Consider the following 57,671-nt stretch of genomic DNA (forward strand, 5'->3'; position numbering starts at 1 on the left):
ACGAGCCAAAAATGCTCATGTACCCCTCGACCATTCCGATTTTTCGCTCGTTTTCGCCTTTCCTCGCGAGATCGTGAACGCGCTCTCAGGCCGCGGAACGGGCGAGACTGCGCAATTTGGCCCAGCCGCCCTGGCTCAGGCTGACGCCCAGCAGGATCAACCCGCCACCCAGCCAGTGGTAATCATGGATGGTTTCGCCCAGCAGCGCGCTGGCGATCAAGGCGGTGAACAAGGGCAGCAGATTCATGAAGATGGCGGTGCGCTCGCTGCCCAGACTCTGGATGCCGCGCATCCACAGATACGGGGCCAGCACCGAGGAGGCGATCCCGGCGAAGGCGACCAGCCCGGCGCCTTGCGGCGGCACCGCCAGGCTGTCCGCGCTCATCGCCACCGGCACCAGCATCAGCACGGCCAGCAATACCTGGATGTATAGATTGGTCCAGCTGCCGAAGGGCGGCGCCCAGCGGCGCAGCAGAATGCCGTACAGCGCGTAGGAGACGGAGCCGGCCAGCATCAGCGCGTCGCCGCGGTTCACGCCGCCGCTAATCAGGTCCAGCGGCCGCCCCTGGCCCAGCAGATACAGCACGCCCAGCAAGGACACCGCCACGCCGAACAACGCGTGCGCGCCGGTGGGCTGACGGAAGACGGTCGCGTTCAGCGCCAGACCCAGCAGCGGGATCAAGGCGCAGATCACGCCCATATTGGTGGCGCTGGTGCTGTGCGCGGCGTAATAAGCCAGACATTGGTACATCACCATGCCGAGCGCGGCCAATATGGCGAAGCGGCCCAGCCAGGGTCGGATGGCGCGCCATTGGCGCAGCATCGGCCGCAGGCTCAGCGGGGTGAGAATCAAGGCGGCCAACAGCCAGCGGTAGAAGGAAATGGCGGCGGGATCCAGCGCCTGGGCCGCGGCTTTGGACACCACGGTGTTGGCGGACCAAATCATCACTGCCAGCATGGGAAACAATGAGTTCATGGGAGGGCTCCGGATGCGGCTCTCGTTCCGACGCGCGGTAGAGAGTACAGAAAAGCATTGACGGTAGGCAGTGTACCGCTGTCTGATTCAATGCATATAATGCAAAACAGACAAGACGATAGCGGGAAACCGACAAATTGGACTACTCAGAACTGGACCAAGGCTTGCCGGAACCGGCGCCCATCCACCTGCGCTACGACCAGCTGACGCCGCAAACGGAGTTTTCGCCGCACAGCCATCCCTGGGGGCAATTGAACTGCATTAGTCTGGGCGTGATAGAGCTGAGCTTGATCGAGCCTGGTCAGGCCGAGCGCGCGTTGGCGGCGCCGGCGGAGTTCCTGATCTGGGTGCCGGCCGGGATTCGCCATTCCGCTTCGGTGCGCCAGGCCATGCGCTACACCTCGGTCTACGTCGGCGCCGAGCAGGCCGCCGGCTTGCCCGCCCATCCTTGCCTGATTCCGCAAACGCCCTTGCTGCGAGCGCTGCTGGATGACTTCTGCCAGCGCGGCGTCACGTCGATCCGGGATCCGTGGGATCGGCGCCAGGCCGAGCTGCTGCTGGCGCGGCTGTCCCAGAGCGGCCACCAGGATAGCTATCTGCCGGATAGCCGCCATCGTCAATTGGCCCCCATCCTGGCCGCCATCCGGGACAATCCGGCCGATGCCGCCACCTTGGCGCAGTGGGCGCAGCGGGTGCACGGCACCGAGCGCACGCTGGCGCGCCATTTTCAACGCGAACTGGGCATGAGCTTTGTCCAGTGGCGCAACCGGGTGCGCTTGCTCAGGGCCCTGGCCTGGCTGCGCGAAGGGCGTCCGGTGCAGGACATCGCCGCCGATCTGGGCTATGGCACCGCGTCGGCCTTCATCGCGATGTTCAACAAGCAACTGGGCTATTCCCCAGAGCGCTACCGACGCTTGCTGGCCGATGGCGCGCGTTGAGGAATGCTTGTTGCCCTTTTGGCATTGCGGCACACTGGAATGATTGTCAATCATAGAACCAGTCTTCTACGCCCCAAGCCATGAGCAAGAAAATCAAACAACTGGCCCGCCAATTGGGCGACGGCTGGACGCTGCGCCGCCGTTTGCGGCAAGCCAGCGCGCTGAATTTCGCCTTTTCCGAGCGCATAGACTTCCTGAACGGACAGCACTGGGATCAACTGGCGGCCCGGCACGGGCTGCTGATGTCCCGCGATTACTGGCGCGCGCTCGAGCAGTCCGGGCTCGCCAACTTCGACGTGCGTTACGCGCTGGCCTATCGCGACGGCGAGCCAGTGGCGGCAGTGGCGATGCAGCTATTGGAAGTGAGCCTGGAAACCATGCACGCTCACCCCGGACCGCGGCCGGAAGGTTCGCTGCGCGCCGCGCTGGCGCAAAATCTCAAGCCCAAGCTGCGGCAACGGCTGCTGGTCTGCGGCAATATGCTCAGCTACGGCCTGGACGGCGCGGCTTTCGCCGAGGACCTAGACCCGCAGACCCGCTGGCAGGCGGTGGCGGAGATCCTCTACCGCATCCGCCGCGCGGAGAAGCTCAACGGTCAGATCGACTTCGTGCTGGTCAAGGACATGGACGAAACAGCGCGGGAAGACAGTCGGGCGCTGGGCAAGCTCAGCTACAGTACCTTGGAGACAGAGCCCAATATGGTGCTGCCGCTGGCCGAGGACTGGCGCGTTTACGACGACTACCTGGCCGGCATGACCTCCAAATACCGCAGCGGCATCCGCCAGCAGATTTTCAAGCCGATAGAAGCCGCCGGTTGCGAAATCGGCGTGATGACGCCGCAGCAGGTGGACGCGCAGGCGGAGCGGATGCAGCAGCTCTACCTGGCGGTGCAAGACAACGCCACATTGCGGCCGGTCACGGTGAGCGCGGAATACTGGCGGCGGATGGCCGCGCTGGGGCCGGAGCGGGCGGAGCTGCGCGGCCTGTGGCGCGACGGCGCGCTGCTGGGCTTTTTGCTGATCTTGAAAAACGGCGAAGAGATCACCGCCGCGCAGATCGGCTTCGATCGCGCCGCGGCCAAGGAGCTGCCGCTCTATCTGCGCCTGCTGCATTCGGCGATTGAGTCGGCGCTGGCCGCCGGCGGACGGCGGGTGATTTTTGGGCGCACCGCGTTGGAGCCCAAGGCGAGAATGGGCTGCCGGCCGGTGCCGACTTCGCTGTGGATACGCCATCGCCAGCCCATGCTCAATTCCCTGATCCGCAGCAGCTTCGGCATTGTCCAGCACGAGGACGCGCCGACGATCAACCCCTTCAAAAAATAAACGCGCAGCCCTTCGCGCCGCGCGGCGGGGAGGGCGATTGCGATCTTGGTCGCGGAAAGGACCCGATATGACTCAAACCGCGAGCGCCGAAGCGGCGCACAGGCGAAAACTGAACCGCAACGACTGCAAGACGCTGGGCCTGGCCTCGCTGGGCGGGGCGCTTGAGTTTTACGATTTCATCATTTACGTGTTTTTCGCCCTGGTATTGGGCAAGCTGTTCTTCCCGCAGGACATTCCGGGCTGGCTGCGTCAATTGCAGGTGTTCGGCATCTTCGCCGCCGGCTATCTGGCGCGGCCGCTGGGCGGCATCGTCATGGCGCACTTCGGCGACCTGTTCGGCCGCAAACGCATGTTCACGCTCAGCATCGTGTTGATGGCGCTGCCTACGCTGGCGATGGGCCTGCTGCCCACCTATCAGAGCATAGGGGTGTGGGCGCCGATCTTGCTGCTCCTGCTGCGCGTGTTGCAGGGCGCGGCCATTGGCGGGGAGGTGCCGGGCGCCTGGGTTTTCGTCGCGGAGCACGCGCCGTCGCGCCGCACGGGTCTGGCTTGCGGCATCATCACCTCGGGGCTGACCATAGGTATTCTGTTTGGCTCGCTGATCGCGATGGCGATGAACCTGGCTTTCACGCCGCAGCAGCTGGAGGACGGCGCCTGGCGGATTCCCTTCCTGATAGGCGGGGTGTTCGGCCTGGTGGCGATGTATCTGCGCCGCTGGCTGCACGAGACTCCGGTGTTCAGCGAAATGCAGGCGCGCAAGGCGCTGTCCGCCGAGCTGCCCCTGAAGGCGGCGCTGCGGGGCCATCGCCTTGGCATGGCTCTGTCCATGGCGGCCACCGCGATGCTGTCGGTCACCATCGTGGTGGTGATCCTGATGACGCCCACTTTTCTGCAAAAACAGTTTGGCGTGCCGCCGGTGGAGGCGCTGTTCGCCAACAGCCTGGCCATTGTGGGGTATGGCCGGGATGAGGCCAGATTTTCCACATTTTTGTTGGTAACTTATTGTTTATAAACCCATAATTTGGCTTGGGGGAGGTGTGCTAGACCTGAAGTCTGTGACCTTCTGCTTAGGGCCCCAATATGGGACGCTCACACCTTCAATTGATCTGTCAATCAGGGGGCGTAGGTCGAATCACCCGGCCAGCTGTAAGGGTTTGCAATCCAAGTAGGCTCGGCTCGCAATCCAGGCTTGCCGTCGTCTCAAGATTAGCTGCAATTTGCCAGGCGGCTGCGCTCACAATCGTTGCATTTCACCTTGCAATCAAGCCGACGGGTTAACAATGCAGCGTCGCCGGCTCACGCTTTCCGCAACTATCACTGACTCTCGCGTGTGCGCTTCAGTCGTAGCACATAGAGGATGTCGCCCTGCATCTCGTAACGCATCTCGTGTTGTCCTACCAGGAGGCGGCGTACCTCGCGCGGGTTGAATTCGAAAAGTTGCTCGCCCAGGCGCGGATTCTTCACCAAGGTCGTGATCGGTGCTGCCGTCAGCCACTGCACTGTCTTCGTAGCCGCCTGCTTGTTAACGAGCGCGAAGAATTCATATAGCCGCACCAGGTCGGATAGATCTTTACTGGTCCATTTCACTTCCATCAGCGCGGCACCGGCAGGGGGGTGTCGGTGCTCAGGCTATCCGCCCAATCTTGCACCGCCTGGTGGCTGATCACGTTGCCGGCATCCACGTCGGCCAGCGCTTCGCGGGACAGTCGGTCACGTTCTTCTTCCTGCTCGACCCAGGCTGAAAGCGCTTGCTCGATGATCCTGCCGCGCGAACGTTCCAGGCGGTCGGCCATTTGATCAATCTTCTCGGCCAATGGGATGGGAATGTGTGCGGTCACAGTACGAGTGTCTGTTTGTGCCATGATGTTATCTCCTTGCTAGATTGCAACGGCCACAGGCACTGCCTCGGCCGCATCAGGTGTATCGTTGTCCGGGGCTTAGGCTCTCATGCCAGTGCGCGCGGCGGATATGGGGTCTGACCGTGGAGCCAGTCTCTCCCTCGCTTTCTCCCGGCTCTTGCTTGGCAGATAGGTCCAAGGCTCTGCCGATACGTAAGCCGACTTCCCAGGGGGCAACTTCCTTGGCGGCGAGCCAACGCCGCTTGGTGCCAAAGAACTTTGCCTTGGGCGTCGGCGGCGTCCAGTTGTCAATTTCGGGCTGTTCCGAACGAAGGTACAGCAGCAGGGACAGCATGCTGGATACTTGATGCTCGAGGACTTCCTTCGTCCCCTTGTAAGGGTTGGCAGGGATTCGTGCAAACAGCCGTTTCTTAAATAACAAATTGTTTACATTGTGTTTTTATGCTTCGCGTTGACTGGCGGCTCTATGCAGCCCAGACCACTCAAGTCGTGCAATATTTGCACAACTTGAGGTCCACTTACTGAATCAGAAACAAGTTCGTGCATTTTTTGCACAAACTAGTCAGGGCAATGTGCAAATTTTACACATTGCTTTCTGGTGCAATGGCAGCCCCCCCGGTCAGAGGCTCGGACATTCCGCTGTCTCCGTCTTTCTCCGCTGTGACAGCAGCAGACATGCCATGCAGCAACTGCCAGAGTTCTTCACGGCTGGCGCTGAGCTGTTTCAAGCGCTCATCAAGCGCAGCCGCATGGGTTTCCAATTCGATCACGCGCGCTTGTAAGGCTTCTCGCGCCTTGCCATTCACCTCGGCCTCTCGCTCGCAGCGGTGCAATTCTTTGCGTGTGGCTACCAACTCTGCCCCCATACGGGCCGAATCCTGGTAGGCGTGCGTCAGCTCGTTCTGCTTGACGATCAGGGTTTGATTGGCGGTGCGTAATTCGGTTTGCAGTTGCTGGAGCTGTTGTTCGTGCCGGCGCTGCTCCTGGTCACGCTGGTCTTTGACCGAGGCGCGGTAGTGGTCGAGGGTTTCGCGGGCATGAAGGTGCTTGTCCTCTAATGATTGCCGGTGGGTTTCGTTTTCCGCCAGACGCACGCGTAAATCAGTCAATTGCTGCTCCAACTGGACGTTGTGCAACGTCATGTTTTGCTGTGCTTGCCGGGTCTGTTCGTGTGCAGCCTGCTCCGTCCGCAAGGCGACTTCGGTACGTTGCAGCTGGCTGCTGAAGTCTGTCAACTCCAGCTGGAGAGCGGCAATGGTCTCATCACGCTGCGCCAGTTGTTGCGCAGCGGTGGATTGCTGCTCAACCAGGCGTGCCCCGGCTTCTTCATGCAGTCGCTCGGCCAGTCGGCCGACCAGGTCCTGGATGGCTTCGCTGGTGGCTACGCCCCGGCCGAAACCCGCGCCTTCCTCCTCTTCCAATTCCCGCAAATAGCGATGGATGGTGGTTTTCGAGCCGGTATTGCCCAGTTCGGCGCGGACGGCGTCGATAGATGGGTTACGCCCCTGCGCCAGCAGCGCATCGCGAGCTTTCTTGACTTCGGATTTGTAGATGCCTGCACGGGCCATGAGAGGTCTCACACGAATAAAATACATATTACATAATACGTTATTACATACTAAAATTCCAAGTTGTATTCTTGAATTTTGCCAAAAATTAAGGCGTGATAATCACAAATTATCACGCCTGATGCGGCAAGCATACCATTTAGAGCAAGCTGGTTGGTACGGAACAATGGAGCGGAAATTGCACTTAAGCTCCCCTTGCCCTCAATTACTATCAGTCCCAAGGTCTTTGAAGCTGTTTCGGCGAGAGGCAGGGATAGTCCAATCATAGGGCAGGGTTGCCGACAGGAACCGGAGCAATCCAAATTGGTCGTGCAAGTGCATTCAAATATGCAGTCAGTGCCGCAAACTCAACGAACAGCCACGCCCAATAGAACCACTCAGTTAAGTCATGACCCACCTCTAAGATCTCCTGTCATGCCGAACTCGATCGGTGTTTTGACATAGAACATGTTGATGTTTTCATCGTGCAGGCGCCGAAAAAGTTGCTCTGCACTCTCCGCACTCAGTGCCATCGTTACTTCGATGGGTTGATCACCCAGCTCGAAGAAATGGACGGAATGCAGCTTGTGCCCGCGACCAAAACCCTCGACCGCTGCGATCAGGGTCGCGCCACCTACGCCCAGCTTGCGCGCCTCCTCGACCAGCCAGTCACCCAAGGGCAGGCAACCATGTTTGCGGTCTTGCTGGGTGAAGAAAGTCAGTTGAAAGCCTTGCATGATGTTCCCCTTTGCGTCAGAGCGGTTTCAAGGCGGCAACGGAGGCCAAGCCCAACAAGGTCATGACCAGCGAGCCCATCACATGGGCCGAAACAGCCACGCACGCCCACAGCATGCGCCCTTGCTGGATCAGAGTGGTGACTTCCGCCGAGAACGTCGAGAAGGTCGTAAGCCCTCCCAGAAATCCAGTGATGACAAGCAATCTCCACTCGGGAGCCAAGCCGGTTTGCTGACCAAAGTAGGCGAGCGCCACGCCCATCATGTAGCCGCCGAGCATGTTGGCCAACCAGGTTCCGGGGGGAATCATAGGGAACAAGGCGTTGAATACTACGCCCAATCCCCAGCGCAGGATGGCCCCCAACGACGCCCCAAGAGAGATAGCCAGCAGCGATCGGACCATCGCATAGCCTCCTTTGCCTCATAGCGCAAGTTCACAGTGGAACAGGACGGCTTGAACATGCCGCAACTCCTCTGCGTGTTCGTGAAGAAATTTCCGTAGTTGATCTTCCGCGTCGATCAGCTCAATGCATAGCGGATGATGAGCAGGAGAAGATTCAACGTGATGGTGACTAAGCTTTTTCCCCGGCAGGTAGCCCGCATGCACGCTGTGCATCAGGGCTTGGTGGATGCCGGCACGCTGAGCCGCATCGAGCAAATGGTAACTCAAGGCGGGAGCGGATAGGTGATGCCAGAACCGGGTGGGTTTGACCCGGGCTGACTGAGGAAAATACAGGCGCAAGGCGGTCATGTTCTGCATAGGAACCTCACAATTCCGTGGATTCGACAGACTTAGTCTTGGCACGCTGCAACTGCGCTTGCCGATAGGCAGGTAACTCACTCAACTTGATACCCTCCGGGGCGTATCGGTGCTTGGCCTGGCCGACCCGCTGCGAGCGGTAGATACCCGTGTGCCCAGAAAAGAGGTAGCTCACCACGCAAGCCACTGCGGCATAGACTCCGACCTCGGCACCAAACAGTTCCATGGCCATAAAGGTCGATGCAATTGGCGTGTTGGCCGCACCGGCAAACACCGCAACGAAACCAATGCCAGCCAGCAAGGGAGTGGGCGCATTCAATAGCGGTGCGAGAGCGTTCCCCAGAGTTGCACCGATGTAGAACAGTGGGGTGACTTCTCCACCTTTGAAGCCCGAGCCCAGCGACGCAATCGTGAAAACCATCTTGCCCGCAAAGTCATAGGGTGCAAGAGGCTGCTGGAACGCATCCACGATGGTCGGAATACCCAATCCAATGTAACGGTCCGTATCCAGAAACCATACCGCTGTTGCCACGATAACGCCACCTAGCATGGGCCGCAGCGGGGGGTAGCCCATCCACTTGTTGATCCATGCGCTGAGGGCATGGGTGGCATCGGCGAACACCTTACCCGTCAGGCCAAAAATAGAGCCTGCCAGCACCATCACGATCAACAGCCACGCTGAAATAGCTGGAATAGCGGGAATCGCATAGTGAGTATGGTGAATGCCCCATAGCATCCCAACCTGATCCGCAACAATGGCGGCCACCATGCATGGCAGGATCGCATCGTAGCGCAGGCGACCAATGGCCAACACCTCTAGCCCAAAGATCGCTCCTGCCAGTGGGGTGCCGAACACGGAAGCGAACCCTGCGCTGATCCCTGCCATCAAGATGATGCGACGGTCCTCATGCTTTAGCTTGAATAGGTGTGTGAACTGGTCTGCCAAGGCACCGCCCATTTGCACCGCGGTCCCCTCACGGCCAACAGATGCGCCAAACAGATGTGATACAACCGTGCCACCAAGCACCAATGGGACCATACGCAACGGGATGACTTTCTTGGGGTCATGAATCTCGTCGATCAACAGGTTGTTGCCAGCTTCGACATTCTGACCGAAGCGTAGGTATAGCCAGCCCACGGCAAAGCCGGCGATAGGCAGAAGCCAGATCAACCAGTGATGGCTGATCCTTGTGGCGGTGGCCCAATCGAGGGCAAAGAGGAAAAAGGCTGAGGCAGCCCCGGCAAGTGTGGCGACGGTACTTGCAAGCACAAGCCACTTGCCAATATAGGGCAGGAGATCAATCGACTCGGGATGTTTTGAAAGTTTCATACATGTCCTGATTTTTGTGGTTTTGGCACAAACCCGGACATGCGGCAGGCAAATTCAGTGTACACCTACACCTTCCCTGTCCGGGAATCTGTGTAGGCATCATCAGCCTCTAGGGCGGTTACAGGAGGAATGCCATCTCCTTGGACAAGGTCCGACTTCAACATACCAAATAAACTACCGCGTTGCCAATACCTCTCAAGCTTGGTCAGGGTGAGAAGCAAGGCACGACTGACACGTTAAGCTTTTTTTCGCTAAAAGTTGCCTATTCTGGAGCATGTGACTTTGCTCCGCGATCAGGCGGGGTGGCAAGCAGGAGTGCACCATGGCTTCACCCGTCGTCAAGTTGATGCAGCGTTTAAGCTATCCTAGCCGTTTTGCGCTGATTGGGGCGGTTTTTGCCGCCGCACTGGTCTATATGGTTTACGGGCTGTACCGAACCAATCAGGACAATATTGACTTCGCTGAAAAGGAAAGGGTGGGCGTCGCTTACATTTTACCGCTTAACCGAATGTCTTCGTCATTGGCGCAGGCGCAGGATTTGGCGGTGCGCGCCGCCCAAGGCGAAGCCGCCGCAAAGGCCGCTTTGCCGGAAGCACAAGCACGTTTAGACCAAGCCTGGTCGCAGTTGCAGAGCGCTCACGCCCAATTGGGTTCGACATTGCAAACGGAAGATGCTTGGAAGGCCGCTGATGGCGGCCGCAAGGCTTTGGCGCAGCTAAGCGGCGCGCCGTCCGAAAAGATTTTTGCCGGTTTCGACGATGCGGCAAGCAAACTCAACACGCTGCTTGGGGTTGCCAGCGATAACTCCAATCTTACCCTGGACCCGGATATTGACAGCTATTACTTGATGGATGCCGCCACGGTAAAGCTGCCGATGCTGATGAAGACGATAAGCGAGGCTTTAGCCCTGGCTAGCAAGCCAGAAGCGGGGCAGGCGCTAACCCCGGCCGAGCGTGATCGTCTGGTGGAGCTGCGTCCGATGATCAGCGGCGCGCATGATGGTTTAGACGGCGATTTAGCCAAGGTCTTAGCTTACAACCCCAGCCTCAAGAGCGCGCTGGACCCTGATATGCAGCAGATGAAGGCTTTCCGGCAGCAGCAGGCCGCGTCCGTTGACGGCGCCATTGCGGGAAAGACCGGGGCTGCGCTCAACCTTGCCGGCTTGGCGGTGCGAAATACCAGCGTGACCACTCACTTTAGCGATACCACTTTGCAAAGTCTGGATGCTTTGTTGTTAGCCCGTATCGGAAAAATGCAAACCCAGCGCAATCTTTATATCAGTATTGGGTTGGGGGCGATGCTGCTGGCCAGTTTTTTGTTCCATCAATTGTATTTGTCCATCACGCTGCAATTGGGCGGAGAGCCGTTCTATGTGCAAAGCGTGGTGGAGCAGTTGGCGTCAGGCCGGCTGAGCACGCACATTAATTTGCGAGAGCAGGACAGTGAGAGCTTGTTGGCTTCTATCCGGCAAATGGGCAATCAACTACGGGATACCGTGTCTCAGTTGATGGAAACCTCTAAGCTGGTCAATGAAGCGGCAGACCAGATGGCGCAAAGCTCGCAGGGTATTGCGTTGAGCAGCGAACAGCAGACGGAGGCCGCGGCCAGCATGGCGGCAGCCATCGAACAGCTCAGCACCAGCCTTACGGTGAGCGCTGAACAGTCCCATCAGGCCGATCAGCTCTCACGTTCCGCCGTGGATAAGTCCAGCGAAGGCAACGCGATCATTGATGAGGCCGGCGCCAGCATGGAGGGCATTGTGCGGGATGTTTCTTCCGCCTCGGACACGCTGGGCACTTTAGGCAAGCAGTCCGAATCCATTGCCCGCATTGTCAGTGTGATTCGCGATATCGCTGATCAGACCAATCTACTCGCCCTTAACGCGGCTATTGAGGCCGCCCGTGCCGGGGAGCAAGGGCGTGGCTTCGCCGTGGTGGCGGATGAGGTGCGCAAGCTGGCGGAGCGAACGGCTCAGTCCACCACTGAAATCAGCACTATCGTGTCCGATATCCAGCAGTCTTCGCAGCATGCGATCACCAGCATGCAGGCTGGCATGCACTCCATCATGCAAGGTCAAAACAAAACTCAGAACGCGAGCAACAGTATTGTTGCTATCCGGCAGTGCGTGGACTTGGTTCTGGAAAGCATTCAGCAGATCAACCAGGCATTGAAGGAGCAGAGCAGCGCCAGCCAAACGCTAGCTCAAAATGTGGAAAACGTGGCCAGGATGTCGGAAACCAATGCTGGCGCTGTTAAGACAAGCGCTCAAATGGCCTGTGAGCTGCAAGTCGTTTCGCAGCGCCTAGGGCAATTGGCCCGTCGTTTTAGTGTTTGAGTGAAATCAAGGGGCTTGCTCGTATATGCGACGTCTCCTCATCCTTCTAGGGCGGTTGACATGGCTTCTAAAGTGATTGGCTTGTTCTTGGCGGTTTGCTTACCTGTGCAAGCCTATGCGCTTGACGCGTCAATGGTTCAGATATGCGACGATGGTGATGAGTGGCCCCCATTCACTTACTACCAGCGCGTTGAGGGCAAGCCAAGCCGTACTATCACGGGGTTCTCCGTAGACGTTATTCGGAGCATTCTGAACAAGCACCGTATTCCTTTCACTATTACGCTACTGCCTTGGAAACGATGCCTTGGTTCGGTAGAAAACGGTGAAACTTATGCGATGGCGTTGAGCGTTAGCAAGAATCCTGACCGGGAGAAGAAATATTTGTTCTCTACGGCCTACTATAAGACGCACTATTATGTTTTTTATTCCAAGGCTAAGTTTCAAAAAGGCTTGAATGTAAAGAGTCAAGCTGATTTGAATAATTTCAGGCTGGGAGGCGTTAAGGGTTACGCCTATTCCGCTCTAAATTTTGTCGATAAAAGTAAAATGATTCTCGCTAATAGTTATCCCGATCTAGTGAAGATGATGAAGGCTGGCCGCCTGGATGTCTTCGCCGAAGATTACGAGGTGATAGCGGGCATGGCGAGTATTGGTGTGTTGAATGTCATTGACGACGATGAGATTGGAAGAGTGCCTCTGCCAGGAATGGGCGGCAACCCGTTCCATATGATTTTTAGCCGTGTTAATCCCCGTGGCGTGGAGTTGTTGAACATAGTTAACTCAGAACTGGAAAAAATGCGGCAGTCTGGTGAATTGGGCAAGTTGCTTGCAGTCTATGTCAAACCGTAAGTTTGACATGACTTCGGCTCAGTGTAACTAACGCCATCTTTTTGTCGAGAGGGCCCAGCGAGGATTTGTTTGCGGCTTCTATGAGGGCATGACTAAGACCGGCAAGGTGGCGAGAGCGATAGTTTGTTTCCAGGGCTCTCCGCTGATGGCTGCTCGCAGACGATGGTGCTCATGGGGTTTGCTGACCACTAGTTTGAAAGCGCGGACTCGTGCCCGAAGCCGGGAGGTCGAGACTCGTCCTAGCCGCGAGAGTATCCGTTCCGGTGAGGATTGGGTGACGTATTTCCCGGGGCGATTAGTTCCAGAAGGGCATGGCATTTGATCGGCACTCCGGGTGGGTACCGAGCAGCGCCGGCGTCAGCTGGTTTGTACTGAGATCAAGGTCAGTGCGGAAGGGCCTTATTTCTATCTGTTGGAAATGGAGTTGAAGCCTACCGAGCAACCGGGTCAATGTACGCTTCTGGCTTACACCCCTGACTTCCAGTGGATGGATGAAGCGACGCTCCTAGAGTTGCTCCAGCTGACGGTATCCCGAGGGCGATGGCCGAATCCCGGGAGTAAATGGAAAAAAGAAGCGGATTTTCTGCGAGCGCAAGCACTGTTTACGAAGATCTATGTGAAAGGGCTCCGACACCCAGACTCATCGGTTGAGGACAGCTTTAAGCCTGGCCCTTGGAGCGGCTTGATGCTGGGGCAAATCGACGGAGTGCTTCCAGACTTCTCGGAAGAAGTGGCAGACCCGGTCAGCGTGGTTCAATAAGCGGAATCAGAAAGGGCCGCCAGTGGCGGTCCCAAGCATGTTCCCTTGGCGAATTCAGACTTTGGGCCAGCGAGGATGCAGGTCGTCGATCACAAAAACATTCTCGGCGGTATCATCCGCCTCATGTTCGGCCAGGTGCGGGTGATCGGCGGGTAAATCATCATGGCTGTGCGAAAGCTGGTCAGGGTCGTACTTCGCCCAAATCCACATGCTGATCAAGGCCGTTAGGCCGACCCGCGCTCTCAGGATGATGAAGGTCGCCATCCGGCCGGCCTTGGCGGCCAACAGGCGTGCGATAAGGCGAATTGGGCTGCGGGTAAGGCCGGATGGTCTTTTGCATGGGCAGAGCGGCGCAGTAGGTTGCCAGACGGGATTTGCACTAGGCAATACTCCAGTCTCAGGACAAACCACAGCGGCAGCAGTCAGACGTAGCTGTTCAGTAGGCTTCTCAGCAACAGGCTGATCACCAGCACCCCGGCCCCACCCAGCACGCACTGCGGTCGGCAATGCCCTGCAGCAGTCTCGGCAAGGCCAGTGCGGTGGTCAATAAGCCTCCGCCAAAGGTGTGGGCCCAGGCGGTCTGGTGCTGCGATAGGCCGAAACGTGCCTGGACCAGCACCGCGGTGTTAACGATGACCATCGCGCTGGCCGCCGCCACGGTAAGGTTCAGCACCAAGAGACCGCGCACCGCAGGGTGGCCAGGTAAATACGGATGCCGCGTTGAATGGCCGGAACTGCCTTGGGCAAGGCAACCGAAACCACTAGCGTCGCCAAAGCCGCTTTCTATGCGGCAATGCTTTGTCTTGCCCAGGCCCGCGAGCTCGTAAACCCGCTCTCAGGTGCGTTGCTGCAGCAGCTCCGATACGTCGCGCACCACTTGCACCACTTCCTTGGCACCAGTGCGGATCTCCGCGATGGAGTCGCGCGCCTGCTCGGATAGCTGCAAACTGGTGTCGGCCAGGCGGCGCACCTGCTGCATAGAGGAGACAGCGGACTTGGAGTCCTCCTGGATGCTGCGCACGATGCCGGATATCTCGCCGGTGGATTGGCTGGTGCGCTCGGCTAGCTTACGCACCTCATCGGCCACCACGGCGAAGCCACGGCCCATTTCGCCGGCGCGCGCCGCCTCAATCGCCGCGTTCAAGGCCAAGAGATTGGTTTGGTCGGCGATCTCGCTGATGGTGCTGATGATGGTGCCGATCAGACCGGAGCTGTCGCCCAGCTTGGTGATGATGATGGAGGCGCCTTCCACGCTGGACGCCACTTTGGTGATTTCGCTAGTGGCCTGTTCCAGCACCTCGCTGCCCTTGACCGAAAGTTGCTCGGTGTTGACTGAGACTTCTATTGCTGATTGAGCGTTTTCCGCCTGGGCCTGCATTTGCTGCACTCGGCGGGTGATGTCCTGGGCGAATTTGACCACCCGCACCGGCTTGCCGTTGAGGTCGTACACCGGATTGTAAGTGGCCTCTAGCCAGATGGCTTGCCCGTTCTTGCTCAGGCGCTTGCACTGACCCTGGAAAAACTTGCCCAGGCGCAGCTGGCGCCAGAACTCCGCGTAGTCGGGGCTGGCGGCGTAGTCGGCGTCGCAGAGCATGCGGTGGTGCCTGCCGCGGATTTCAGCCAGCGTATAACCGAAGGTGTTGAGGAAATTCTCGTTGGCGTCCTGGATGTTGCCGTCCAGATCAAACTCGATCTGAGCCATGGAGCGGCTGATGGCCAGGCGGATGGCCTGATCGTTTTGCTCCCGGTGCACTTGTTCGGAGATATCGGACGCCACCTTGACCACGCCGCAGACCTGGCCGTCGCTGGATAGTATCGGTGTGTAGCTGGCTTCTAGCCAGATTTCCTCGCCGTTCTTGGTGAAGCGGTTGAAGCGGCCGTTGACCGGTTCGCCGCGCTTCAGTTTTTGCCAGAATTCGGCGTAGGCGGAGCTGGAAACATGGCTCTTGTCGCAGAACATGCGGTGATGCTTGCCAATTACGTCTTCGCGCTGGTAACCCATGGCGCGCAGGAAGTTTTCATTGACGTTGGTGACGATGCCGTCGGGGGTGAACTGTATCATCGCCATAGAACGGTCGATGGCGGAGAGCATGCCGCGCAGGCCGTCCAGTTGGTCAGTCAGCTCGCTGAGCTGCTCCTTGAGTTTTCCGGCAAAAAGGGACATTGCCACCTCCATTGTCATTGTCATCCAGAAGTGCCCGTGAAGCACGCTAAACCTCAATACAAACTAATACATCTCTCATGATTTGGAAGGGAAATTTGGACTGTCCCCGCTTCTGTAGGCAATCCTGCCCTATGCGGCGAGTAGATCAGCGAAAAACGTACTGTCAGTAATCGCAAGTTTAGACAATACTGAACTATAAATCTCATTGTCATTTTGCGTGATTTATTTGTTTGCGTTTATGTTTTCTCTTGTTTGCATCTATTACAAACTCTGCATTGGAATGGTAATAACGTAGACATAAGTCATCATGCCGATGCTGAATGTATCGAGTGATACCATGTCCCAATTAACCATTTTGCTGGTTGAAGATAGCGCGACCAATCGACAGATGATTGGTCAGTTCATTACCAGGCTGGGTTACCGTTGTGCGGTGGCCGTGCATGGTTTGGACGCTTTGGCTTACTGCCGGGCAAACCGGCCGGACCTGATCCTGATGGATGTCGTGATGCCTGAGATGGATGGGCTACAGGCGACGGAAGCTCTACGAAAACTCTTTGGTGAGAGTTGGGTGCCCATCATTTTTCTAACTAGTCAGAGTGAGTTGGAAAGTGTTGTTCTTGGGCTCAAGGCTGGGGGGGATGATTATCTTGCCAAGCCTGTGAATTTTGATCTGTTAGCCGCAAAAATACAGGTATTTTTGCGTATTGCCGAGATGCAGGAGCAGATTAATCAGGATGCGATTCGCTTGGAAAGGTACTACCAGGCCAATGAAGAAGAGCAACGACTGACTTTAGAGCTGATTAAACGGCTCAATGAGCAATATACCAGTCCTCAACCCCATATCTGGCAGCATCTCAGCCCGGCTGCCCATTTTAATGGCGATCTCATTTGCATCTGCCCCTCGCCCTCAGGGCAGGAGCATATCATGCTGGCGGACTGTACCGGACATGGCTTGGCAGCCGCCATTAGTGCCTTACCTGTTGTGGATTGTTTCTATGAAATGACCCGAAATGGCTCGACGCTTTCGGATATTGCCGCGGGCATTAACAAAAAAATATACAAATTATTACCCAGAAGTCGATTCGTCGCGGCCGCCCTTATTTCTATTGATCACAAAGCGGGCACTATTCATGTTTGGAATGGGGGCATCCCTTGCGTGCTTCTTTTTAGCGCTTTTGGAAAGCTGGCTGTCAGACTAAAGCCGAGGCATCCTCCGTTAGGCATTCTACCCGAAGAAGATTTTGACAAAGCCACCCAAGCTCTTAATTTTCACTTGCACGACATGCTTGTGGTCAGCTCTGACGGCATTACTGAATCCAAAAACCGTCAAGGCGCCATGTTTGGCGTGGAAGGTGTCATTGAGGCCGTCAAAAACACCGAAGGCAAGTCTGTCGGCGATCATGTCCTCAAAATGGTTAGCCTGCATCTAGAGGGGGATGCTTCCAGCGATGATGTCTCTCTGCTCGTGGTAGATTGCATACAAAATCACAACAATATGTGAGTTGTTACTTTAATTACTTCGTATGGAGTTGAGAATGAGTAATGTGGTAGAAGCAAACAGCCCAATACTGATTATTGACGACAGTGTCACCAACATTAAGATCATGAGCAGTCTTCTGGCTGATAAAGCTCCAATCATTTTTGCCATGACTGGCCGTGCGGGCATTGACGCGGCACGGCGGCACCAGCCCTTGCTTATTCTATTGGATGTAGAAATGCCCGAGGTAAACGGCTATGAGGTTTGCCGCCGTTTAAAAGAAGACGCCTCCACCGTCGACATTCCTATTATTTTTGTCACCTCACATCAAGATGCTCAGCATGAAATTCAGGCGCTTGAAGCGGGTGCCGTAGATTTCATTAGCCGCCCACTCAATTTTCCTATTGTACGGGCTCGAGTCCACACTCACTTGACGCTAAAAAAGCAAGCGGATTTATTGAAGCAACTCGCTAATTGCGACGGTTTAACTCAGTTATACAATCGCCGTTATTTTGACAAGCAACTTGAAGTGGAGTGGCTGCGACATCTACGCCAACGGCAGTCATTAGGGTTGGCCATGATTGACGTGGATGACTTCAAAAAATATAACGATACCTATGGCCACTTAGAGGGTGATGCCTGTTTGCAGCGAGTGGCACAGGGTTTGCTCAGTTCGACTCAGCGTTCAGGCGAATTGGTTACACGTTATGGCGGAGAAGAATTCGCGGTAGTTCTTCCAGGTACTGATGAGGCACAGGCTTGTCAATATGGGGAATGGATTTGCCATAAAATTCGATCACTGGCCATCCCTCATGAGGGCATTACTAGCAGAAGAGTTGTGGCGGTTAGCGTAGGCATTGCGACTTGCATACCATCCAAGCACGAGAGTCCAAGTCATCTTGTTAAGCAGGCGGATGTCGCTTTATATCAAGCCAAACAGGGTGGACGAGATAATTATAGTCTAGCTATCGCTTTGGCTTAGCCGTATTGCCAACCCAGAACACTTTTGGAGGTTGTATGGACAGATCAAGCCAGCTTCCCTTTCCTGAGGTTGCTGGACCTCCTCGGCATCGATATGCGAGATGTTTTATGCTTGCTATTGCATACTGTCTTCTCGCCGCTCTGTCCATTGTGCTTACCCGAGCATCCAATAGTGTTGCCAACATCTGGTTAGCGAATGTTGTTGCATTGGCATTATTTATTCGAAGGCCGTATCGAGAGTGGCAGGAGTTGCTTGCCACATTGCTGCTGGTCAGTTTTATCACCAACCTTGTGCTGGGCAGCAGCGTTGGTTTTAGCATTATGGCCAGCTTGGCGAATGGTTTAGAGATTGTGTTGGCTGCTTATTTGACCAAGGCGTGGGTAAAATTGGACTGCCAAGCGCCTTCGCCTGCCATGCTGCTGACTACTTTTGCTGTTTATTTGTTTATCGCTACGCCACTTTCATCCATCTTTGCTGCTATCTTTATCTGGTTTGTTGATGGCTTTAGTTTGAGTGGAGTCATGTTTCATTGGTGGCTGGGCGATGCCATTGGATTATTGCTAATAGGTCCCACTGCGCTACTGCTAAGTCGGGACGCTCTGAAAAACACGATATCAGCGCATCGCCCCCCCACCTTAATACTCGCCACCATTACAACCCTCGTCATTGCCACGCTGCTGTTATATTTCACGCCATCCCCATTTCTTTATATCGCTTGCCTTTTAACGCTAGTGGCTTACTGGCTTGGCGCCTTGCCCGCGGCATTGATTGGTAATCTGATGCTGCTCTCTATTGGGGCGCTTGCTTATTTTCATGTATTCCCCCTTCCAGAGAAATTGTCGACTATCTCATCGTTGAACCTCTGGGCCACTACCGGAGTGACTTGCCTATTCCCCGCTTTGGTTGGCGTTGCCATGGATCATATCCGCAGGCAGCGTACCTTGCTTGATGCCAGCGAGGCCCGGTTTCAAGACGCGATGAACTTTGCTGCCACCGGTTTTGCCATTGCAGATATGAGAGGCTTCTTGCTAGAGGCCAATCCTCATTTGTGCCAAATGCTGGGTTACTCCGTGGAGGAGTTGCGCGGCATGACGGTCAAGCAGCTGACGCACCCCGATGATCTGGAACAGTCGATTGCGCATTTACAGACCTTGCGTTCCGGCGAGTGCGAGAGTTATCAGTTTGAAAAGCGCTACCTGCACCGTAGCGGCCGGCCAATCTGGGTGGAGTTGCGGGTCTCCAAGCTGAACTGGGGGCAAGCCGAGGGGCATGTGATTCTGCAAATCGACAATATCGATGCACGGATGGCGCAGCAACAACAGATTCTGGATTTGACGGAGCGCCTGTCTCTGGCCACACGCGCAGCGGAAGTGGGGATTTGGGATTGGGATCTGCAAACCGGTTTGCGGGTCTGGGATGAGGCGATGTACCAGCTGCACTGGTATCTCCCATCCGACACGCTGCCAATAGATGAGATGTGGCTTTCCAGGCTGCACCCGGAAGACAAGGACATGGTGCAGGATCGTCTGCGTCAAGTGCTGCGAGGGGCTGGGGAGTTAAGCATCGCGTATCGATTATTGGGCCCTCATGGCGAGGTTCGCTACCTGGAGGGCATGGCGGTTGTCGTGCAAAAAGGAATGGATGGCCGACCGTTACGCATGGTGGGCGTTAGCCGAGATGTGACGCAGCAAGAGTTGGCCAAGCGGGCCGAGGAGCAAATGCATAGAGAGTTGCAAACCATTATCGATCATATGCCGATGGTGATCAGTTACTGGGATGCTCAACTTTGCAACCGCTTTGCCAATCGCGCTTATTTCGAGTGGTTTGGCTTGTCCAACGCGCCCGATCGCCATCCAGCCGTCCCTCCGCTCTTTAACGATGAGTGCTATCCGTCGGGGCCTTCCTATGTTCAACAGGCGCTCCAAGGCTTGCCGCAGCAATTTGAACGCTTGCTGCCCGATGCCGCCGGCCAGCCTCATGATGTGGTGATCTCTTATGTGCCGGATAAGCAATATGGTCAGGTGCAGGGGTTTTACGCCTTTATCACCGATGTGACCTTGCTGCGGATCGCTCAGGACGCGGTATTGGAAGCTCAGCAGCATCTGCAAAGCGTGATCGACGCCGCCAGCGAATTCGCCATTATCACGACCCAACTGGATGGGACCATTCAGATGTTCAGTTCCGGCGCCGAGCGCATGCTGGGCTACCGGGCGGAAGAGCTGGTTGGCAAGCAAACCTTGCTCTTGCTGCACGTCGAAGACGAGATCAATGACTATGGCCGGGCGTTTCCTGAAGCGGTCTTGGGCTTCGAGGCCCTGGTTCATAAGGTCAAGCAGGAAGGCATGGATTCGCAGGAATGGCACTATCGCCGCAAGTCGGGTGACTTAGTGCCGGTCAATCTGGTGGTCACGGCCATCCACAATCTGGCCGGCGAGATTAGCGGCTTTCTGGGGGTGGCCCGCGATATCCGCGAGCAGCGATTAGCCCAGCACACCCTGCAGCAGGCTAGGGAGCAAGCGGAAGCCGCCAACCGCGCCAAAAGCGAATTCGTCGCCAATATGAGCCATGAGATTCGCACCCCGATGAACGCCGTTTTGGGGATGTGCCACTTATTGGGGTCGACTCCTCTAAACGCGGAGCAGAACAAATATCTGGAGATGCTGCGGGCGTCCGGACAGTCCTTGTTGGGCATCCTCAACGACATTCTGGATTTCTCCAAAATTGAAGCTGGCAAGCTTAGTCTGGCGCCCACGCCTTTCGTCCTGGAGGAAAGCATGAACGCGTTGGCCTCCATGATGTCGGTCACGCTCGGCGACAAGCCCCTAGAGTTGGCCATTGGCGTGGAACCAGAGACGCCCTTGCGTCTGATCGGCGATCCCCTCCGCCTACAGCAGATATTGGTGAATCTCACCGGCAATGCCATCAAATTCACTGAGCAGGGGGAGGTGGTGGTGTCTATCCAGTGTCTGAATAAGGACGCCAGCGCTGCCACGCTCCGATTTTCAGTACGGGATACGGGCATTGGATTGACTAAGGAGCAATGCTCGCGCTTATTTACGCCATTTGAACAAGCGGATAGCTCCACAACCCGACGGTTTGGCGGAACGGGCCTAGGCTTGGCAATTTGCAAGCGGCTGGTGAACTTGATGGGGGGCGAGCTGCTCGTCAACAGCGAACTGGGGGTGGGCAGCGAGTTTCACTTCACCATTCAGCTTCCGATTGATCTCGACGATTCATTGCCGCTTCAGACTAAGACTCCGATCTGGTCGCGCTTGCTGGTGGTGGACGACAATGCGGTCACACGCCATTTTCTGGAGCAATCGATTCTTGCCTGGGGAGGCGAAGTGGATTTGTGCAGCTCCGCAGAGCAGGCACTGGAGCTCGCCCAAGCGCAGACTGAACTTGGGCGATACTACGATGCCGTGCTGCTGGATTGGAACATGCCGGGTCAGGATAGCCTCAGCACCGGCGTTGCTCTCAAAGGCCTGATTGGCGCTTCACATCCCGTGCCGGTAATCCTGATGATGAATGGGTTTGATCGTAAACAGGCTGTGGAAAATGGCGCGCTAGGCCAGTTGGACAGCGTGCTGATCAAGCCCATCACCCGTTCTAGCCTGTTCGATAGCCTGCATGAACTGTTGGGTGACCGGACGCTGCTGACTACTCTGGAACCGAGCACGGCTCAGAAAACGGCGCCGCTTTGCCTGAAGGCGTGTTCCATCCTGCTGGTGGAAGATAATGAATTTAATCAGATCGTTGCCAAGAAGATCCTGGAGCAGTCTGGCGCCAGCGTGACGCTGGCTTCAAATGGCCAACTTGCCGTCGATTATTTGCGTCAACATGCTGAAGAGGTGCAACTGGTGCTGATGGATGTTCAAATGCCGGTTTTGGATGGCTTAAGCGCAACACAAATCATTCGCCAAGAACTCAAACTCGAGTTGCCCATCATTGCGATGACGGCGGGCGTGATGCAGAGCGAGCAAGAGCAGTATTTGGCTTGTGGGATGAACGACTTCATTGCCAAGCCGATTAATGTTCCGGAAATGCTAGCGACTATTTGTAAAAACCTGGGACGCCAAACGGGCGAACCATCCATGGAGGACAATAGCCCGCTCCAGCAGCCCGTCTCTTCGTTGCCGGACTCCTTCGACCCTGAGCCGCTACTGAAAATATTGGGAAATGACAGCCTGCAGTTAAAGAAACTGGTTCAACAGTTCATAGAGGAAAACCAGGGGCTTGATCTGTTCTTGAAGAGTAGCCTGCAGGTAGAAAGTTGGAGCGAAGCCGTTAGGAGGCTCCATACCTTAAAAGGCATCGCGGCGACGTTCAAAATGGAAGCCTTAAGGGGGCAAGCGGAACAGTTGGAACATTTATGCAAAATGAAAGACGCTGGGCAAGTCCTGGCCGCGCTGGAACCCTTTCGCATCACTCTAGACACAACGCTGGGGGCAATGAAGACATGGCTTGAGGCACAGCAAGAAACGCTCCCTGGCGTGACGCTTCCCTTAACAGAGGCCAACTTCAATACACTCTTGCAGCAACTGGACGAGCGGAACTTCTCCGCCTGTGATGCGTACTACCAGATCCGCTCATCGTTGTTGCCACAGTGCTCGCCAGACGCCATGCAGTTGTTGGACTCGGCCATTGATGCGTTGGACTTTGAGAAAGCAAGCGGCTTGCTCCGACAACAGCAATGGAATATCCCGGTTTCTGGAGAAACGTAAACAGGAGAAGTGGCTAGAGCCGATAGACTTCAAGCTTGGTCTGATGGGCTCTACATGAAGAAGATTCACCCATGATATTCCACCATGCGCCGCGCTAAAGCGTTTGCCTGAGCATTCGCATGAATACAGACACACGTTCGCTTTTCAATGCCGACATTCAGTCGCACTCCAAAACCGACATCCAGTCGCATCCCAGAGCCAGCATCGAATCGTAGCCTAGTACCGTCAGCCTAACTTTCGGCAACGCTGACTAGCGGGTTTCGGCAACTAGCCGTGCTTCTCGTTATCGTTGAGCCCCTCCATGTCTACCGTCAGCGGCAACATGTCGGCGAATGCGCGAGCAGCCGCGGTATTGTGTCAATCAGCGTCGAATTTTGACCACCTGTCAGCGTCGAATTTTGACCAGGCATCAGGCCGCTTTACGATGCTTCTTGAACCGGTAGGAATCGTTCCCCGTCTCCAGAATGTCGCAGTGGTGCGTCACCCGGTCCAGCAGCGCTGTCGTCATCTTCGCGTCGCCGAACATGCTCACCCATTCCCCGACGCTCAGGTTCGTCGTCACGATCAGGCTCGTCTTCTCGTACAGCTGGCTGATCAGGTGAAACAGCAGCGCGCCGCCTGATTCCGGAAACGGCAGGTAGCCCAGCTCGTCCAGGATCACCGCGTCCATCAGCATCAGTTGACGCGACAGGTTTCCGGCTTTGCCGGCCCGCTTTTCCTGCTCTAGCAAATTCACCAGATCCACCGCGTTATAGAACCGCACCCGCTTGCCCTGATGGATCGCCGCGACGCCCAGCGCCGTCGCCAGATGGGTTTTGCCCGTCCCGATTCCGCCCACCAGAATCAGGTTGCGCGCTTCCGCCAGGTAGTCGCCACTGGCCAACGCGGTCAAGCGTTCTTCCGGCAGTGGACTTTCCGCCCAGTCAAAGCCTGTCAGATCCCGGTGGTGCGGGAAACGCGCGGCTTTCATCTGGTAGCTCAGGCTGCGCGCTTGCCGGTCGGCCTGTTCCGCCTCCAGCAGTTGCAGCAGCATCGCCTCGCCGGTCAAGACCTGGCGGCGGGTTTCGGCCATCAGCTTGCCCCAGGCGCTGGCCATCCGGTACAGCTTCAGCGCTTTCAGTTTGCTCAGGGGCTTAGTCATGGCAGCCCTCCAGCAACTGGTCGTAACGCGCGCAGTTCGCCGCCGGCGCTTCTTTCAGCTGCAAGTTCTCCAGCACGCTCAACGCTGCCGGACGGGCGGGTTCGGTCAGCCGGCGCAGCTCATTCAGAATGATGAGCGCGCTGATCGCCTTGTGCTCCAGCGCCGCTGGCAGGCCACTTCCAGTGCTTCCAGGCCGGTTTCTCGCCCGATCAGCAGCAGATCGGCGAAGGCCCGATCGCCTTTGGCCTGTTTCATCAGCGTCTGGCACACGGTTTCAATCGCCGCCGGCAACACCCATTCGACGAAGGGCCGGCCATGCCGCAAGGCGACGGGCTTGGTTTGCAGGATCGGCACATAGTGCCAGGGTTCGCAGATCCACTGATCCCGTCCGAAGCGCCGGTCGTGGCGGGCGATCTCGGCGCCGTCGGCGAAGGCGCGGATCTGGCCGGTGCTGACGCGCACCGACACCACCTTGCCCGCCCATTGCGCCGGCACGCTGTAACGATTGCGCTCTATCGTCACCAGGCAGGTGCTGGAGACGCGCAGCGCCTGCTCCACATAGCTGTCGAACGGCATGGCGATGGGCGTCAGCTGCTGCCGCTCGTCTGTCCAGGCTGCGGCCACCGTCACCGGCTGGTGCGGATGTTAGCGTTGCCCCAGTTCGCGGCAGCGTTGTGCCAGATGGGCATTGAGCGCCGCGAAGTCGGCAAAGCGCGGGGGCGGCGTGAACAGTCATTCCCGGATATTGCCGACCTGATTCTCCACTTGCCCTTTCTCCCAGCCCGCAGCCGGCGTGCAAGCTACCGGCTCGAACAGGTAGTGATTGGCCAAAGCGAGGTGGCGACTGCTGAAACGGCGGGACTTGCCGGCAAAGATCGCATCCACCCCCGTCTTGAGGTTGTCATAGATCACCTTGCGCGGCGCGCTGCCAAAGAAGGCGAAAGCCTTAACGTGGGCGTCCAGCACCATTTCCTGGGTCTCACGCGGATAGGCGATGACGAAAGGCTGGCGGCTATAGGCCAGGCGGAAGTGCGCCAGCTTGATGGTCTGGGGGATGCCGCCGAGCACGACGTGTTCGTAGCTCCAGTCGAATTGGCAAACCTCGCCGGGCGCGAAGAGCAGCGGGACGAAAGCCTGCTTCGGCGTAAGCGTGCCGGGCTGGGCAGCCTTCCAGGCTTTGACGTGGTGCTGGATGCTGTCGTAGGCGCCCATGTACCCCTCGGCCTGCAGGCATTCGAACAAACGGCGGGCGGTGCGGCGCTGAGCCTTGGGGAGCAGGCTGTCGAGCTCGAGCCAGGCGTTCAGCGTCGGCATGAAGGCGCCGAGCCTGGGATGGTGCGGCTGGCGCTGATATTGCGGGGCTTCGGTGGTCTTGAGGTATTTTTTGACGGTGTTGCGGGAGAGGTTGAGGGAGCGGGCAACAGCGCTGATGCTCTCGTTGCCCACCAGGTGACGGCGTCGGATCTTGCCGATGGTTTCCATGCAAATCACTCCAGGTTTGCCCTCGCCAAAAAAGACGAAGTGTGGCACATGCCCGGGGTGGTCAAAATTGGACGCTGTTTACCCCGGGAACCTGGTCACTTTTGCACGCTGTTTAACAGCGGTATTGGCCAGGGAGATGGCGAGGCGACGTTCGCCGACAGTCATCCACATATGCAATTCCTACGTTTTATTGGTTGCCTGCGCGGAGCTAGGTGCGGCAAAGGGCGCCGCTGGACTGGCCGCGTGGGCGGCATGGCCTGCCGCTGCCAAGAAAGGCGGCAGTCCGCAGCGCAAAGCGGAGTGTTTGGGCTCCGTGCCGGCATCAAAGGTTTCGCTGTCACTGGATTATCCTTGTAGTACGGGCATAGATCAGGCGCTTTGCCGATCTTGCGCGCGCGAAGTCTGAAAAGTCAGGAAGGCGCCGGTCAGCAACACCACAGCACTCGCGATGAAGGTACTTTGATAGCCACTGGTATCGAACAGCACCCCGCCAACGATTGAGCCCAGGGCGATGGCAAACTGGATGACGGCCACCATCAAGCCACCACCCGCCTCGGCATCGTGCGGCATAGCCTGTGCGATCCAGCTCCACCATCCCACAGGCGTCGCCGTCGCCATCAGTCCCCATAGTCCCAGCAGCACGGCGACCGGGACAACCCAGGCGCCAAGCGGAACCAATGCCACGGCGATCACCGACATGAGAACGGGGGTGGTAATGAGCGGAGCGTACAAGCCGCGCTTAAGAAGCGAACCGATGATCACTGTGCCAATGAAACCCGCGGCACCGATCATTAGCAGCAGGAGTGACAGAGTAGACACGCTGACGTGCGTCACCGTTTCTAGGAAGGGACGCAGATAGGTGAAAAGCACGAACTGGCCCATGAAGAAGGCACCGCATCCGGCCATCCCGTAGGCGACGGTGCGCCTCCTGAGCACCTTGAACAAGTTGCCGGAGCTTGGTGAGCGTGCTTCTGTCTTCATGGGGGGCAACGTAATCCATTGCCAGGTTAGGGCGATCAGGGCTACGGGCACTAGGGCGAAGAAGGCGCTGCGCCATCCGATGGCGGCGCCCAGGTAGCTCCCCAGCGGCACGGCAATCACTGTCGCCAGGGCATTGCCACCATTGAAGATCGCCAGTGCCTTGGGCACCTGGCTAGCTGGCACCAGGCGCATCGCCATGGCAGCGGACATCGACCAGAAGCCGCCGATCACTACGCCGATGAGCGCACGGCCGGTCATGTAGGTCAGGTAGTTCGGCGCCAGCGCGACAATTGCACCAGAGATGCCCATCAGGACGGTCAGGACCAGCAACAGCTTCTTGCGATCCATGGTGCCGGCCAGCGTCGAGATCGACAGGCTGGTCAGCACCGCTAATGCGCCGGAGATCGCAATGCCTTGGCCAGCCATCCCTTCGGTGATCTGCAGGTCGCCGGCGATTGGCGTTAGCAGGCTGACGGGCATGAATTCGGAGGCCACGAGTGAGAACACACACAGCGACATGGCGAAGACGCCGCTCCAGTATGCGGGCCGATCACCAGTTTCGGTTGCATTCTTCTCCACAGGGGTATCAGAGGTGTTGGGTGTCATGAAGTTCTTCGTTATGTCCGATGCGCATAGGTATTCGCCCCGCGCGCCCACCTGGACAGGCAGAGAGAAGTAAATACAGTTGCAAATCAACGTGACCGGAGCACGGCCGAATCCTGGCCGGCTTCGGTTCATGCGATGGGTTTGCGCCGTCCAGCGCCGGGCCGGGAACGAATGGCGAGCCGTCCGGCCTGGTGCTACTTCAAGCCGTCATGCGGCGCGTGTCGAGGCCAGGTGTTGCGTGAAGAAGGTCATCATTTTGTCGAACGGGATCACGTCAACGCGGTCGTACAAATCCGTGTGGACGGCGCCCGGAATAATCATGAGCTCCTTCGGTTGCGCCGCAGCCGCATAGGCGGTTTCGCTGAAGTAGCGTGAGTGAGCCTTTTCGCCATGAATAAACAGGATCGGGCACGGGGAGATTTCCGCGATGTAGGTCAGGATCGGCATGTTCATGAATGACAGCGGCGTGGTCTGTGTCCAAGAGTTGCCTGAGTTGACCGCGCGCGCATGGTACCCGCGCGGCGTCCTGTAATAGTCGTGGTAGTCGACCAAGAACTGCGCTTCGCCACCCTTCAGTTCGTTGTAGGGCGGTTGGTAGGCTGGGGTCCCCTTTTTCGTATCCTGCCAACGCTGCAGGCTCAGCTGCTCCAGCATTTGCCTGCGCTGAGCGAGAGTCACGCTGTCGTTGTAGCCCTTGGACATGACGCGGGTCATGTCGTACATGGTGCAGGCCACAACGGCCTTGATGCGCTTGTCCACCGCCGCGGCATTCAATGCCATGCCGCCCCATCCGCAAATGCCGATGATGCCGATTCGCTCGCGGTTAACGTTTGGTTGCAGGCCAAGAAAATCCACCGCAGCGCTGAAGTCCTCGGTATTGATGTCTGGTGAGGCGACATTGCGCGGTTCGCCACTGCTTTCCCCGGTATAGGACGGATCGAAAGCCAGCGTGACAAATCCGCGTTCCGCCATGGTTTGCGCATAAAGTCCCGACGACTGCTCCTTCACAGCGCCAAAAGGACCGCCAACTGCAATTGCCGCAAGTTTGCCGCTGGTATTTTTCGGCCGGTACAAGTCTGCCGCCAGGGTGATACCGTAGCGATTTTTGAGGCTGACCTTCTGGTGGTCGACCTTATTGCTTTTGGCAAAGGTCTTATCCCATTTATCGCTGAGTGGAATTTGTGACTGCGCGAACGCTTGATCCGCAGCAGCCATCCCAATGCTCAAGGCGGCGATCCCCGTGCCCGTTATTTTCAGCATGTTGCGGCGCCCCACATCGGGCTCATCTTGATGCGCAATTACGTTTCTAGTTTCAATGTGCTTGTCCATAGTGATTTTTCCAATTTGGTTAGATACTGAGTTTTTCATCGCTGGCTTCTCCGTAAAGGGACCCTTGCTCAGGCGGCGAGGGTGGCGTTGTCAATCACGAAGCGGTACTTGACATCGCCTTTCAGCAATCGCTCGTAGGCACTGTTAATTTCATCGGCACGGATCAGTTCGATGTCGGAGACGATGGCGTGCTCGGCGCAGAAATCGAGCATTTCCTGTGTTTCCGGGATGCCACCGATCATCGAGCCGGCAAGCGAGCGGCGCTTGAAAATCAGGTTGAAAACTTCTGGCGAAGGGTGTGGCGTGGCTGGTGCTCCAACCAGCGTCAGCGTGCCGTCTCGCTTCAACAGCGCGAGGTAGGCATTGAGGTCATGCGATGCCGCTACGGTATCGACGATCAGGTCGAAACTCTTGGCGTGCGCGGCCATCTCGTCGGTATTGCGAGAAACGATAACCTCGTCAGCGCCCAGCGCCTTTGCTGCCTCGCGTTTGGACTCGGAAGTGGTAAATGCCACGACGTGGGCGCCCATCGCATGGGCGAGCTTGACGCCCATGTGGCCTAAGCCACCAATACCGACGATGCCAACCTTCTTGCCCGGCCCCGCTTTCCAGTGGCGAAGCGGGGAATATGTGGTAATGCCAGCGCACAACAGCGGGGCCACGGCGGCGAGCTGTTCTTCTGGATGACGAATGCGCAGCACGTAGCGTTCGTGTACAACGATCTTTTGCGAATAGCCACCCATTGTCCAACCAGGTTCATCCGGCGTCGGGAAGTTGTAAGTACCGACCATGCTGTCGCAATAGTTTTCTTGGCCGGATTCGCACTCATCGCAGTGTTTACAGCTATCGACGATGCAGCCAATGCCGACGAGATCGCCTAACTTGAAACCCGTTACGTGTGGGCCGATAGCAGATACGCGACCAACGATTTCATGACCGGGAACGCACGGAAATTGCGTGCCAGCCCATTCGGCCCGAACCTGATGCAAATCCGAATGGCAGATGCCGCAGTAGGCAATGTCAATCTGGACATCGTGAGCCTCCGTTTCGCGACGGGCAATCTGCAAGGGCTCGAGAGGCTTGTCGCCTGCATAGGCGCCATAGGCATTTACTTTCACGGAGTACTCCTTCAACCGTTATTGGAAATGAGCGTGCGGATTTGGGCTTCGGTAATGTCGCCAATCCAAAGGTCTTCACCTGCTTGCTCCCAGTGAACGTATTTTTCACCCTCCACTCAGATTTTCGATAGCAAGATCCTGCCTGTTTCTTGCCTGATCCTCCGTCGCTACGGAGCGCCACGCGACACTCTGGGGGCATGCGGCGTATCATTGATCCGTGGAAAATTTTGGGAGATGCCAGTGTCTGTTCGAGACCAACTTGAGCGACACCCTGACCGGTCGCTAAGCGCCATGCACGCAGGTTTGGCCGATATCATCGGAAGAAGGATTACAGGAGAAGGCGACTGCTCGACCTCGATCGAGAATCTCCTGTTTTTTCGGCGTGAGGAGCCTACCGAGCCCTGCGCATGCATGGTCGAACCAAGCATCGTTTTTGTCGTCCAGGGCTCTAAGCAACTACTGATTGGCGACCAATCGTTTGCCTACGACACCAAGCGTTTCTTGCTCAACTCGCTCGACGTTCCAGCCAGCTCACAGGTTCTCGACGCGAGCCCGGACCGGCCTTGTCTGGGCTTGGTGCTCAAGCTGGATTTGCGAGTTATGGCAGAGATCATTGCGCAAAGTGGCCTGGCACCACCACGCGATCGCGCTAACGAGGGAAGCACGGCTCTTGGCACGATGACGCCAGTGCTGCTGGAACCATTTGGTCGCCTGCTGGCTTTGCTTGATGAGCCAGGTGCGATTGCGGTGCTCGCGCCACTCATCGAACGGGAGATCCACTTCCGCTTGCTGACGAGCGACTTGGCTGCGCGCCTTTGGCAGATTGCATCGGTGGGCAGCCAGAGTCACCGAATCGCCAGGGCCATCCAGTGGCTGAGAGCAAATTATGCCCAGCCGCTGAGCATCGACGAACTCGCGACCCATGCACAAATGAGCGTATCGACCCTGCATCACCACTTCCGCTTGCTCACTGCAATGAGTCCCTTGCAGTACCAGAAATGGCTGCGCTTGAACGAAGCTAGGCGCTTGATGCTGAACGAGCGCCTCGACGCCGCTAGCGCGGCGTTCCACGTTGGCTACGAGAGCCCCTCACAATTCAGCCGTGAATACAGTCGTCTCTTTGGAGTGCCGCCCAAACGAGACATTGATGGATTGCGAGATAGGGCTATGAAGTAATAACCTTCACAGCAGGGCAAGTCTAGTGCAACTTTCTGGCCATGTTCGATGCAACTTGGTGATCTGAGGTGAAAGTTTTTGCACTCAACATAAACCGTCAGGGATTTGGTGCCATGCCCCTTCCCACCAAAGGCTTCCAACCGTTTCGACCGAGGAGCACTTAGCAAAGATAACTGGCAGTGATTCAACGCCGGGTGGCGGCACTCCCAGCTACAGCATGGCCGGTATGCTGAACCAGCAGTGTCAGAAGCGCGATGGATGGATCACGATCGGTATCGTGGTTCCAGATTGGACATGGTAGCCCAGCAGTTTGTCGTAGAAGGTGTGGAGCATGAAGCCGTTGGCGAATGCCTGTCGTACCATCCAGGAGGAGAGGATCTCTCTTGGTTGCGGCTGAGGGTGCATCGGCAGCATGGTTTACGCATGGGCAGCCTGGCGGGTGCGGTCGCTGGGCGAGACGTAGCCACAGGCATTCAACGTCTCCGCGGTGAGCTGCTCCTCGCCCTGACGCAAGGCGTAAATCGCCGCTTGGTTCAGCAGCATCGACAGCTCGCCGATGGTGCCTTCTGACATGGCGAAGTTTTTGGCGTCCAGCATCGACTCGTGCAGGTTGGACGGCAGCGGCAGCACGCGCTCGAACGACATCAGCAGCTGGCGGAACGCCTTGTCCATCTGCCACTTCGGTAGTATCTCCGGCAGGAAACGGTTCTGTATTTGTGGATCGACACTGACCGCGCGCAACAGATCGCCGATGCCACAGCCGACAATCGAAATCTGCAGCTCGTTACCCAGAAACTTGATCATGTTGAGGAACTGCTGCTGTTTCACCGATGAGCCGGCCAGCACGTTGTGCAGCTCGTCGATGATCAGCACCTTCAGCTGAATGCCGTGTAGCACGCGAATCACTTGGGCACGCTTGGCGTCGGTGGATGAGGTCGGCACGCTTTCGAACAGCGCGTTGAGGATGCCTGAATAAAAGCCGGGCTCACTGGGCGTAGGCGGTGCCTGGACGTAGATCACCGGCGCAATCATGTATTCGGCGCCGAGGTTTTCTTCCGCGGGGTGGCGTCGGGCGAAGTGTTGGATCAGTCGGGTCTTGCCGTTGTTGCTGCCACCGATCAACAGCATATTAGGCATACGTGCCTCGCGGGGGTGATCGACCAGATCCTCCAGCTTGGCTAGGATGTCTTGAGCCCGCGGGTAGCCAATCCAGCGCGGCCGTTTCAGCCAGGTGATGCGGCTGGCCGCATCCAGTTCGACCTGCTCGGCCGTGCTGGGATGGAGATGAGGATATTTACTCATGATGGGGCTCCTTAGCCGACGACGTCCCCCTGACCTCCTCGCCCCCTGACATCGGGCTTCGACTTGCGGCTGCGACGACTGTACACGAGTACGACCAGTCGTTATCCGTCGGCGCCGCCAACATGCCGCTCTCGTCTACGGCGGCTGTTCGGGCCGGAAATCGGCATTTACGCCGCGCTGGCCTGCGTGGTCAGCTATCTGTGCTCGGGTTACACCGGCATATACAGAGTCCAGCGCGTGGGTTACCGCAAACATCGGACGCTCCCGGAAGGCATCCGACTGTCCGAATTGACGGAATTCCGCAAGACCGCGGCTGTGTCGACTCTCCACGATTGATCGATGAACTCACAGGAATAGTCTCATGAGCCAATTTTCCGCTCTGCGCCTCTATTTTCCGCTCGGTGCCAAGGCCAAGCCGACGCGACTCTGGCACCGCTTCGTCGCGCTAAGCATTAAACAGACGACGTTGTTCGGGCCGTTATAATCTGATTGAAATTGCACGCAAAGAAAGGGGTTCGCCGTGGGGAAAATCGACCAGTATCTACAGGCCGCAACGCGGGAAAACACCAAACGCAGTTACCAAGCAGCCATTCGTCACTTTGAAGTCGAATGGGGCGGTTTTCTGCCGGCGACTGCAGACAGCATGGCCCGATACCTAGCCGACTACGCCGACAAGCTCGCGATCAACACACTAAAACAACGCCTGGCCGCCTTGGCTCAATGGCATATAGACCAAGGATTCCCTGACCCTACCAAGGCGCCTGTGGTGCGCAAGGTTTTCAAGGGTATTCAAGCGCTTCACCCCGCCCAGGAACAACAAGCCAAACCGCTCCAGATCGAGCACCTCGTACAGGTAATCGGCTGGATTGACCAAGCAATCGTCCTAGCACGGCAGCAACAAGAGGCCGGGGCGGAATTACGCCACGCACGCGACAAGGCCTTGCTGTTGCTCGGTTTTTGGCGCGGGTTCCGTGGTGACGAACTGATCCGTCTGCAGGTTGAATATATCGAAGCGATGCCGGGACAGGGCATGCGCTGTTTTCTGCCGCAGAGCAAGGGCGATCGACAGATACAAGGGCGCACCTACAAGGTGCCGGCGCTGGTCACACTGTGCCCGGTGACGGCCTATGGCGAATGGATTCACCTAGCCAAACTGACAAAAGGTCCGGTGTTTCGTGGCATCGACCGTTGGGGCAATGTGAGCCCGGAGGGGTTACACATCAACAGCCTGCTCAAGCTGATGCGCAGCCTATTCGGACATGCCGGCCTGGAAACCCCGAAAGCCTTCAGCAGCCATTCGCTGCGACGCGGCTTTGCCGGCTGGGCCAACACCAATGGTTGGGACATCAAGACCCTGATGGAATACGTCGGCTGGAAAGACGTGAAGTCGGCGATGCGGTACATCGATGCCGCGGATCCCTTCGGCCGCCAGCGTATCGAGCGAGACTTACCGACCTCGTCTGATTAATCTTTATGATGGGGGTTCAGGTCAGCCAGCGGCTGGATCTGTTCTGCGGCCTTTAGGAACACCTCGGCTAGTTCACGGAACTCGTTGGTCAAGCCCACGGCTTCTTCCCACAGATCCATCTCGCCGGATGGCTGCGTTAGTGCCGCGCCGTTGATGACGGTGTGCACCATGCCATGTAGTCGTAGCAGGTCATCACGAATGCCACTCACCAGTACCAAGCGTAGACAACAGCGGTCAAGCTGATCGACCAAGGCGAGTAGGCTGGTTGTATCGTACGAGGCGCGCAAGGTTTTCAGTTGACTGGCGTCCACATCGCCATACGGCGTTACAGCAAACGTAGGTTTGGGTAGGTCCATGTTCATTCCCCTTGCACAGGTGCAGCACGGCGCTGCCGACGAATTTCAGCCACCGGCTGTTGAAAGGTATCGTCTTGAATCCAGGGTTCCGGTGCACGCTTGAGTTTAAGATTGAAGTCCCCGAACCGCTTCACGTGCCCGGTCAAGTAGGGGCTCAGGAAGGACACGTCCTCAGCAGAGATATTCCAGCCCTCGCGCTCCAAGACGCGAAGAGTACGCATCATGTCGACCGTGTTCTGAAGAATGAGAGCCGAGGCGATCAGATCGTTGTAGCGTAACCGCTTCTGCTGTTCATCCGGCTCGTTGACGGCGATCACATCTCCGCCAAACGACAGCCATTTGGCGAAGCCGTTGTAAGACTCGATCTTGTTAGTGTTGGCCGTGACCTCCTGTCGCAGTTCGCGACTACCAACCCACTCTAGCAAGAAGCCTGTCCGTACCACATTGCCCAACTGCTGAGCCGCAAAATATAGTCGGTTTTTCCGGCTGTACGATCCGAGTTTGCGCAGCAATGTAGCGGAGGAAATCTTCCCGGAGTAGATCGACAACGCCACCTGCATCAAATCCTGCCAGTGTTTCTCGATCATCGACCAATCGACCGTCTCGTCGAACAGCCGATTGATGTGCTGGTACTTGATGGACTTGTCCGGCCGGTACAGGAGCAGGTTTTTCCAGTTGCGGATTCGCGGCATCAGCTTGATACCCAGCAGATGAGTAAATGCGAACACCGTCGCCGACTGTCCCTGCGTATCGGCGTGCACGGTCTCCGCTTCCACGCTCAACCCGGCCTTGAGCAGCCCCTCGATGACGTAAATGGCTTCCCACACACCAGGTGGAATGAAGTGCCGGAACACCGCGATGTAGTTGTTGGCGACATGCCGGTAGGCAACGGCACCCATTTTACGGTAGCGAAAGTGGTAGCCGGCCAGTAGGTTGTCGTCGTAGAAGTCGTATTGCGAACCATCGGCCGCCACCGTTTTGCCATCGCCCCATAGCTTGGGCAGATCCAGCCGCAGATACACCTCGTTCAGTTCTCGCAGAGCCGTCTCCAGATTCTCCAACGACAGATGGCGCCGGTTGACGAACGAGAGCATGTGGGCCGACACGTTATTGTTGGCCAAGTGACGGGCCGCCTGCGACGGACCGAGATTGCAGCCCATCGCGAAGATTGTCATCAGATAGCGCTCAGCTGCCTGCTTCAACTTGGCCTCGTTGCCCGATAGTGGACCGAAATGGCGGGTGAAGTGCATCCAATGCTCGATGTTGGCGAGCACGTCCAGGATGTGCCGGGTCGGCATGCGTTGCGTGAGGGTGTTTTGCAGAGAGATAGCGGAAGGTGGAATCTCGCGTGGGGAGGCCTTACGCAGCACCGGTTCGCCGTTGGCGGTTAGTGCCACATCTCCGCGACACAGCGGGAATTTGTCGTCCAGCTTCTGAGCGGTATCTGTCAGCCATTCGCGCAGTCCTGTCACGAAAGCCTCGGCGGAACTTGGCAAGCCAATTTTTTTACAATAGGCCGGCAGTAGCGGCTCGCATTCCTCCCATGGCAGCAACTGGGTACGGTAATCAACGAACTCCTCCGACCCGGCCACACAAAGGTCACCGGACCGCAGCTCGTCCGCCAAGTAGGAAAACACGCAGATTTCGAGAGTGCGGCGGTTCACACCGATCCCCTGGCCCAGCGTTTGGAGCAGCAGCTTGCGCCATCGATCCGATGCAAAGGATAGATCGACCTCTTCATCGATCCATTCAATTCGGTGCTTATCCTGGTAGGTCTTGATGATGTCGATCGCATCTACCAGCGCGGTGTCTTGGCTGGTCGGTGCGATATCCAGCAGGTCGATCAACCTGAACAGTACGGCGCGATGGCTTTTGAAGTGCTTCCACACTAGCGGAAGGTAGTTGTTGCCACTGGTGGCCTGGACTTGGGCGCAACTGAGGCGTAACTGGTTGATGCCACCGGCGGGAACCAGATATTCGCGTATTTTGCTACCGGCAGTGGCATTGTCGGGTTCTCGTTCAAGGATGGCAAGGACCTGGTCTAGCGTACCGATCAGCCGCTCAGCTTGCCCACGTTGTTTACTCTGGATCTGCTCCAACTCTTCTTTTGCCCGTTTGTGGATGGCGGCCACCCGCCGGAGGAACATTTCTGTGAGCTGATCACGTGCACGCACCTGCATACGATGGATGAGGGCCAGCATCAGGGTGTAACGCTTGGAATCTGCGCATTCGCGCAGCTCAGAGACATCAAAAGCTTGGGCCTGGGCGGCAAAATGGCGGATTTTTGTGTCGGGGACCCCGGCAAATACGCCGTCCATGTTGCCGAGTGACTCAAGCCAGGTCAGATGGTCTACCAACATTTCTAGATGTTTGCGAGTTGATCGTTTAGCCGATTTCTTCAGCTCGTTGTACTCGCTCTGCCGGTGCTGAAGGGCATCGGTCTGGAGAAGGACCGAGAGCGATTCTCGGCATTCAGTCGTTAGCCGACTAAAAACTGTACTGTAAATCCTACCTTGAACTTCGGCATGGGCTCGCTCGGCCAGTTCATCCAGCGTTCGAAACGCAGGTAGCTCGAAACGCTGTTCGACAAGCTCGTCTATGACGACGTTGATAATATCGACACGCTGATCCAGAAGTTCAGCGGTGACATAGGCGGTCTCCTTCGCGGCCGCTGCAGCCGCTCGGCCATACGCTGGCGTGACTTGCAGATACTCACGCACTGCCGTCATGTGGCGGTAGAGGGTGTTCTTGATGGCGTAGTCGAGTTGAACCCGATCAGAATAACCAAAGAAAGCCCGGATATGATCGACGATTGAAGAGGGGATATCGTCAAGTGGCGGGAAATAGCGTAGCTGCTGGAAGCATTTCAAGAGAACTGCGAGACCAAGCCGCAGAGTAGCTGAAGAAGATTTGGTCTTGACCCATTCAAGCTCGTCTTCCTGAAGGGAAAAATACTGCTTCAGTTCCTTGGGGCCATAGGAGCGGGCGAATACAGGGTACGCGGTACGTTCTATCGATGCCATACGACCTCCATAGCGATTCACGCATAGAGGCTAGCACAATAGCGCTACGTCATGAATGGGGTGATAGGTTATGCAATATCAACCAGTTGAGTGTGCGGATGTGGAAAATTCGGCTTCATCCCGGCTATACCCCATTGTCGCGCTGAGCGTGGGGTGCATTGTGGCCGGCCTGGCGGCGGACCGTTTTGGCGGCGGGCCGGTGTTTACCGTGGGCAGCCTGCTGTTGGGCGTTAGCAGCTGGTGTTTCTATCAGACCATGGGGCAGGACGCGAGCTGGCTGCGCCCGCTGTACACGCTGACCGGCTTTGCCGCCGGCATCGTCGGCGCGGTGCCTTATCTGATGGTGCGCGCCTTCCCCGCGCCCATCCGCTTTAGCGGCCTGTCTTTTTCCTACAATGTGGCCTACGCGGTGGTGGGCGGCTTCACGCCGGTGCTGCTGTCGGTGTGGATGGAGGCGAGTTCGCTGGCGCTGGCCGGCTATCTGATGATTTTCTGCCTGCTTGGCCTGGCGATGGGCCTGTTTTTGCTGGCCTGGGGCGATAAGCCGGGCTTATCCCATCCGGTGCATTGAAGCGCGCATGGAAAAACGGCGGCGTCCTTATCGACGCCGCCGTTTTGTCGTGCGAGTTCGGGTTCTGGGGCTCAGAGTCTGTTCAAAGTCTCGCAAGCAAGGACGAGACAAGGCGAAAACGGCTGAGAAAGCGGAATGCACATACGGTACATGAGCATTTCGAAGCCGCTTTCAACGCCGTATCGCCGAAGCGCAGCAGACCTTGAACAAGTTCTTAGCGCGGCAGCTCGCTCCACAGCTTCAACAGCCGTTTGGCGGATACCGGGTAGGGCGTTTTCAACTCCTGGGCGAACAGGCTGACGCGCAGTTCTTCGATCTGCCAGCGGAAATCGAGCAGGGCCTGAGACGCGCCTTCCGCCTCGTTGTCCTCTGCCACCCGAGTTTCCCATTTCTGCCATAGATCGCGTATTTCCGCGCCGCGCTGGCCGTCGCGCTGCGGGTTGGCCGGCTGCTTGTCCATGCGCAGGCCCATCGCGCGCATATAGCGCGGCAAATGGGGCAGCTGGCTCCACGGCGTGGCGGCCATGAAACCCTTGTAAACCAGCTTGGCCAATTGCTGCTGCAACTCGTAACCCAGCTTGTGTTTCTGCATCTTGACGCTGAGGGGGCCGTATTCCGCGGCCACTTGACCCAGGTACTGGGTCACCGCCTGAATGACAGCCGGCAAGCGAGTGCGGGCGCGGGTTTTCTGGTCGTTGAAGGCTTTCTCGTTGCGCGGTAGCGCGTCGTCGCCAATGAAAGCGCGGTCGCAGATGCAGGCGATGGCGTCGGCCAATAATTCGTCGACATTGGCCACTGCGCGCAGCTGCAGGCCCAGTTGGGTCATGCCGGGCAGGCCCTTGGACAGCTGCTTCATTTGTTCCTTCAACTGCAGCTGCAGCAGGCGGATCACGCCCTGGCGGTGATGGCGCTCGGCTACCAGCTGAGTGTCGAACAGGCGAATCGCCACCTTATCTTGTTCCAGCGTCAAGGCCGGATAGCCGGTCAACTGCTGGCGGCCGCGGGCAAACTGTATGCTTTCCGGCAGTTCGCCGAAGTCCCAGCTGCTGACCTCGTCGCGCTCGAATTCCGCGCTCGTATCGCGGAAAGTCAGTTGGGCGGCCTGGCCGAACTGCTTTTGCAGCGCCAGCAGATCGCGTCCCAGTCCAATTTCCTGCTTGCCGTCGTCGATGACGCGGAAGTTGAACAGCAGATGAGCCGGCAGCTCCTGGGCGCGGAAATCGTCGATGTCCACCTTGACGCCGCCGGTCTCGCGCAGGATGAAGCGCGCCAGCTGCGGCGCGATAGGCTGTTGTGGGTCCGGGTTGCCGCTAAGGAAACGGGTGACGAAGTCCGGCACCGGCACGCAGCAACGGCGGATTTGCTTGGGCAGGCCCTTGATCAGCTGTTGCAGCTTTTCGCGCACCATGCCGGGCACCAGCCATTCGAAAGCCGCCGGTTGCAAGCGGTTGAGGATGGCCAGAGGCACGTCCAGGGTGACGCCGTCCAGCGGGTGATTGGGTTCGAAGCGGTAACGCAGCTTGAGGCGGCCGTCTTCCAGCTCCAGCCATTCCGGAAACTGGTTTTCGGTGACATGCTGCGCGGCGTGGCGCATCAGTTCTTCGCGCGTCAGATGCAAGAGCTTGGCGTCGGTCTTTTCCGCTTCCTTGCGCCAGGCTTCGAAGCTGGCCGCGTCCACCACCTCCGCCGGGATCCGCTCGCTGTAAAAAGCGAACAGCGCTTCCTCGTCCACTAGCACGTCCTGGCGGCGGGCCTTGTGTTCCAGCTGCTCCACTTCGCGGATCAGTTGCTGATTGCGTTGGAAGAAGGGCGCGTTGCTGACGTATTCCATGTTCACCAGCGCGCCGCGGATGAACAGCTCGCGCGCTTCTACCGGCGCGATGCGGCCATAGCTCACCGGCCGGCGCGGCACCAGGGTCAGGCCATAGAGAGTGACGCGCTCGCTGGCCACTACTTCGCCGCGGCTCTTTTCCCAGTGCGGATCGAAATAGTGGTATTTGACAAGGTGCGGCGCCAGCTTTTCCACCCACTCAGGCTCGATCTTGGCCACGCAGCGGGCGTAAAGGCGGGTGGTTTCCACCAGTTCCGCCGCCACCAGCCATTTAGGCTTGGCTTTTTTCAGGCCGGAACCGGGAAACACGTGGAAGTTAACGCCGCGAGTGCCTTGGTAGTCGTCGCTTTCCTGGTTTTTCATGCCCAGATTGCCGATCAAGCCGGTTACCAGCGCCTTGTGCAGGTTTTCATAAGCGACGGCATCCAGCTGCTGGCGCTTCTTCTGCGTCATTTGCGCATCCGGCTGTTCGGCGTCGGCGTGGGCCTGCTCGCGTTTGATCAGGCCCAGCTCACTGGCGATGTCAGCCAGCTGCGCGTGCAGTTCCCGCCACTCGCGCAGGCGAAGGTGGGACAGGAAGTGCTCGTGGCAGGTGTTGATCAATAGACGGTTGGATTTCTTGTGCTTGAGCGCGTCGGAGAAGAAATCCCAAAGGTGCAGGAAGGACAGGAAGTCGGACTTCTCGTCGTTGAAACGCGCCTGGGCGCGTTCGGCCGCTTCGCGCGCTTCGAACGGACGCTCGCGCGGGTCCTGCACGCTCAAGGCGGCGGCAATGATCAGTACTTCGCGCACGCAGCCGAAGTCGCGGCCGGCCAGCAGCAGGCGGCCCACCTTGGGGTCCACCGGGATCCGCGCCAGCTCTTTGCCCACGCTAGTCAATTCCCCCCTGTCGTCCACCGCGCCCAGCTCGGTCAGCACTTGGTAGCCGTCGGCGATCAGACGGCTGCTGGGCGCTTCCAGGAAGGGGAAGGCGTCCACCTTGCCCAGCCGCAGCGCGGCCATGCGCAGAATGACCGCGGCCAGGTTGGAGCGGACGATTTCAGGATCGGTGAACGCCGGGCGTTGATTGAAGTCGTCTTCGCTGTACAGGCGTACGCAGATGCCGGCCTCGACACGGCCGCAACGGCCAGCGCGCTGACGTGCCGCCGCCTGGGAAATTTTCTCCACTTGCAGCTGTTCCACCTTGGCGCGTGGGCTGTAGCGGTTGATACGCGCCTGTCCGGTGTCGATCACGTATTTGATGCCGGGCACCGTTAGCGAGGTCTCGGCCACATTGGTGGCCAGCACGATGCGGCGTCCGCCGGACGGCTTGAATATCTTCTGCTGGTCCTCGTTGGACAGCCGCGCGAACAAGGGCAGGATCTCGTAGCCGCGAATGCCGGCCTTGCGCAGCTTTTCCGCGGTTTCGCGGATCTCGCGCTCGCCAGGCAGGAAGACCAGCATATCGCCCGGGCCCTGGCGCGACAGTTCGTCGACGGCGTCGACGATGGCGCCTTCCATTTCCACTTCGCGCTCGTCTTCGTCGCGCTGCGCCAGCGGGCGGTAACGCACTTCCACCGGATAGGTGCGGCCGGAGACTTCAATCACGGGCGCGCCGTCGAAATGGCGGGAGAAGCGGTCGGCGTCGATGGTGGCCGAGGTGACGATCACCTTCAGGTCCGGCCGGCGCGGCAGCAGCTGTTTCAGATAGCCCAGCAGGAAATCGATGTTGAGGCTGCGTTCGTGGGCCTCGTCGATGATGATGGTGTCGTAGGCTTCCAGGTAGCGGTCGGTCTGGGTTTCCGCCAGCATGATGCCGTCGGTCATCAGCTTGATCACGGACTTTTCCGAGAGCTTGTCGGTGAAGCGCACCTTGAAGCCGACGTGTTCGCCCAGCGTGGATTTCAGCTCTTGAGCGATGCGGCTGGCGACTGAGCGCGCGGCCAGACGACGCGGCTGGGTGTGGCCGATCAGTCCGTGCACGCCGCGGCCCAGCTCCAGGCAGATTTTGGGCAGTTGGGTGGTTTTCCCGGAGCCGGTTTCGCCGCAGATGATCACCACCTGGTGGCGCTCGATCGCGGTTTTGATGTCGGCCAGTTTCTGGTTGACCGGCAAGGCGTCGTCGAAGTCGGGCTTGGGCAGGTGGGCGCGGCGCGCGGCCACCTTGGCGGCGGAGCGTTCGATCTGAGCCTGAATGTCGGCCAGTTGCTTGTCCGCAGGCTGGTTTTTCTTCAGTCGCTCGGCGGCGTCGCTCAGTTTGCGGCGCAAAACGTGGCGATCGCGGATCAGGCAGGAGGGCAGGTCGGCCTTGAGTTGGGCCAGCAGCTGGGCAGCAGTCATCGGGAAAAGAACACTGGATTACAGGAAAGCGGCGATTATAACAGCTGCGTGGCGCTGCGGCAGGCCGGGATTCCCGGCCTGCCCTCTATTTCCGCTGACGATAGCGGCTCAGCTCCGCTTTGAGCCAGGCGGCGCTGGCCACCGGCTGCGCCGCGCCGCAACGCACTTGGTAGGCCTTGCCGCTGATGCTGCTCTGCGTGGCGGCACGTTCGATGAAGCTTTCCGTGTTGCTCACCCAGTCTTTTTTCAGCAGATACTGGTATTTGTCGTTCAGATGGTCGCGGGCCTCCTTGGAGCCGTACCAACTGCCATTTCGATTGAACTCGCATCCGGATTTGGCCAGATAGTCCAGCAGGTGATTGATCTCGGTTTGGGCTGCCGGCGCGGGCGCGGCGAAGGCGGTGCCGGCGCTCAGGACAAAAGCCAGCCAGACTGGCGGTTTCAGGGTCATGCCTTGCTCCATCGCAATCAGAATGCGCAGACTATGCGCGATGCGGCCGGGCTTGTCCAACCCTGGCGCCGCCTTTATCCTGTGCCCGTCTTCAGGGCGGGGTGAAACTCCCCACCGGCGGTAAGCCGCGGCGCATGCCGGCGGCGAGCCCGCGAGCGCCGCGCCATCGTTTCCACGATGCGCGGGTCAGCAGATTCGGTGCGAAGCCGAAGCCGACGGTGAAAGTCCGGATGAGAGAAGACGCGCGCCAAGCCGGGAACGGCTGGGCTCGCTTTTGCGCGTCGGCATAGCCGCGCGTCGCCCTGGAGCGCTTCCCTTAAGTCTTTACGGAGCCTCCAAATGCAGCAAAACATTTATGACCATCCGGTCTTTTTCTCCCAATACCAAGCTTTGCGCGACAACGATAGCGGCCTGAACGGCGCCTTGGAACAGCCCGCCTTGCGCGATGCGCTGCCGCCGCTGTCCGGCGCCGACGTGCTGGACCTGGGCTGCGGCTTTGGCGATTTCGCCCGTTGGGCGCGCGCCCAAGGCGCGGCCAGCGTCACCGCGGTGGATTTGTCCGAACGCATGCTGGAGCAGGCGCGAGCGCGCACACGGGATTCCGGCATTCAATACCTGTGCGCCGGCATCGAGGACTTTCAGCCGCCTGCGGGAGCTTATGATCTGGCGGTGTCGTCGCTGGCCTTGCATTACGTGGCGGATTACGCCGCCGTGGCGGCGCGCGTGTTCGCCGCTTTACGGCCCGGCGGTGTGTTCGCGCTGACGGTGGAGCATCCGGTTTGCACGGCGAGCCCGCAAGGTTGGGCGCTGGACGAGGCCGGACGGCAGGCGCATTGGACGCTGGACGCGTATTTTCAGCAGGGCGCGCGTGAAACCCGCTGGTTTGTCGACGGCGTGATCAAGCATCACCGCACGGTGGAAAGCTATGTGGCCGGCTTGTCAGGCGCCGGTTTCCAATTGCTTCATCTGGGCGAGCCCGCGCCGGACGAGGGGGCGATGGCGCGTCAGGACGGTTTGCGCCCGCACGCGCGCCGCCCGGCCCTGTTGCTGCTCACTGCGCGGAAGCCTGTGCTCTAGCGCCGCTATTACGGGCCGGTGCGCAGAACCAAGCAGCGCCGGCCCGGTCCAGCAAAGATCGAGCATGCGGCTCGTATTCACGGGGGAGGGGAGCGGTGAGAGTCAAGCTGGCAGTAGGGGTTCTGGTCCTGGCGCTGTCGATGGCGCCCGCCATCGGCAAATCGCCGCCTGCGCGGGCCATCATCGAACCCGCTCACATTGTAGAGGCCATCCAGTTGCAACAGGAGGCGGACGCCGCCAAGGACAGACCGCCGCAAAACGGCGAGCCTTGGTTTGTAGTGCGGGAAGGCGCTCGTCCCATCATCGTGACCGCGCCGCACGCCACCAGCCCGTTCCGCGAAGGACAATACCGTTTCTCCGATGGCGGAGGCACCGCGGCCTTGGCGGCGATGCTGCATCAACTGGCCGGCGCCACCGCGATCTATACCACCCGCGCCGCGCCGGCCGATCCCAATTACGACGACGACAACGCCTTCAAGCGCAAGCTGGCGGCGTTGATTGCGGATCGACGCCCGCTGCTGGTGCTGGACCTGCACGGCAGCCATCCATACCGGCCTTACGACGTGGACTTCGGTACCTTGAACGGGGCCTCGTTGCTAGGCAAGCCGGAATTGCAACAACGACTGGAGCTAAGCCTGCGGCAACAGGGCGTGCTGAATGTTTCGGACAATTACTTTGCCGCGTCCAAGCACCAGACCATCGCCAAGTTCGCTTCCGGGCTGGGCGTGCCGGCCATCCAACTGGAAATCAGCAGCACCTGGCTCACGCCTTCGGACAGCAACCTGGCTGCGCACCGCTTCGCCCAGCTCTTGCAGGCGCTGGTGCGCTATGCGCGTGAAATTGAGGAATGAGGCAGCGGCGCTTCAAGCCTGGTCGTCTTCATCGCCATAGTATTTGACGCCTAGACGGATGGGCGCGCGGCCGGCTTCGCGGCGCTGGCGGTTGCTGTCGCGCAGGGAATAGGCGCAGCCGCAATACTCCTGTTGGTAGAACTGTTCGCGCTTACTGATTTCTATCATGCGCGCGGAGCCGCCGCCCTTGCGCCAGTTGTATTCCCAATAGATCAGGCCGGGGTAGCGCGCGGCGGCTCTCACGCCGCAGTCGTTGATCTGCTGCATATTCTTCCAGCGCGAAATTCCCAAAGAACTGGTGATCACCGGAAAACCGTGCTCATGCGCGTACAGAGCGGTGCGTTCAAAGCGCATGTCGAAGCACATGGTGCAGCGGATGCCGCGCTCCGGCTCGTTTTCCATGCCCTTGGCGCGCTCGAACCAGTTGTCGCGGTCATAATCCGCATCCACGAAAGGAATGCCGAACTGTTCGGCAAAGCGGATGTTCTCGTTCTTGCGCAGCTCGTACTCTTTCAGCGGGTGGATGTTTGGGTTGTAGAAAAAAATAGTGAAGTCTATGCCGGAAGCCTGCATGGCCTCCATGACCTCGCCGGAGCAGGGCGCGCAGCAGGAGTGCAGCAGCACTTTTTCATGGCCGCCCGGCAAGGGCAGCGGTTGGCGCTCAAATTCCTTGGTCATATAAATGAGAAGCCGTTTATGAAAAAGCGGATTATGTTGCCATAACGCCATCGAATCAAGGCGGGGAGGGACTCTTAGCCTGTTCAAAGCCGCGCGAGCGAGGGAAATGCAAAAAGTGCAAAAGAGGAATGCGCGGGTGCTACAGGCGCATTTTGAGTATGTTTTTAATGCCGCATCGCCGAAACGCGGCAGATTTGAGCTGGTTTTTAGGCATCGTGCCAGCGAGAGCGGTCCTTTGTCTCGTGTCCGGCCTCCCCCTCAGGCTTGCTTGCATGCGCGGGGGAACGAACCACCAACAACGATGCATCGTCCAGCATGGCTTCGTTTTGACGATGCCGCTGCAGCGCTTGCAGTATGGTATTGCCAACCCGGCCCGGCCCGGCCAGCCGGCCTCAGCCGCTTTGATGACCCCGTCCAGACCAAACATTCGGCCATTCTCAGCCTGGGCCTCGGTAATTCCGTCCGAGCAAACGATCAACGCATGCTCCGGACGCAGCACGCTGGTTTCCAACGAACGATCGAACTGCCGCGCCGCCAAAATCCCCAAAGGAGGGTGCTCGGAGCGGAACTGTTTGATCTTGCGGCCCTGCGGATCAAACATCAATGCACAAGGAATGCCGCCGTTCCAGACTTGCAGGCATTGGGAGGCCGCGTCGATCGCAATGATAATGCCGGCCACGAAGCGGCCAAAGGGCAGCAGGCGGTGCAACTTGTCGTTGATTGCTGCCGCAATATCGCCCAGCGCGGCCTGTTCCTGAGCAAGATCGTAAAAGCACTCCACTGCGGGAATGGCGCTGATCGCGGCGGTCAAGCCGTGGCCGGTGCAGTCTGCCAGCATCAAGTATTCTCGTCCGCCGGAACGCGCATAGCAGACCAGATCGCCGTTGAACTGCGAGGCGGGCCGCAAATGGCGCCAGACATGCGAGGGTAGTTCCAATTGCTGCCGGTTCAGGCGCTCAATCAGTTCCAGCGCGTAGCTTTGTTCTCGTTCATTGTCGAGGAAGTAGCGTTCCAGGCGCACGGCGTCCTGGTTGATCTGTCGCTGCATTTGGGCGATGCGCAAGAATACCTGGATCTTGGCCGTTAATAAGTCCGGACTGACCGGTTTGGTCAGGTAGTCGTCGCCGCCGGCTTTGAGCCCCTCTATCAGATCTTTTTGCTGACTCAGGCCCGTCAGGAAAATGATGGGAACCCAGTGTTCGCCGAAGAGTGTCCGCAGCTCCTTCGTGGCTTCCAGTCCGTTCATCACCGGCATGATGATGTCCATCAAAATCAGGTCGTAACCAACTTCCTTGCATATGGAGACGGCCTCCCGGCCATTGCAGGCAAGGTCGCATTGATACCCCAGGTCTTCAACAAAGGTACGGACCATCAGGCTATTGGTGGCGCTATCGTCCACCAACAAAATTTTGGGTTGAGGCATGCTGTTTCCATTGCGTGTCAGGAAAGGGAAAGCGAGCGGAGAAAGCGACGGCAGGGCCAATTACACTGGCATTGCACTGTGGGTATAGCATACGGGGCGCGCCGATGGCGCGCTGCGGCAAGAAAAATCAGTCCGCCTCGTGGGTGAGAGCAGTCCGTTGCGATCAATTTCCGCCTAAACGCGGGAAACACCGTGCTAGTATGCGGGTTTTGGCGGCGCAACGCGCGGCCCGTTTCATTCCAGAGAGCATTAGATCCCTTATCATGAAATTCGCAACGCACACCATTGCGCTGGCCTTAAGCCTGGCGCTGATCAGCCCGGCCAGCCTGGCCGAACCAGAAGACATGCCGCTGCCGGGCGATGTGCAGATGGCCCCGGCGAGCAAGCCTACGCGCAAGGCGGCTCCCGCTAAAACCGTTCAGACGGCCGAACCGGTGCGTTCCAGCCAACAAGCCAAGCCGGCGCGTCAGGCCAAAGGCAAGCCCAAGGCGAAAGCCGGCAAGCACGGCAAGCGCCAAGCCAAGGCTATCAGCGCCAAACAAGCGCGCCACGGCAAGGCGGCAGCCAAGCCAGCGGCAAAATCGACTGTTAAAAAATCGACAATCAAAAAGCCGCGCCACTCAGCCAAAGCCGCAAAGCGCCCTGCGCATAAAGTTTCGGCCAAAAGAACCAGCAAAAACAAAGTGGTTGGCAAGAGCGCCAAAAAGCCGCATAAAAAAGTGCAGAAAAAGACGCGTTAACAGCTTGCCAAAGCCATTGAGGCGCGACATAATACGCCTCTCTTCGCCGGTGTAGCTCAGTTGGTAGAGCACCTGACTTGTAATCAGGGGGTCGCGAGTTCGATTCCTGCCGCCGGCACCAATAAAATCAAGGGCTTATAGGGTTTTCTCTATAAGCCCTTGATGCATTTTAGATAGAATTTTAGACAGTACTGTCTAAAATTCCTCGCCTTTCCTCCTGCCAAAGCGCCATTCGGTGCCTATCTTCCAGCACGCAAAATTCGTCCATTACCCCCAAAGTTGTCGCTTTATATCTTAAATTTCCACCTGCTTAAAACTTGCGCCCTTTTGCTCGTCGCCCTATAGAATTTTTGCAATCAGCATTCCAAATAGCTGTTTTGATATTCTCTCATGTTTCACTATTTACGCTTACTCCCGTGCACGGGTTTGGTCGGCTGGTATAGCCCCACTCTCGACCCTTAGTCCACATGTGGGAGAGGAGGGCCTTCTCTCGATTAGCCGTAACTTTGCCAGACTTGCTACGTTTGTCCATATACATGAGGGTTCTATGTCCTCGAGCTGAGCAGGTTCAGAATTGCAGAAGAACTCCAGCAAATTTTTCATCTGCCGTAGGTTTTCAATTTGCGCCCTCGGAGATTTTAATGGAATGGCATCTTGCATGTACTTATCTGCCAGATCCTTGAAAGTAGGAAGCGCCATGGCCGGTATCTTTGCTTTCTCAAGCTCTGCCCAGCGCTGCACTGCTAAAACATAACCTGGCCCAAGAGGAAGCTCACACCTAATCATGCAGGCGTTGCGGGCCCATTCGTTTCTCCAAAAAGAAAACCCCTGTCATTTTTCATGAACGGGGGTTAAATGGTAAGTAACGAGAAAGAAAAATTTAAGATTGGCACATTAAAGGGGCGCTACAGTCGATAATCGCCTTGTCCACACATTTTTCCTTTCCCGATAATGCTAGAGTGTGCCCATCTCCTTCCAGAGTAATCAATCTACCTTTAAATTGAGTCGGCATATTTTTTGCATTCTGCCATGGAGTCGTAGGGTCATATCGCTGGGCTACAAAAAGCAACTGAGGCAAGACGGGTATGCTGGCAGGACGTCTCGAATGAAAGTTGCTCTTCCAAGGCCACATATCGCACAGTTCAATAGGATCTTGTTCTTGGGGCTGGAAATTGATTGCAGGGAACGCTTCTTTTATTTTTCGTCTCCGATAAAGGATATCATCCTGACTGAGTCCGGCGGGAGAGAAATCGACACAAGATATGACATTAAGAGCATCCTCCGATAGGTTTGAAATTGAATCAGACTCCTGCTGGCTCAAGATTTTTTCTACCTTTTTTCCGACAACGCCTTTACTTAGCTGTCTTACTACTGTGGCCAAATCGGGCCAAGATGAATGCCATATTAGGAGTGATGTGGTTAGCGATCTCAGCTCATTGGCTGATACCTGCTGACCATCTGACCTGGATAGTGGCGAAGAATGCAACTTGTTTAGCAGATCAATGTACTGTTGAGTTGCTACAGCTTTATCGGCAGAAAGCGGGCATTTTTTGGTTTTTGCGCACCATGCAGCAAATCGTTCAAAAGTCGCCTGATATCCTCTTTCCTGATTCTCTCGCATGAGATAACTATCTTTTGCTTCATCAATGTCTACAACACCGTCAAGTACCATGGCCCGGACGTTATTGGGAAAACGCTCTGCATAAATCAAGCCGACTTGAGTTCCATATGAGTATGCTAGTGCTGTTAGTTTTTTATCGCCTATAGCTTGCCGAATACGATCCACATCACTTGCAGCTTCGTCAGTACCCATATGTTTTAGAACATCAATGCCTGTATATTTAACGCAGGCATTGATCAGATCTTTGTTATAATTTTCGGGGGTAGACGGCTCTTCTATCATTGTGCAGTCAATTATGGGCTTAGACTGCCCAATCCCTCTAGGGTCGTATCCCACGATGTCCCAAGATTCATGTATTTTCTTGGCGGATCCTTCTATATCTACCCATGGGTTAATGCCAAAATAACCAGGCCCTCCGCTAATAACCAAAAGAGAACCCTTACTCACCCCTTTGGCAGGAAGCCGGGTCAGAGCAAGCCTGACTACATTTCCGGTACCCTGTTCATTAAGACTTGTTCCACTGATGTATTTCAATGGGACGTCTAGGTACCCACACTGCAGTTCGGTATTAGGAGGGTCTTTAAACCAGTGACGGAACTTTAAGCCTGAGCAATTTTGCCATTGGACTGTTGAAGCCTCGGTGCTAAATGATATGACGCTCATCAATATTAGTATGGACATGAAAGAATGCATTTGGCTATCCCCAGTGTAGTTGTCTGACATGTACAAGTGCCAGAAGTAGCCATACGCTTATTGCGTGTTATATATGCTTGCCTCTGGCTGCCGGGCAATTGATAGTTGCCGTCGAGACTGTATCAGTTTGATTTATGCTACTTCCCCACTTTCTTGTGTATCTTCTGCAGTCAATTTGTACATACAAAACGCAGCAGTTCGGTGTTGACAGCTTCGGTGTAGATCTACTGCACCGACTCGATGCCCAGGTACAAGAGCTAGGCGACGTCCTCGCACGAGAACGTGCCTAGGCAAATAATCTGGGCACGTGGATTAGGCGACCTTCTGCTCGGTCGCCGGCGCACGCGCGACCGATCCTGCGCGCTACACGCTGTCTCCCGTGCGCTAAATCTGAAGCTGCGTCACTGATGAACACAGGTTGTCGGTCACTTCGTTTTAACCGTCATGAACCTGCTCCGGCCGGGGTTACGACAGGCCATCGGTATCATGCAAAGCCTGTTCAAGCTGGCACGGCCGTCCCGGGCTACTGCACGCTGTCCAAGGGATAGCAGATGCTGCAGGTCCAAATTCACTACCAGAAAAATTCAGGCGCGCTGAGTTACCGGCATCAATATGTTGGGCGAAGGTGAGTGAAAAACCAGGAAGCACTGAGCGGAATATCGCAGGCAATTGCGTAAGGGTACATTAGGGCATCGATTCGGAGGCCCAGCAAATCTACTCCATTGAAGTGATGGACAGTAGTTCAGTGTGTGCGCAAATTTTGCCTTCGCGCAAAGATACGAGACAGAGGAAAGGAAGTTCGCTGGGCTACCAAACCCCGATCGAGTTCCGAATTTCTCACCTTGAGGCCGGAAATCTCTAGATTAGGTCACAGGGAAAATGAGCGCCGACACATAGTCAAATCGTCTGAATATTTTTCATTACTTGCTAATTAGTAATACTTGACCGTCCCTAAGCTCTCACAAAGAATGTGAATAATACCTAAAAAGTCTGTGAACTGTCGTTGCCTCATAAAGTCCCTACAGTGTGCGGCCGCATTGATATTAACTCCATTGTTAATATTGTTTTTATTTTGACTTTCTTAATCAAGGCTTAATGTGGGTGTTGAGGCGAGAGCCTTTAACTATTCCTGTTGCCTGAATTTTATCGTCACTATAGAAATTTGCGGTTTTGCTGCATTTTTCTCGCACATTAAAGGATTTGAGTCATGAAGACCATCAACGCTCTAACCATTCCTTTTGCCGCTTTTCTTCTGCTGGCTTCCTCTATTGCCAGCGCATCATCTATCGGCTCCACTCAAGCCAACCAAGTCACTTCTGCTACCCAACAAGCCAGCAAGAATGATAGCAATCTATCCCCAAATGCTCTAATGGATCAAATCCAACCAAGGAAACCAGGGCAATGCTTCTCCGCAAAGAACTGCACAGGTAAGGTTATTGGAAATCACCAGCATGCCCACAACTGCAAGAATGCCGGCGGCAAATCTTGGCGGAGCGGTGTGACAGGACAATGCAGTAATTTGTAATTGCTCAGATCTTAATCTGAAACTAGAGCTTCGCGAGCCTCGGCTCGCGAAGCTTTGACGTGCTCGCCGTGTAATGCGCCCACGACGTGTAGTAGATCGTAAACAGGTTCAAAGACATAAAAAGACCCCAGCCAAAGCTGGCTGGGGCATGGTCATAACAGGAGGCTGACATTGAGGGTGCCAGCTACTGCCTGTTATAGGCATGGGATATGCCCGTTAGAACTGACCAAAAGACTGGCGGCATCAACATTAGATGCAGCCCCCCGACGTTTTTGGCGCGGAATGTTGCTTGTGGCCATCCTTACCGGAAACGGCAAGGCTGGTGCGGTCTGTGCGTTGAGCTCCTCAAGGGGGGGGCTCGCACTGTAATGCCGACTTTTATATTTCCAGAAATGATTTCTAACGAAAATGCTATTTCACACAGTTATTTAAAAATCATATCCATATAGATTCAATTGGAATTTAAAGATAATAAATAATCACTTTTGGCGATATGACATTTCTGATTAGATGCAAACATCACTTGCAGCTTCAGGATGTCGCCATGCCATGACGCACCCCCATATACCTCCACCATCGTGCTCCTAGTGCGTAAGGGCAACCTCAAGAGCGTTCGCGATTGGGACAACCTGATCAAGCCCGGCGTCTAGGTGATCACGCCCAACCCCAAAACCTCGGCGGCGCATGCTGGAACTATCTGGCGGCCGGGGGATGTGCTGAAACAGCCCGGCGGCAACAAGGCCAAGGCTTGCGCCTACTTTGATGAGCTGCACAAGCACGTGCCGGTGCTCGACACCGACGCGTCTAGAGCGAGGCCGACCTTTGCCAACGCGAGCAGCGCCTCCGGCGTGAATGCTTCCCCGGCTGCGGTGTGTTTGATCCGCTAAGTGGGGCAAGGCGAAAACGGTTGAGGAAGCGGGATGTACGCCTCCGTGCATGAGCATTTCGAAGACGGTTGCAACGCATTTGTCTGACTATCCCGTCAACGCGCAGCGTATCCAAACAGGTTCTAAACCGTTTTGCCAAGATCGCAGGTGCTTAGTTCATTGCTGACGCTATTCGGGCGTCGGGATGCCGCAACAAGAGGAGTGATGCTATGAAACTCAAACATGCCTGGCGCAAAGTTCGCCTGACGAGCACGTTTTCAAACATTGCAACTGCGCTTGGCATGGCTGCTTGCCAAGCCGTTGTGCAAGCTGGGCCAACGCTGCCACAAGCACAGTTGTTGACACTGCCTGGCTCACCTTTTGGGATTACAGCCAGCACTGATTCTCATTGGCTATTTGTCGGTTTGAGTGGCGCGGTCAATGGCATTGCCATCGTGAACACACGTACTAGCAGCCTTCAACTTGCAAGAGTAGTGAAGACCAATGGGCCGATATTCGGGGTAGCGTTAAGTCGAGACGGGCGCTACTTGGCGGCGGTGGTGAATGACCACAACGCGCCGGCCTTGCTGATTTTTGATGCCGGCCAATTGGCGGCCGGCAAGTTGTTGGCCCCGGTGGCTTCCGTGAGCTTGCCGCCCAAGTCCGGGCCCATCAACGTGGTATGGACGCCGAACGGGGACTTGCTGGCTGTGGCGGAGGAAACCTCGGGCCAGGTTGCCATCGTGGACCTCAGAAAGGCCTTCGCAGGCGCTGATGCATTGATATCGTCGATCAGGGTTGGGACGGCTCCTGTCGGTATGGCAGTTTCCAATGATGGCCACCTGCTATATGTCACAAGCCAAGTTGCTGATCCGTCTTTGCACGGCAGCAGTCCGAATGCATGCCCACGCCTTGGCTCGCCTACTCAAAGGCAGCGACAGGGAAGCCTGAGCGTGATTGACCTGCGCCTTGCTCAAAGCTTTCCAAAGCAGGCAGTGCAAACCCAATTGGCGGCAGGCTGCCAGCCAGTACGTGTTGTGCTATCCAAAGACGAAGACGTCGCGTGGGTTACGGCGCGAGGTGACAATACGGTTCTGGCGTTGCGTACCGGCCGCTTGGCAGACAAAGGCAGGCAAGCATTGATCTCAACGACGCCAGTTGGAACCTCCCCTGTAGGCTTGGCTTTATTCGACCACGGCCGCTATATCGCCGTTGCCAATAGCAACCGATTCACGACGGGGCAGATAGGGAGCCTAAGTGTGGTGAGCGTCCCCTCTGCGTTGGCCGGCAAAGGCGCTGCCGCCGTTCTGCGTTCATTCCGTGCTGGAGAGTTTCCCCGTGAAATAATCCTTTCACCTGACGAGCGCTCTCTTTACCTAGGCGAATACAGTTCAAATGTGTTGGCGCGGGTCTTCGTGTCAAACTTGCTTGCCGCCTCGCGAAACTAACTTGGGCCAGAATCCCCCCGTTCTTGGCGAAATCAAGAAAGTGAGGGTTGCCGCCGTTCTGGTGTCAGGGGAGGACTGTCGTCTTTGTCACAAAACGATGCATGGAAGCAAGCAGGCGCGTCGACCTGCTTGCCATGGAAGGATGAATGTCGTGTGGCGGAGGGGCGGGCAGGGTCCGCCATGGGGCTATCCAGCTAGCCCCGTCCCTCATTCCTCTCGCGCAACCAAGCCACGGTATGGTTCAGCAATTGATAGGCAATGGAGATGGGCGTCGGGGTTTGCGGCAGGGCGTCGATGTCGAACCAGCCGGCGTCTTCGATTTCCCCCTCCTGCGGCAGGATCTCGCCGCTGTCGTATTCGGCGGTAAAGCCCAACATCAGCGAGTGGGGAAAGGGCCAGGATTGCGAGCAGACATAGCGCAGATTTTTGATGCGAACGCCCACTTCCTCGAAGGCTTCGCGGTGCACGCATTCCTCCAGTGTTTCGCCGGGTTCGACAAAGCCGGCCAGCGCGCTGTAGACGCCGGGAACGAAGTGAGGGCTGCGCGCCAGCAGTAATTCTCGGCCGCGATGAATCACCACCATCATCGCCGGCGACAGCTTGGGATAGTAAAGCTGGCCGCAGCTGGAGCAGCGTTTGCCGCTATCTCCGGACCGCTGAAGCAGCGGCCCGGCACAACGGCCGCAATAGCGATGAGTGCGCTGAAACTGGCGGATCTGCGCGGCGCGGGCGATGGCGGGCGTCAGCCCGGAGGGCAGGCTGAGCAAGGCCGGCCGCAGAGCCAGCCAGTTGCAGCCGGCCGGCGGCGCGCCCACTAGTTCCGCCAAATAAAGATTGTGACCATCATGTACGCCGATGAACAGTTGCTGGGACAGAGGCCAGCCGCGCGCGCGCTCATCCGGCAAGGCCTGATCCAATAGTAGAATCTTGGACCCTTCGAAAATGCAGTAACGGGCAGGCAGGGCGGGGTCGGGCAGGGCGGGCAGGTCGAATGGCATAGCGGCTAGTGATAAAGTCGTAGCCGCTTAGTTTACGCCCACTCCCGGCGCCGCGTACATCCAGTGTTCGCTTTGTTGCCGCACAACTTCGGATAAAGAACCGCTGCCGTCGAACACTTGACGCAGCCAAGCGCTGTCGGACTGTCGCTTCAGCACCCGTTGCCGCAAGGCGACCAGCTGCGCCTGATTGCCCAAAGCCTCGGCCTGCGGTTCCAACTGATTCAGCGTGTTGAGCAAATCCTCTTGCAGTCCGATCTGACTATTGTTGCCGGCATCCACCAACATGCCGTCAAAACCGAAGCGGCAGGCCTGAAAGCGATTGTAGCTATAGGTCAGATAATGTTCCTGACACACCTCGTCCTGCTGCTCGCCCAGGCAGCGATGCGCCAGCATCTGCGCGTAAGCCGCCAGCAATACCGGGGTCTCCACCGACAAGGGCGTATCGCAAATGCGGATTTCCACCGTGCCGTATTCCGGTTTGGGTCGGATGTCCCAGTAGAAATCCTTCATGCTGGCGACAATGCCCAGATTGGCCATGCGCCGGAAATAGTCGTTGAACTGCTCCCAATTATTGACGCAAGGCATGCAGCCGGATAACGGAAAAGCGTTGACGCTAGTCAGTCGCGAGGTTTGGAATAGCGTATCCACGCCCTGGTAAAAAGGAGAGGAGGCGGACAGTGCGATGAAGTGCGGAATGTAACGCGCCAGATAATGGGTTAGCCGCACTGCGCTGTCGCCGTCCGGGCAGCCGATGTGAATGTGCTGGCCGTAGACGGTGAATTGCTTGGCCAGATAGCCGTACAGCTCGGAAACTAGGTGATAACGCTCCTTGGGGTAGATGCGCTGCTCGTCCCAATGCTGAAACGGATGCGAGCCTCCACCGGCCAGCCCCAGGTTCAGTTTGCGCGCGCTGTTGACCAGCAGCTCGCGGATAGCCAGAATTTCCTCCAGCATCATGTTGACGTCGCTGTGCACAGCGGTGCCGATTTCTATCATGCCCTGAGTGATTTCCGGCTTGATGTCGAAACCGTGCTGCTGACGATTCACCTGCAGAAGCAAATCGTCCGAGCCGCGGGTCAAATCGTAATCTCGCCGATTGAGAATCATCAGCTCCAGCTCCACCCCCAGGGTTAGCGGCTGACTGCGGTTGAATTCCAGCATCATCTTACTCCTGCAGCCGGGTTTCGCCGGCCAGCTTCAAGGCCAGGCGGGTCAACACCGGCGCGCACAGCTCATTGATCACCAAGATGGCCATCATCACCCCGCTGAAGTTGCCCGCGGCGGCTCCCAGGGAAATCGTGCCCAGGCTCATCAGCAGCGAAGTGCCTCCGGACCAGGAGTTCAGCGCCAACCCCAGGCAAGCGCCATGGCGCTTGGGTAGGCCGTTGGCCCCGGCGGCCAGCCACCAAATCAATACGGCAAAGCCAGTTCGCAGCAGCAGGCAGGCCACGGCCACCGGCCAAAATTGCGCCAGCGACTGCGGCGCCAATTGCGCGCCGGCGGCCACGAAGAACGCCACGGTAAAGATATGGGCCGACGACATGATGCCGCGTTCGGTCACAGTGTGGCCGTGTTTGAGATTGCGAGTGGCCAGGCCCGCCGTGAGCAAGGCCAGAGACGGCAAAACCTGCAGCATGTCAGCCACCCCGACCACCAGCGCGATCAAGCCGAACAGCATGACCTTTTGCGATTCGCGCTGCCGGCCACCCAGCCAGCGATTAAGCTGGATCGCCGCAAGGCCGGCCAGCAAGCCCAGCGCACAGGAGGCCAGCGTAAGCCAGCCCGGCAGCAAAATACCGCTTTCCACTCCGTTGTTGCCGGAGAGGTGTCCATAAGACAAGGCCAGCGCGAAGCAGGGCAGAGCCAGCAGATTGGACAGCGCGGTGGCCACCAACAGACGCTCGCTGACCTGACCGTCCGCGTTAGATTCCCGTACGATTTCCAGTGTGACCACCGGAGAAGTGGCCACGCCCAGCGCCGCCAACATCAGACTGGCCGCCAGCCCCAGGCCAAACAACTGCAAAGCGGCAAACAGGCCGAGCAGGGTCAATAGGCAATAGAACAAGGTGGTCAGCAACAAGGTGCGTTCTACCCGCAGCCACCGTAGATCCACGCGGCGGCCGGCTTCAAACAATGCGATGCCCAAAGCCAAGTGCACGAAAATGGACGCTTGCTGCAATAGCTGCTCGTCCAGCAGCCGCAGGCTGTGCGGCCCAATCAGCAAGCCGGTCAGCACATAGCCGACGATGGCGGGCAGCCGCGCCACCCGCACAGCGATCTGGCCGCCTATCACCCCCAGCGACAGCAGCACGCCGAATGCCGCCAAAGGATTGAGCGCCAGCGTTTGCCAAGGCAGGCTCATGATAATTCCCCCGTTTATTTTATGATTTTGACTGTTGCGCCAGCTTGGGCCGGCGCAGCGAAAGCGGAATATTGACGTCTTGCGACAGATCGGATGGGTCGCGCATTGAAATGCGCAAAATCGCCCTCAGAGTAGGAGAGACGATAAAACGGGACGAGAGTTCATGGCGATTGAGTGGATTCGCCGCGCGTTATCCGGCAAAACCGCTCCGGAAACGATGGCCGTGCTGCGAGAACAGGCTGCGCGCATGCCGCTGCTGTCCGGTTTGGACGAAGCGGAGCTGTTGCGCTTGATAGAGTTGGCCGTCTGGATTTTGCGCAGCAAAAGCTTTTCCGGACAGGATGGGGTGCGGCTAGGCGCCCGTTCCTGCGCCAGCGTGGCCTTGCAAATGGCGCTGCCTGCCATGAATCTGGGTAAATCCGCCTTGAGCGGATGGAGCGATGTGGTGCTGTACCCGTCTCCGTTTGTCGCGCGCGACATCTGGATGGATGGCATCGGCCTGCAGCATGAAAGCGAGAGCGTGCTGATAGGCCAGGCTCGTCAGGACGGCCCGGTAGTGCTGTCGCTCCCGGACGCGCGAGCCTCTGAGCAACTGGACGGGTGGAATGTGGTGATCCATGAAGTGGCGCACAAACTGGACATGTTAAGCGGTCCGGCCAACGGGTCGCCACCTTTGCACAAAGGAATGAACCAGGCGCAATGGAGCCGCGCCTGGTCTCAAAGTTATCGTTTATTGTGCCGCATGCTGGATCGCGGAATCGATCCTGGTTGGCTGGATCCGTATGCGGCAGAGAACCCTGCGGAGTTCTTCGCCGTGTTAAGCGAGGCTTTTTTCGAGCTGCCGCATCATCTCAAGCTGGATTACCCGGAGCTTTATGAGCAGCTTGCCTTGTTCTATCGGCAAGACCCGGCAAGGAGATTGCCCGAACCCGAGGGGGTGCCCACCCCAGAGCCCGAGCGCTGACTCAGCCGACCCGCGGAGCCGGCAGTTTCTCCAGATCATCCAGCAAGCCCAGCAGCTGCGTCAGTTTTTCCTGGCCCAAGTGGCTTTCGATCTGCCGATAACAGTCTTCCGCCAACGGAGAGATCTGTTGAATCAGCTCGCGCCCGTCCCGCGACATTGAAATGATCAGCCGCCGGCTGTCAATATGATCACGCTGGCGATGGATCAACCCCGCTTTTTCCATGCGGACCAAGATGCCGGTCAGACTGGGCGGCAAGATACAAGCCCGGTCCGCGATCACGCCGGCTTCTTGATCTCCAAAGTCCTCCAGAACTCGCAAAATGCGCCACTGTTGCTCTGTCACCCCGTAACGGTTGAGGATCGGACGGAAGTAGGCCATCACCGATTCTCGTGCCCGCAGCAGGTGCTGGGGCAGCCGTTGATTATGTAGTTTTATGTTTTTGTTGGTCATTTAGATCGTTGCTTCCGGCTGCGCGCAGCCAGTGTTGCTGGTTATCGCTCTAGCGGGCGAACT

General features: G+C 57.4%; 51 protein-coding genes, 1 tRNA gene, 2 pseudogenes and 2 riboswitches. Of the genes and pseudogenes, 21 read left to right on the forward strand and 33 right to left on the reverse strand.

All coding sequences use genetic code 11. The features are described 5' to 3' along the window. Positions 1-85: 85 nt before the first annotated feature. Positions 86-976, reverse strand: coding sequence for a DMT family transporter (locus BR71_RS06720; RefSeq protein WP_043634612.1), 891 nt, complete (start codon positions 974-976; stop codon positions 86-88). Positions 977-1,113: 137 nt separating this feature from the next. Between BR71_RS06720 and BR71_RS06725 the strand changes: the two genes are divergently transcribed. From BR71_RS06725 to BR71_RS06735, 3 genes are all read left to right on the forward strand, one after another. Further along, on the forward strand, positions 1,114-1,914 hold the full coding sequence (locus BR71_RS06725) for an AraC family transcriptional regulator (protein WP_043634615.1): 801 nt from the start codon (positions 1,114-1,116) through the stop codon (positions 1,912-1,914). An 80-nt stretch (positions 1,915-1,994) separates the two neighbouring features. Further along, positions 1,995-3,236, forward strand: a complete 1,242-nt coding sequence (locus BR71_RS06730; RefSeq protein WP_052370387.1) for a GNAT family N-acetyltransferase — start codon at positions 1,995-1,997, stop codon at positions 3,234-3,236. Between the two features lie 67 nt (positions 3,237-3,303). After that, on the forward strand, positions 3,304-4,248 hold the full coding sequence (locus tag BR71_RS06735; RefSeq protein WP_081862576.1) for an MFS transporter: 945 nt from the start codon (positions 3,304-3,306) through the stop codon (positions 4,246-4,248). 302 nt (positions 4,249-4,550) lie between these two features. On the opposite strand, the gene BR71_RS06740 is transcribed toward BR71_RS06735, so the two are convergent. The 8 genes from BR71_RS06740 to BR71_RS06775 all read right to left on the reverse strand — a co-directional run bounded on the left by BR71_RS06740 (position 4,551) and on the right by BR71_RS06775 (position 9,466). Continuing rightward, entirely contained in the window at positions 4,551-4,829 is a 279-nt protein-coding gene (locus tag BR71_RS06740) for a type II toxin-antitoxin system RelE/ParE family toxin (protein ID WP_043634618.1), read from the reverse strand. Then, complete coding sequence (locus tag BR71_RS06745) at positions 4,829-5,098, reverse strand: CopG family ribbon-helix-helix protein (RefSeq protein ID WP_043634622.1); 270 nt, start codon at positions 5,096-5,098, stop codon at positions 4,829-4,831. The genes BR71_RS06740 and BR71_RS06745 overlap by 1 nt, the downstream gene beginning before the upstream one ends. A 52-nt stretch (positions 5,099-5,150) precedes the next feature. Then, positions 5,151-5,516 carry an AcrVA2 family anti-CRISPR protein gene (locus tag BR71_RS06750; RefSeq protein WP_482764007.1) on the reverse strand — a complete coding sequence of 122 codons (366 nt, stop codon included), beginning with the start codon at positions 5,514-5,516 and terminating at the stop codon, positions 5,151-5,153. Positions 5,517-5,676: 160 nt separating this feature from the next. Next, positions 5,677-6,663, reverse strand: coding sequence for a DNA-binding protein (locus BR71_RS06755; protein ID WP_052370388.1), 987 nt, complete (start codon positions 6,661-6,663; stop codon positions 5,677-5,679). A 386-nt stretch (positions 6,664-7,049) separates the two neighbouring features. Next, positions 7,050-7,379: a DUF190 domain-containing protein gene (locus BR71_RS06760; RefSeq protein ID WP_043634628.1), complete on the reverse strand. Its 330-nt coding sequence runs from the start codon at positions 7,377-7,379 to the stop codon at positions 7,050-7,052. Positions 7,380-7,395: 16 nt separating this feature from the next. After that, entirely contained in the window at positions 7,396-7,779 is a 384-nt protein-coding gene (crcB, locus tag BR71_RS06765; protein ID WP_043634631.1) for a fluoride efflux transporter CrcB, read from the reverse strand. Positions 7,780-7,797: 18 nt separating this feature from the next. Continuing rightward, on the reverse strand, positions 7,798-8,136 hold the full coding sequence (locus BR71_RS06770; protein WP_043634634.1) for a DUF190 domain-containing protein: 339 nt from the start codon (positions 8,134-8,136) through the stop codon (positions 7,798-7,800). 7 nt (positions 8,137-8,143) lie between these two features. Continuing rightward, on the reverse strand, positions 8,144-9,466 hold the full coding sequence (locus tag BR71_RS06775) for a voltage-gated chloride channel family protein (protein ID WP_043634637.1): 1,323 nt from the start codon (positions 9,464-9,466) through the stop codon (positions 8,144-8,146). Positions 9,467-9,552: 86 nt separating this feature from the next. Then, positions 9,553-9,615: riboswitch (Fluoride riboswitch) on the reverse strand. 173 nt (positions 9,616-9,788) lie between these two features. On the opposite strand from BR71_RS06775, the gene BR71_RS06780 reads away from it, so the two are divergent. The 3 genes from BR71_RS06780 (at position 9,789) to BR71_RS06790 (ending at position 13,410) form a co-directional block, all read left to right on the forward strand. Next, positions 9,789-11,801: a methyl-accepting chemotaxis protein gene (locus BR71_RS06780; RefSeq protein ID WP_043634639.1), complete on the forward strand. Its 2,013-nt coding sequence runs from the start codon at positions 9,789-9,791 to the stop codon at positions 11,799-11,801. Between the two features lie 60 nt (positions 11,802-11,861). Further along, the gene (locus tag BR71_RS06785; RefSeq protein ID WP_043634641.1) at positions 11,862-12,650 is read left to right on the forward strand and encodes a substrate-binding periplasmic protein; all 789 of its coding nucleotides are present in this window, start codon (positions 11,862-11,864) and stop codon (positions 12,648-12,650) included. A gap of 334 nt (positions 12,651-12,984) precedes the next feature. Next, complete coding sequence (locus BR71_RS06790; RefSeq protein ID WP_043634643.1) at positions 12,985-13,410, forward strand: hypothetical protein; 426 nt, start codon at positions 12,985-12,987, stop codon at positions 13,408-13,410. A gap of 54 nt (positions 13,411-13,464) precedes the next feature. Here BR71_RS06790 and BR71_RS22800 read toward each other — a convergent pair whose 3' ends face one another. The 4 genes and pseudogenes from BR71_RS22800 to BR71_RS25120 form a co-directional block, all read right to left on the reverse strand. After that, positions 13,465-13,674, reverse strand: coding sequence for a hypothetical protein (locus BR71_RS22800; RefSeq protein WP_156038864.1), 210 nt, complete (start codon positions 13,672-13,674; stop codon positions 13,465-13,467). Between the two features lie 199 nt (positions 13,675-13,873). Further along, the gene (locus BR71_RS22805; protein ID WP_052370390.1) at positions 13,874-14,098 is read right to left on the reverse strand and encodes a hypothetical protein; all 225 of its coding nucleotides are present in this window, start codon (positions 14,096-14,098) and stop codon (positions 13,874-13,876) included. 147 nt (positions 14,099-14,245) lie between these two features. Beyond that, positions 14,246-14,788 (reverse strand): methyl-accepting chemotaxis protein, encoded by a 543-nt coding sequence (locus tag BR71_RS25115; protein WP_425265927.1) that lies wholly within the window; start codon positions 14,786-14,788, stop codon positions 14,246-14,248. A gap of 6 nt (positions 14,789-14,794) precedes the next feature. Next, positions 14,795-15,598: pseudogene (locus tag BR71_RS25120) on the reverse strand (PAS domain-containing protein); the annotation flags it as partial. A 313-nt stretch (positions 15,599-15,911) separates the two neighbouring features. Between BR71_RS25120 and BR71_RS06805 the strand changes: the two are divergent. The 3 genes from BR71_RS06805 (at position 15,912) to BR71_RS22810 (ending at position 22,757) form a co-directional block, all read left to right on the forward strand. After that, entirely contained in the window at positions 15,912-17,075 is a 1,164-nt protein-coding gene (locus BR71_RS06805; RefSeq protein ID WP_162179193.1) for a PP2C family protein-serine/threonine phosphatase, read from the forward strand. Positions 17,076-17,109: 34 nt separating this feature from the next. Continuing rightward, positions 17,110-18,033 carry a GGDEF domain-containing protein gene (locus BR71_RS06810; protein WP_043634647.1) on the forward strand — a complete coding sequence of 308 codons (924 nt, stop codon included), beginning with the start codon at positions 17,110-17,112 and terminating at the stop codon, positions 18,031-18,033. A gap of 107 nt (positions 18,034-18,140) precedes the next feature. Next, positions 18,141-22,757: a PAS domain S-box protein gene (locus BR71_RS22810; RefSeq protein WP_052370391.1), complete on the forward strand. Its 4,617-nt coding sequence runs from the start codon at positions 18,141-18,143 to the stop codon at positions 22,755-22,757. Positions 22,758-23,024: 267 nt separating this feature from the next. Here the strand turns inward: BR71_RS22810 and BR71_RS25125 are convergent. From BR71_RS25125 to BR71_RS06840, 7 genes and pseudogenes are all read right to left on the reverse strand, one after another. Then, a pseudogene (locus BR71_RS25125) lies at positions 23,025-23,099 on the reverse strand (cyclophilin-like fold protein); the annotation flags it as partial. Positions 23,100-23,166: 67 nt separating this feature from the next. Next, complete coding sequence (gene istB, locus BR71_RS06820) at positions 23,167-23,898, reverse strand: IS21-like element helper ATPase IstB (protein ID WP_043634650.1); 732 nt, start codon at positions 23,896-23,898, stop codon at positions 23,167-23,169. A gap of 123 nt (positions 23,899-24,021) precedes the next feature. Then, the gene (locus tag BR71_RS24600) at positions 24,022-24,528 is read right to left on the reverse strand and encodes a Mu transposase domain-containing protein (RefSeq protein WP_208854844.1); all 507 of its coding nucleotides are present in this window, start codon (positions 24,526-24,528) and stop codon (positions 24,022-24,024) included. A 102-nt stretch (positions 24,529-24,630) separates the two neighbouring features. Then, entirely contained in the window at positions 24,631-25,380 is a 750-nt protein-coding gene (gene istA, locus BR71_RS24605; protein WP_208854845.1) for an IS21 family transposase, read from the reverse strand. Between the two features lie 369 nt (positions 25,381-25,749). Continuing rightward, positions 25,750-26,967, reverse strand: a complete 1,218-nt coding sequence (locus tag BR71_RS06830) for an MFS transporter (RefSeq protein WP_052370407.1) — start codon at positions 26,965-26,967, stop codon at positions 25,750-25,752. A gap of 207 nt (positions 26,968-27,174) precedes the next feature. After that, positions 27,175-28,296: an alpha/beta hydrolase gene (locus BR71_RS06835; RefSeq protein WP_043634654.1), complete on the reverse strand. Its 1,122-nt coding sequence runs from the start codon at positions 28,294-28,296 to the stop codon at positions 27,175-27,177. Between the two features lie 68 nt (positions 28,297-28,364). Beyond that, positions 28,365-29,414, reverse strand: coding sequence for an NAD(P)-dependent alcohol dehydrogenase (locus tag BR71_RS06840; RefSeq protein ID WP_043634657.1), 1,050 nt, complete (start codon positions 29,412-29,414; stop codon positions 28,365-28,367). Between the two features lie 291 nt (positions 29,415-29,705). Between BR71_RS06840 and BR71_RS06845 the strand changes: the two genes are divergently transcribed. Continuing rightward, the gene (locus BR71_RS06845) at positions 29,706-30,590 is read left to right on the forward strand and encodes an AraC family transcriptional regulator (protein ID WP_208854847.1); all 885 of its coding nucleotides are present in this window, start codon (positions 29,706-29,708) and stop codon (positions 30,588-30,590) included. 243 nt (positions 30,591-30,833) lie between these two features. Here BR71_RS06845 and BR71_RS24075 read toward each other — a convergent pair whose 3' ends face one another. Then, entirely contained in the window at positions 30,834-31,004 is a 171-nt protein-coding gene (locus BR71_RS24075; protein ID WP_156038866.1) for a TniQ family protein, read from the reverse strand. Positions 31,005-31,007: 3 nt separating this feature from the next. Further along, a complete protein-coding gene (locus BR71_RS06850; RefSeq protein WP_043634665.1) occupies positions 31,008-31,892 on the reverse strand; it encodes a TniB family NTP-binding protein in 885 nt (294 codons plus the stop codon). 361 nt (positions 31,893-32,253) lie between these two features. Between BR71_RS06850 and BR71_RS24975 the strand changes: the two genes are divergently transcribed. Both BR71_RS24975 and BR71_RS06855 read left to right on the forward strand, forming a co-directional pair. Beyond that, positions 32,254-32,376 carry a hypothetical protein gene (locus BR71_RS24975; protein ID WP_279625729.1) on the forward strand — a complete coding sequence of 41 codons (123 nt, stop codon included), beginning with the start codon at positions 32,254-32,256 and terminating at the stop codon, positions 32,374-32,376. Positions 32,377-32,412: 36 nt separating this feature from the next. Further along, complete coding sequence (locus BR71_RS06855) at positions 32,413-33,360, forward strand: site-specific integrase (RefSeq protein ID WP_043634668.1); 948 nt, start codon at positions 32,413-32,415, stop codon at positions 33,358-33,360. Here the strand turns inward: BR71_RS06855 and tnpC are convergent. Together tnpC and BR71_RS06865 are read right to left on the reverse strand one after the other, a co-directional pair. Continuing rightward, complete coding sequence (gene tnpC / locus BR71_RS06860; protein WP_043634675.1) at positions 33,357-33,716, reverse strand: Tn3 family transposase post-transcriptional regulator TnpC; 360 nt, start codon at positions 33,714-33,716, stop codon at positions 33,357-33,359. The two genes, BR71_RS06855 and tnpC, sit on opposite strands and share 4 nt — an antisense overlap. 2 nt (positions 33,717-33,718) lie before the next feature. Continuing rightward, entirely contained in the window at positions 33,719-36,739 is a 3,021-nt protein-coding gene (locus BR71_RS06865; protein ID WP_043634677.1) for a Tn3 family transposase, read from the reverse strand. Between the two features lie 100 nt (positions 36,740-36,839). Here BR71_RS06865 and BR71_RS06870 point away from each other — a divergent pair, with 100 nt between their 5' ends. Continuing rightward, complete coding sequence (locus BR71_RS06870) at positions 36,840-37,310, forward strand: MFS transporter (RefSeq protein WP_052370392.1); 471 nt, start codon at positions 36,840-36,842, stop codon at positions 37,308-37,310. Between the two features lie 214 nt (positions 37,311-37,524). Here the strand turns inward: BR71_RS06870 and hrpA are convergent, their stop codons facing one another. Continuing rightward, positions 37,525-41,460 (reverse strand): ATP-dependent RNA helicase HrpA, encoded by a 3,936-nt coding sequence (gene hrpA, locus BR71_RS06875; protein ID WP_043634679.1) that lies wholly within the window; start codon positions 41,458-41,460, stop codon positions 37,525-37,527. An 85-nt stretch (positions 41,461-41,545) separates the two neighbouring features. Beyond that, positions 41,546-41,911 (reverse strand): YfeK family protein, encoded by a 366-nt coding sequence (locus BR71_RS06880; RefSeq protein WP_085951891.1) that lies wholly within the window; start codon positions 41,909-41,911, stop codon positions 41,546-41,548. Between the two features lie 83 nt (positions 41,912-41,994). Continuing rightward, positions 41,995-42,157: riboswitch (FMN riboswitch) on the forward strand. A 93-nt stretch (positions 42,158-42,250) separates the two neighbouring features. Between BR71_RS06880 and BR71_RS06885 the strand changes: the two genes are divergently transcribed. Continuing rightward, complete coding sequence (locus tag BR71_RS06885; RefSeq protein ID WP_043634682.1) at positions 42,251-42,988, forward strand: class I SAM-dependent methyltransferase; 738 nt, start codon at positions 42,251-42,253, stop codon at positions 42,986-42,988. A gap of 95 nt (positions 42,989-43,083) precedes the next feature. Further along, complete coding sequence (locus tag BR71_RS06890) at positions 43,084-43,839, forward strand: N-formylglutamate amidohydrolase (protein WP_156038870.1); 756 nt, start codon at positions 43,084-43,086, stop codon at positions 43,837-43,839. A 12-nt stretch (positions 43,840-43,851) separates the two neighbouring features. Here BR71_RS06890 and BR71_RS06895 read toward each other — a convergent pair whose 3' ends face one another. Together BR71_RS06895 and BR71_RS06900 are read right to left on the reverse strand one after the other, a co-directional pair. Beyond that, positions 43,852-44,517, reverse strand: a complete 666-nt coding sequence (locus BR71_RS06895) for an epoxyqueuosine reductase QueH (RefSeq protein WP_043634861.1) — start codon at positions 44,515-44,517, stop codon at positions 43,852-43,854. A 139-nt stretch (positions 44,518-44,656) separates the two neighbouring features. Continuing rightward, positions 44,657-45,940 (reverse strand): SpoIIE family protein phosphatase, encoded by a 1,284-nt coding sequence (locus BR71_RS06900; RefSeq protein WP_043634685.1) that lies wholly within the window; start codon positions 45,938-45,940, stop codon positions 44,657-44,659. Between the two features lie 200 nt (positions 45,941-46,140). On the opposite strand from BR71_RS06900, the gene BR71_RS06905 reads away from it, so the two are divergent. After that, positions 46,141-46,680, forward strand: a complete 540-nt coding sequence (locus tag BR71_RS06905; protein ID WP_156038871.1) for a hypothetical protein — start codon at positions 46,141-46,143, stop codon at positions 46,678-46,680. Between the two features lie 45 nt (positions 46,681-46,725). After that, positions 46,726-46,801 (forward strand) — tRNA-Thr (locus tag BR71_RS06910). A 759-nt stretch (positions 46,802-47,560) separates the two neighbouring features. On the opposite strand, the gene BR71_RS23460 is transcribed toward BR71_RS06910, so the two are convergent. Next, positions 47,561-48,994 carry an alpha/beta hydrolase gene (locus BR71_RS23460; RefSeq protein WP_162179194.1) on the reverse strand — a complete coding sequence of 478 codons (1,434 nt, stop codon included), beginning with the start codon at positions 48,992-48,994 and terminating at the stop codon, positions 47,561-47,563. Positions 48,995-50,201: 1,207 nt separating this feature from the next. Here BR71_RS23460 and BR71_RS24080 point away from each other — a divergent pair. The 3 genes from BR71_RS24080 (at position 50,202) to BR71_RS24090 (ending at position 52,833) form a co-directional block, all read left to right on the forward strand. Then, positions 50,202-50,519 carry a hypothetical protein gene (locus BR71_RS24080; RefSeq protein ID WP_156038873.1) on the forward strand — a complete coding sequence of 106 codons (318 nt, stop codon included), beginning with the start codon at positions 50,202-50,204 and terminating at the stop codon, positions 50,517-50,519. A 650-nt stretch (positions 50,520-51,169) separates the two neighbouring features. After that, positions 51,170-51,406: a hypothetical protein gene (locus tag BR71_RS24610; protein WP_196783775.1), complete on the forward strand. Its 237-nt coding sequence runs from the start codon at positions 51,170-51,172 to the stop codon at positions 51,404-51,406. 209 nt (positions 51,407-51,615) lie between these two features. Continuing rightward, the gene (locus tag BR71_RS24090) at positions 51,616-52,833 is read left to right on the forward strand and encodes a YncE family protein (RefSeq protein ID WP_156038875.1); all 1,218 of its coding nucleotides are present in this window, start codon (positions 51,616-51,618) and stop codon (positions 52,831-52,833) included. Positions 52,834-53,027: 194 nt separating this feature from the next. Here BR71_RS24090 and nudC read toward each other — a convergent pair whose 3' ends face one another. Genes nudC through BR71_RS06935 form a run of 3 tightly spaced genes read right to left on the reverse strand, consistent with a single transcriptional unit; the run spans position 53,028 to position 56,193 of the window. Beyond that, positions 53,028-53,831, reverse strand: a complete 804-nt coding sequence (nudC, locus tag BR71_RS06925) for an NAD(+) diphosphatase (RefSeq protein ID WP_043634693.1) — start codon at positions 53,829-53,831, stop codon at positions 53,028-53,030. A 27-nt stretch (positions 53,832-53,858) separates the two neighbouring features. Next, positions 53,859-54,992, reverse strand: a complete 1,134-nt coding sequence (locus tag BR71_RS06930; RefSeq protein WP_043634869.1) for a YbdK family carboxylate-amine ligase — start codon at positions 54,990-54,992, stop codon at positions 53,859-53,861. Between the two features lie 4 nt (positions 54,993-54,996). Then, the gene (locus BR71_RS06935) at positions 54,997-56,193 is read right to left on the reverse strand and encodes a cation:proton antiporter (protein WP_043634696.1); all 1,197 of its coding nucleotides are present in this window, start codon (positions 56,191-56,193) and stop codon (positions 54,997-54,999) included. A 163-nt stretch (positions 56,194-56,356) separates the two neighbouring features. Here BR71_RS06935 and BR71_RS06940 point away from each other — a divergent pair, with 163 nt between their 5' ends. Beyond that, complete coding sequence (locus BR71_RS06940) at positions 56,357-57,157, forward strand: M90 family metallopeptidase (RefSeq protein WP_043634698.1); 801 nt, start codon at positions 56,357-56,359, stop codon at positions 57,155-57,157. Between the two features lies 1 nt (position 57,158). Here BR71_RS06940 and hpaR read toward each other — a convergent pair whose 3' ends face one another. Further along, positions 57,159-57,608 (reverse strand): homoprotocatechuate degradation operon regulator HpaR, encoded by a 450-nt coding sequence (gene hpaR / locus BR71_RS06945; RefSeq protein WP_051002808.1) that lies wholly within the window; start codon positions 57,606-57,608, stop codon positions 57,159-57,161. Positions 57,609-57,671 lie beyond the last annotated feature (63 nt).

Origin of the sequence: Chromobacterium haemolyticum DSM 19808 (assembly GCF_000711885.1) — a bacterium.
Taxonomy (GTDB): Bacteria; Pseudomonadota; Gammaproteobacteria; order Burkholderiales; family Chromobacteriaceae; genus Chromobacterium; species Chromobacterium haemolyticum.

Bases quoted from the DNA above. Each gene is read 5' to 3' on its own strand.
- BR71_RS06720 (WP_043634612.1), bottom strand. From the start codon at position 976: ATGAACTCATTGTTTCCCATGCTGGCAGTGATGATTTGGTCCGCCAAC.
- BR71_RS06730 (WP_052370387.1), top strand. From the start codon at position 1,995: ATGAGCAAGAAAATCAAACAACTGGCCCGCCAATTGGGCGACGGCTGG.
- BR71_RS06735 (WP_081862576.1), top strand. From the start codon at position 3,304: ATGACTCAAACCGCGAGCGCCGAAGCGGCGCACAGGCGAAAACTGAAC.
- BR71_RS06740 (WP_043634618.1), bottom strand. From the start codon at position 4,829: ATGGAAGTGAAATGGACCAGTAAAGATCTATCCGACCTGGTGCGGCTA.
- BR71_RS06745 (WP_043634622.1), bottom strand. From the start codon at position 5,098: ATGGCACAAACAGACACTCGTACTGTGACCGCACACATTCCCATCCCA.
- BR71_RS06755 (WP_052370388.1), bottom strand. From the start codon at position 6,663: ATGGCCCGTGCAGGCATCTACAAATCCGAAGTCAAGAAAGCTCGCGAT.
- BR71_RS06760 (WP_043634628.1), bottom strand. From the start codon at position 7,379: ATGCAAGGCTTTCAACTGACTTTCTTCACCCAGCAAGACCGCAAACAT.
- crcB (WP_043634631.1), bottom strand. From the start codon at position 7,779: ATGGTCCGATCGCTGCTGGCTATCTCTCTTGGGGCGTCGTTGGGGGCC.
- BR71_RS06770 (WP_043634634.1), bottom strand. From the start codon at position 8,136: ATGCAGAACATGACCGCCTTGCGCCTGTATTTTCCTCAGTCAGCCCGG.
- BR71_RS06775 (WP_043634637.1), bottom strand. From the start codon at position 9,466: ATGAAACTTTCAAAACATCCCGAGTCGATTGATCTCCTGCCCTATATT.
- BR71_RS06780 (WP_043634639.1), top strand. From the start codon at position 9,789: ATGGCTTCACCCGTCGTCAAGTTGATGCAGCGTTTAAGCTATCCTAGC.
- BR71_RS06785 (WP_043634641.1), top strand. From the start codon at position 11,862: ATGGCTTCTAAAGTGATTGGCTTGTTCTTGGCGGTTTGCTTACCTGTG.
- BR71_RS22800 (WP_156038864.1), bottom strand. From the start codon at position 13,674: ATGGCGACCTTCATCATCCTGAGAGCGCGGGTCGGCCTAACGGCCTTG.
- BR71_RS25115 (WP_425265927.1), bottom strand. From the start codon at position 14,788: ATGCAGGCCCAGGCGGAAAACGCTCAATCAGCAATAGAAGTCTCAGTC.
- BR71_RS06805 (WP_162179193.1), top strand. From the start codon at position 15,912: ATGTCCCAATTAACCATTTTGCTGGTTGAAGATAGCGCGACCAATCGA.
- BR71_RS06810 (WP_043634647.1), top strand. From the start codon at position 17,110: ATGAGTAATGTGGTAGAAGCAAACAGCCCAATACTGATTATTGACGAC.
- BR71_RS22810 (WP_052370391.1), top strand. From the start codon at position 18,141: ATGCTTGCTATTGCATACTGTCTTCTCGCCGCTCTGTCCATTGTGCTT.
- istB (WP_043634650.1), bottom strand. From the start codon at position 23,898: ATGACTAAGCCCCTGAGCAAACTGAAAGCGCTGAAGCTGTACCGGATG.
- istA (WP_208854845.1), bottom strand. From the start codon at position 25,380: ATGGAAACCATCGGCAAGATCCGACGCCGTCACCTGGTGGGCAACGAG.
- BR71_RS06830 (WP_052370407.1), bottom strand. From the start codon at position 26,967: ATGACACCCAACACCTCTGATACCCCTGTGGAGAAGAATGCAACCGAA.
- BR71_RS06835 (WP_043634654.1), bottom strand. From the start codon at position 28,296: ATGGACAAGCACATTGAAACTAGAAACGTAATTGCGCATCAAGATGAG.
- BR71_RS06845 (WP_208854847.1), top strand. From the start codon at position 29,706: ATGCACGCAGGTTTGGCCGATATCATCGGAAGAAGGATTACAGGAGAA.
- BR71_RS24075 (WP_156038866.1), bottom strand. From the start codon at position 31,004: ATGCTGCCGATGCACCCTCAGCCGCAACCAAGAGAGATCCTCTCCTCC.
- BR71_RS06850 (WP_043634665.1), bottom strand. From the start codon at position 31,892: ATGAGTAAATATCCTCATCTCCATCCCAGCACGGCCGAGCAGGTCGAA.
- BR71_RS24975 (WP_279625729.1), top strand. From the start codon at position 32,254: ATGAGCCAATTTTCCGCTCTGCGCCTCTATTTTCCGCTCGGTGCCAAG.
- tnpC (WP_043634675.1), bottom strand. From the start codon at position 33,716: ATGGACCTACCCAAACCTACGTTTGCTGTAACGCCGTATGGCGATGTG.
- BR71_RS06865 (WP_043634677.1), bottom strand. From the start codon at position 36,739: ATGGCATCGATAGAACGTACCGCGTACCCTGTATTCGCCCGCTCCTAT.
- hrpA (WP_043634679.1), bottom strand. From the start codon at position 41,460: ATGACTGCTGCCCAGCTGCTGGCCCAACTCAAGGCCGACCTGCCCTCC.
- BR71_RS06880 (WP_085951891.1), bottom strand. From the start codon at position 41,911: ATGACCCTGAAACCGCCAGTCTGGCTGGCTTTTGTCCTGAGCGCCGGC.
- BR71_RS06885 (WP_043634682.1), top strand. From the start codon at position 42,251: ATGCAGCAAAACATTTATGACCATCCGGTCTTTTTCTCCCAATACCAA.
- BR71_RS06895 (WP_043634861.1), bottom strand. From the start codon at position 44,517: ATGACCAAGGAATTTGAGCGCCAACCGCTGCCCTTGCCGGGCGGCCAT.
- BR71_RS06900 (WP_043634685.1), bottom strand. From the start codon at position 45,940: ATGCCTCAACCCAAAATTTTGTTGGTGGACGATAGCGCCACCAATAGC.
- BR71_RS06905 (WP_156038871.1), top strand. From the start codon at position 46,141: ATGCGGGTTTTGGCGGCGCAACGCGCGGCCCGTTTCATTCCAGAGAGC.
- BR71_RS23460 (WP_162179194.1), bottom strand. From the start codon at position 48,994: ATGCATTCTTTCATGTCCATACTAATATTGATGAGCGTCATATCATTT.
- BR71_RS24080 (WP_156038873.1), top strand. From the start codon at position 50,202: ATGAAGACCATCAACGCTCTAACCATTCCTTTTGCCGCTTTTCTTCTG.
- BR71_RS24090 (WP_156038875.1), top strand. From the start codon at position 51,616: ATGAAACTCAAACATGCCTGGCGCAAAGTTCGCCTGACGAGCACGTTT.
- nudC (WP_043634693.1), bottom strand. From the start codon at position 53,831: ATGCCATTCGACCTGCCCGCCCTGCCCGACCCCGCCCTGCCTGCCCGT.
- BR71_RS06930 (WP_043634869.1), bottom strand. From the start codon at position 54,992: ATGCTGGAATTCAACCGCAGTCAGCCGCTAACCCTGGGGGTGGAGCTG.
- BR71_RS06935 (WP_043634696.1), bottom strand. From the start codon at position 56,193: ATGAGCCTGCCTTGGCAAACGCTGGCGCTCAATCCTTTGGCGGCATTC.
- BR71_RS06940 (WP_043634698.1), top strand. From the start codon at position 56,357: ATGGCGATTGAGTGGATTCGCCGCGCGTTATCCGGCAAAACCGCTCCG.
- hpaR (WP_051002808.1), bottom strand. From the start codon at position 57,608: ATGACCAACAAAAACATAAAACTACATAATCAACGGCTGCCCCAGCAC.